We start from the raw sequence: 56,813 nt of genomic DNA on the forward strand, positions 1-56,813 counted from the left end.
CTCCCCCGCCTTCACCTGACCGGTCGTCAGCGCGGGGAAGAGCGGTCCCACCCTCGTTCGTTGGGAGGCCACACGCCATGAACCCGCTCAGCGAGTGTCCCGAACCCGTCCCGCCCCCCTTATCCGAACTCCGCTCACCCACGCCCTCGCCCGGGGCGCCCAGCCGGCGCGGCGTCCTGGGCGGGCTCGGAATGGCCGCGGCCGCCCCGCTCCTGGTGGGCGCCGGGAGGAGCCGGCCGCACGCAGGAACGCCCTCGGGTCAAGCCTTCGTCCTCCGGAACGCCGCACTCGTGCTCACGATGGACCCCGCCCTGGGCGACGGCCCCCTGGGGACGGTCGAGCACGCGGACGTCCACCTGCGGGGCGGCGCCGTCGCGGCCGTGGGCAGACGGTTGCCCACCCCGCCCGGCACCCGGGTGATCGATGCCGCCGGCCACCTGGTGATGCCGGGATTCGTCGACGTGCACACCCACCTGTGGCAGTCCTCGATGCGGGGCGGCTGCGCGGACCGCGACCTCTTCGGATGGCTGGCCGACTGCAACCGGGCGACGTTCTCCCGGATCACGCCCGCGGACATGTACCGCTTCGTCCGGCTCGGCGCCCTCGACTCCGTACAGTCCGGCGTGACCACGCTCGTGGACTGGGTGGACGCCCTCCCGTACGACACGACGGTCCAGTACGTGCGGGCCCTCGCCGACACGGGCGTGCGCTTCACCTACGCCATGTTCCAGGCCGAGCGCGAAGCCGCGCTGATCACCCGGACGAAGAAGGAGCTCCTCGACCCGCTCCCCCTCGCCTCCACCCAGGTCGCCACCCATGCCGCACGGGCCATCCGGGGGCTCAACCAGCTGCACTGGGAGATCGCCCGAGACCTCGGAGTCATGCTCAACAGCCATGTCCTCGAACGCTCCGAGCAGCGCGCGGACGACCCGGTCGGCACCCTCACGGACATCGGCGCGCTGGGGCCGCAGCTCCTGATGAACCACGCGGTCCACCTCACCGACGACGAGATCGCCGCGGTCGCCGCGCACGACGTGCGGGTCGCGCACTGTCCGCTCAGCAACATGCGCCTCGCCTCGGGGATCATGCGGCTGCCCGACCTCGGCCGACGCGGCGTCAAGACCGGGCTCGGCCAGGACGGCGGGACCAACGACACCTCGGACTTCTTCGGCCTCATGAAGGCGGCCATCGGTCTCCAGCGAGCACGCGCACTGGAGCCCTCCGTGTTCCCCCAGGTGCACGAGGTCCTGCGCCTCGCCACGCTGGGCGGCGCCGAGGCGATCGGCATGGCCGACACGGTGGGCTCCTTGACCCCCGGCAAGCGCGCCGACGTCATCGTGATCGACCCGGCCGCCCTCAACTTCGCGCCGCGGTTCGACTGGATCAACCAGATCGTCTTCAACGGCCGCCCGGAGAACGTCCGCGCGGTCTTCGTGGACGGCCGTCCCCTCAAGCTGGGCGGCCGGCTCGTCGACGTGGACACCGACCGCGTGGTCCGCGAGGCGGAGGCCGCGGCCACCCGCCTGCGCGCCGTTTCCTGAGCCGCACCGGAGCAGGGCCCCGGGGGCGCTCGACGCGCCTCCGGGGCCCTGCCCGTTCACTCCTGCATCACCCTGAGGATCAGCGGGGTGCGGTCAACGTCCCTGGAGGGACTTGACGTTGTCGCCGAAAGTCCAGCCCTTCGAGCCGTCCCAGTTGATCGACCAGGTCATGAGCCCCTTCAGCGAGCCGCCGAAGGCGTTCCACGACTGGCCGACCAGGCTCGGCGCCATGTAGCCGCCGCCCGCACCGGTCTGGGCCGGCAGGCCGGGGACCTGCTTGTCGTACGGCACCTTGATGGTGGTGCCCTGGATGGTCAGGCCGTTGTTCAGGCAGGTGGTCTGGGCGGTGAAGCCCTGGACGGTGCCGGCCTGGTAGGAGTCGCCGGAGCACCCGTACATGCTGCCGTTGTAGTACTGCATGTTCAGCCACCACAGCCGGCCGTTGTCGGCGTACTTCTTGATGATCGGCAGGTAGGAGCCCCAGATCGACCCGTAGGTGACGCTGCCGCCGGTGACGTAGGCGGTTTCGGGGGCCATCGTCAGGCCGAAGCCCGCGGGCATCTGGGCCAGCACGCCGTCGATGATGCGGATCAGGTTGGCCTGGGACGCGGACAGCGTGTTGATGTTGCCGCTTCCGGACAGGCCGGTCTCGATGTCGATGTCGATGCCGTCGAAGTTGTACTTCTTGAGGATCGGCACGACGGTCGCCACGAACTTGTCGGCGACCGTGCTGGAGCTCAGGTCGATGCCCGCGGTGGCGCCGCCGATCGACATCAGGATCGTCGCTCCGGCCGCCTTGGCCTGGCACATCTCGGCCGGGGTCGCGACCTTGACGCCGGTGTCCATGCCGTCCTGCCACTGGACCGTGCCGTCCGAGAGGATCACCGGGAACGCGGCGTTGATGACGTTGTAGCCGTGCGCGGCTATCCGGCTGTCCGTGATGGGGACCCAGCCCATGCCCGGGTGGACCCCGTTGGAAGCTCCGTCCCAGTTCTCCCAGTAGCCCTGCAGGACCTTGCCGGCCGGCTTGGGCTTCGTGGCGCAGGTCTCGCCGGGCGGGGTGGTGGTGGGGGGCGTCGTGGTCGGGGGCGTCGTGGTCGGCGGGGTGGTCGTCGGGGGCGTGGTGGTGGGAGGCGGGGTGGTGGGAGGCGTCGTGGTCGGCGGCACGGTCGGGCTGGGGCTGCTGCCGCCCGGACCGACGAGCGACACGTCGTCCGCGAGGTACGCGGGCTGCCCGTACCAGCCGTGCAGGTAGACGGTCACCGAGGTGGTGCTCGGCCCCGTGCTGAAGGCGACGCTGAGCTGGCCGTAGGACGGGCTGCTCGGCGTCCAGGTCGACGTGGTTCCGGTGAGGCCGGTGCCGGTGGCGCCCAGGTAGACGTAACTGCCCTGGACGTAGGCACTCAGCGTGTACTGGGAGTTGGGCTGGACGCTGATGGTCTGGGCGCACTGGGCGTTGTCCTGCCCGGACGGGGTCGCCTTGAGCGCGGAGGCCCCCGACCGGACCGGAGTGCCGACCGCCACCCCGGAGCCGCCGGAACAGGTCCAGGAGGAGAGGCCGTTCTCGAATCCGGGGTTGACCACCAGGTTGGTGGCGGCGGCCTCGTTCGTAGCGGCGCCGGCCGTGACGGCGCCCGCGGCGGCGATGCCGGCGCCGATGACGGCAGCGGCGCTCAATCCGGCGAGGGAGCGGTTCAGAACGGTCGCTCCGCGCTGGGTGCGGCCGGTCCGGTCCACGCGAGGGCCGAGGTCGGCCGACGGGCGCGGAGTACGTGATCTCCGACGGAACATGGTGTGCTCCATTCAGGCCGAGCGTCATGGACATGACCGACGCGTGGGGGTGCGACGCCCGGCTCCGGGTGAGGTGGGGACAGGTGGGGCTGTGCCGACCGGATCGTAGGAGCAACGACACGGCCGGTCAATAGGTCTGGACCAATAGCCGGATCGGGCGGGGCTTCTCAAGAGGGCCGACCGGGGCCCATGATGACGGGATGGCAGCCGGCGAGGACGTGCTCTGGGACGCGGCGGACAAGGAAGTGCGGGCTGTTTCCCTGCTGCGCCGCACGGCGGTGGCGGCATGCTGCCTCGGCTTCTTCGGCCTGGTGATGTGGGCCGAATCCGACGTCCGGTGGGCGGCGTGGGCAGCCGTGGCCTACGTACTCGCGGAGATCGCGTACGGGACCTGGGACCGGCGGCGCCTGGTCGAGGTGCGGATCGTCCCCGGCGGGGCGGCCGATGGCGCGCGGCTGCGCCTCCGCCGGGCCGGAGGACGGACGACGGAGCACGACCCCCGCCAGGTGACCCGGGTCCTCGTCATCCGCGACAACGTCGACGGCTCGGCGCGACTGCGACTGCGCGTGCGGGGAAGGCGGCTCTTCTTCGGCCGCCCCGGCCTCGCCCCAACGCTCACGCCCTGGCGGAGGACGTGCCCGCAAGCCGACGTCAGCGACAGGAACGCCCACTGGGGCATGCCCGGGATCCCCGACTAGGGTCTACGCCGTGGCGTCGTCCGGCTCCAGGGTCATGCGGGCCACGTGGAGCGCCAGGTAGGAGACCTCGTCCTCGCTCAGGTGCTCCCCCAGCCGGAGCTCGACGATCGTCGCCAGCTGCTGGGCGGTGCGGGTCGCCTCCGGGTAGTGCCGGCGGATGCCCTCGCCGATCGTCGACTCGTGCCCCTTCAGCTGCCGGTGCTGCTGGATTCGCACGAAGAGGTAGCGCACGTGGGTGATGAAACGCGCCGCGTTCAGGGACTCCTGGGAGACGGACAGCCCGTACCGCTCCCGCACGACGGCGAGCATCTGCTGGATGACCCCGGTCATGGTGTACGTGAAGGACAGGTCGCCCGTGGCGAATCCCGCGTTGACCAGGTGCAGGGCGAGCGCGATCGCCTCGGAGGGATCCAGCCGCGGGTCCACGCGCTCGTTGATCGCCTCCAGCAGGCGCTGCGCCTGGGCGAACTCCGCGGCGTACAGCGCCTGGACCTCCGCGCGCAGCGGGTACTCGACGACGATGCCCCGCGCCGCCCGGTCCAGCGCGCCCGCGACGTGGTCGGCGACGGCGATGGCCAGGGTCGGCCGGGTGGACTCGCGTCCCTCGATCCCGGATTCGTCGAGGGCGATCACGACGGCCCGCAGGACCTCCTCGTCGATGAGGGCGAGGACCTCGCTCAGGTGGTCGGGGTCGCGGCCGTCGGCCGGGACGAAGACGCGCACGATCAGTGCCGGGTCGACCGGCTTCCCCTGGCGGGAGCTGAAGCCGATCCCGCGCCCGGTGAGGATGACCTCCTGCCCCTTGTCGTCGCGCGCGAGGACCACGTTGTTATTGAGGACACGCAGCGCCTTCAACGCCTGCTCTCCTTCTCTTTCGCGGTCCGATTCTGACCAATGATCCCGCATTGTCTGCCACCCGTGCGCCACTCCCTCCCCGGATCCGCTCCGACGCGGGCCCGCACCACCGAAGTGGCGCGGGCCCGCGTCGGAGCGGTGGCTGCGCGTTACCGGCGTACGGTCACCACGGGGGCACCGGCGGCGACGGTCCGACCGGTGTGCGGCTCGACCGAGGTGAGGTCGGCGGTGTTGGTGACCGTCATGAGGGTGACGGTCGGGTGCTGCGCCGCGCGGACGGCGTCGAGGTCGACCTCGACGAGGAGGTCGCCTGCGGAGACCTGCCGGCCGGCCTCGGCACGGACGTCGAAGCCCTCCCCCTTCATCTTCACCGTGTCGATGCCGACGTGGACGAGCACCTCGACGCCGTCGGCGGTGCGGATTCCGAAGGCGTGGCCGGTTGCCGCGACGATGATCAGTTCTCCGTCGACCGGGGCGACGATGCGGCCGTCGGCCGGCTCGATGCCCACGCCTTCACCGAGTGCGCGGGAGGCGAAGACGGGGTCTCCGACCTCGTCGAGGTCGACGACACGGCCCGCGACCGGCGCGGCGAGCTCGACGGCCCGTGCGGCGGAGGAGGTGGAGGCGGAGGCGGGAGCACCGGCCTCCGGGGCGGAAACGGGGTCGGAAGAGGAACCGGAAGCGGAAGCGCCCGCGGCGGTCGCCGGTGCGCCGACGGTGACGAGCTCGCGGTCGTCGGCCACCACGGCCTCACCGCGGGCGGCGGCCTCTGCGGCGTCGCGCTCGGCGTTGGCCTCGGCGCGCTCCTGCGGGGTGCGGAAGTCGGAGAAGTACACGAGCGCCATCGACACGAAGAAGGAGGCCGTGATCGCGATGGTGTAGGTGCCCATCGGCGAGAAGACCGGGATGGTCAGCAGGGAGGTGAAGGCGAAGGCCTTGGTGTCCACACCGCCCAGGACGCCCACGATCACGCCGCCCACGAGGCAGCCGACGAGCATGCGCGGGTAGATCCGCTTGAAGCGCAGGTGGATGCCGTACAGCGAGGGCTCGGAGATGCCGCCGAGCAGACCCGCGGCCAGGGCGCCGACGGAGGTCTGGCGCATCTCCTTCTCGCGGTGGCGGATCGAGAGCAGCAGCACACCGGCGGTCGCGCCGAAGCAGGCGAAGTTCCATGCGCCCATGGGGCCCTGGATGAAGTCGTAGCCGAGGGTGTTGATGTTCACCAGCATCAGCGCGTTCAGCGGCCAGTGCAGGCCCAGCGGCACCAGGAAGGGGTACAGCAGCGGAATCATGATCGCGAAGACGATCGGGGCGTTGCCGTTCAGCCAGGACAGACCGGAACCGAGGCCGTTGCCCGCCCAGACGCCCATCGGGCCGATGAGGAAGGCGGTGATCGGGATCATGATCAGCATGCTGAAGAACGGTACGAAGACCAGGTGCACGGTCTCCGGGAAGATGCGCTGCAGTCCCTTGTAGACCAGGGCGAGCACGGCGACCATCAGCAGCGGCACGAAGACCTGGCCGCCGTAGTCGTTCAGCTGCATCGGCAGGCCGAACACGTGCGCCACGCACTCCTGGGTGCCGAGGGTGCCGTTGGTGGTGCAGGTGATGCCGGGGATCCCGGACTTGGGGTCGAGCATGCCCGTGAAGTTCGGGGTCATGACCGCGGCCATCACCGCGGCGCCCACCCACGGGTCGATCTTCAGCTTCTTGGCCGCGTTGTAGGCGACCATGATCGGCAGGAAGTAGAGCACCGAGCGCCACATCGCGTCGACGAAGACCCAGGTGGCGGACTTGTCCGCGGCGCGGAAGTCGACCACGCCCAGGGCGTCGAGGACGGAGGCGATCGCGATGATCAGCGAGGAGCCCAGCAGGACGCCCATGAGCGGGCGGAACGAGTCGGAGAGGTACTCGAAGAAGTTGTCGACCCAGGCGTAGCGGCCGCGGCTCTTGGCGCGCATCGCGGCCTTGACGTCGGCGTCGGACTTCGGGCCGGCCGTGCCGCCCCCTGCCATCGACGGCAGGTTCATGATCTCGGAGTAGACGCGTGCGACGGCTCCGCCGATCACGATCTGGAGGCGGTCACCGGACTGCGGCACGGTGGCCATGACGCCGCCGAGGGCATCGAGAGCGGCCGTGTCGGCCTTCGCACCGTCGTGGAGCTGGAAACGCAGCCTCGTCGCGCAGTGCGTGAGGCTCTCGATGTTCTCGGCTCCGCCGACGCCGCGGAGGATCTGCTCCGCGAGCGTGCCGGGTCCGGCTACGGGTGTGTTCATGATGCGTCCTTGCATCCTGGGGCGCTTGCCATCCTGCTTCGGTTCGCGATCTCTCACGCCCGGATCCGGGCAACAAAAAAGGCCCGGGTCGCGCACGCGGCGCTACCCAGGCCTTGCCTCCCCTCAAGCGGCGCACCGCCTTGGCGTCGCGAGGCGACGAAGGTGATGCCCTCGGGGAGTAACAATCCTGCGATCGAGATCGATCAAACAAAATCTTAACACCGGGAAGTACCCGGGGACTACGGCGCCGACGTGTTGCGTGGTTTCGGGGCCTTTGGTCACACCGTCGAGGGACGGCGGGCCAGCACGTGGGCGTCGAGGAAGCCCCGCTCGGAGGCCGGGTCGTGGACGAGCCGGGCGAAGGGGACGAGGCCGGCCCCGGACAGCAGCTCGGCGAACCGGTCCACGGGCCAGCTGTAGGCGGGCGTCACCTTGTGGTCGAAGCGGACCGGCTCCTGCGATCCGTCGGTCGCGAAGAACGAGGCCAGGAGCAGACCTCCCGGCGCCAGGACGCGGACCTGCTCGGCGAGGAGTGCGGGGAGTTCCCCGGGCGGTGTGTGGATCATCGAATAGTGGGCCAGGACGCCGCCCAGCGCCGCGTCCTCGACGGGCAGGGCCTCCATGCGCGCCTCGTCGAAGCGCAGGGCCGGGTGCGCCCGGCGGGCGTGGTCGACCATGGCCGGGGAGAGGTCGAGCCCGAAGGCGTCCAGTCCCAGATCGTGCAGCATGGCCGTCAGGTGTCCGGGGCCGCATCCCACGTCGGCCGCTCGCGCGTTTCCCGTTCCGCGCACCAGCTCTGCGAAGGTGCCGATCATGTTCCGCGAGAACGGCTGTGTCTCCAACCGATTGGCGAAGAGGGACGCGTACAGGTCGACGACCCCGTCGTAGGCCGTCCTGGTCTCGGTCTGATGATCCGCCATGGGCGTGAAGTTAACACCCCTGCGGGTGACCCTCGCGCGCTCTCCCCGGACTCGGGAAGGCGCACCTTCAGGCATTCGGGGAGGAGGCCCGGTGTTCGGACGGGGTGATTCCGTAGGCCTCGCGGAAGGCCCGGCTGAAGGCGGTGGCGCTGGAGAACCCCCAGCGCGCCGCGACGGCCTGGACGGGCTGCCCGTTCAGGTCCCCGCGTACGAGGTCGGCGTGGGCGCGCTCCAGCCGGTTCGCCCGGATGCGTGCCGCGATGCCCAGGTCCTGGTCGGCGAAGAGGGCGTGCAGGGCCCGTAGGGACAGGTTGTGCCGATCGGCGATCACCTGCGGGGTCAGGTCCGGGTCGCCGAGGTTGTTCTCGACGAAGCGGCGGATCCGCTGCAGGGTCTCCTGTGCGCGCACCTCCGCGGGTGCCTCGCCCAGGTCGCCGAGCTGCTGTGCGAGACAGGCGGTGGCCAGGTCGAGGGCGATGGAGCCCATCCCGCGCAGTTCCTCGGGGCTACAGCGCGGGCCGTGCGTGAGCAGGGCTTTGAGGAAGTCGGCGAAGACGGCCCCCGAGCCTCTGCCCGCGCCCAGGTTCTGTGCGAGCAGGCGGTCCATGCGGTTCGGGCGCAGCGCCAGGGCGGGCCGGGGAATCTGCAGCACGATCGCCTCGCCCTGCCCGTCGGCGCTGACGCCTTCGCTCGGCCGCGAGGTGTCCGTGAGTACGAGTCCGCCCGCGACCACGGACTCGCTGCCGCGCTGGGAGATCTTGAAGGCACCTTGGGTGACGAGCGCCAGCTGGACGTGCTCGGGGTCACCGCGCCGCACGTGGGCCGCGGTGCGGCGCGAGAGCACGGGCGAGCACTTCACGGCGGACACCCGCACCACTCCGAGATCAAGGTCCGTGATCTTCGCCCGGAAGTCGGCTGTGTGCCGGGTGCTGAGCATGACGGGCATCACCTCGCTGGACACCGTCTCGCAGAACCAGTCGAACCCGTCTTCGCGCTCCACGACGGTCTCCGACGCCACCGACGCGCCCATGCGATCACCCCCAGCCGTGCTTCCCCGCCGTCACGCGATCACGTATCGGCGACCCGATCCCGGCGGACCGCTCCGGTACGAGCCGACCCGCTTACTGCAGTGGCCAGGGTGCCCACGAGGAGCCCGAGGGGCCCCGTCCCCCGATCCACGGGAGCTCAGCCGCGCGCGATGTGCACGCTGGTCGACTTCACCCGGGCGGTGACCGTCACCCCCGGCTCCAGGCCGAGCTCCTCGACGGCCTCCCGGGTCAGCAGCGACACCACCCGGTGCGGGCCTGCCTGGACCTCCACCTGTGCCGAGACCTCGCCCAGCCTGATGGCCGTCACGATCCCCGGGAACGCGTTGCGCGCCGAGGTGTACGGGGTGTCCCCGTCATCGGCGCCCTCTTGGGCGACCTCCACGCAGAACCCGGCGAGGGCGGGACCCTCCACGATGCGCCGACTGCCCTCACGGTGCGTCGGGAAGCGGCCCGCGTCCGCCCACCGTCGCACCGTGTCGACGCTCACACCCAGCAGGTCGGCAGCCTGTCCCATCGTGTACGACTCCATGAGCACCACCCTACGGGCAAGAGATCGTCGGCCCGTTGACCTGCCTCGGCCCCGCTCGGCGGCGGGCCCGGCCGACCGGAGGCGATGTGCCCATGCCAGGGCAAAACGATCATCGGTTTGCCCTCCTCGTGCAAGTGGGTAGATCATGCCTCGTGATCGGCAGTCGTGTGTCCGAAGTACCGCTTCACCAAGCGTCGGAGGACCAGGGCAAGCACCCCACACCCAAGGGTCCTCAGCAGCGAGGACCCTCGTCCCCGACAGGGAGCACAAGATGGCCACCGGAACGGTGAAGTGGTTCAACTCGGAAAAGGGCTTCGGCTTCATCGAGCAGGACGGCGGCGGCCCCGACGTCTTCGCCCACTACTCCAACATCAACGCCCAGGGCTTCCGTGAGCTCCTGGAGGGCCAGAAGGTCGAGTTCACGGTCACCCAGGGCCAGAAGGGCCCGCAGGCCGAGGACATCCGTCCCCTCTGAGCCGCAGCAGCCTGACGCCCCGCACCGTTTCGGTGCGGGGCGTCGCTGCGTCCGCCTCCGGCGGCGGCGCCCCACCTCGCCGTCGAACCGGTCCGGGCCCCGCCGTACTCTGTCCGGGTGATCCTGCACAGCCTTCACGACCGATCAGACCTGGCCGCCCGCTTCGTACGCGATCCCGCCATGAACCTGATGGAACTCGGCGACCTCGACGACCTGCCGTGGCCCCACACCAGCTGGTACGCCCTCTCTCCGGACGGGCCGGTGGCACTGCTCTACGCGGTCGGCGACGTACCGACGCTGCTGGGCTTCACCCGCCCCGGGCAAGCGGCCGCCCTGGAGGAGCTCGCCGAGGCACTGCTCCCCGTACTGCCGCGGCGCTTCCTCGGGCACCTGACCGGAAACGCCGCGAAGGTTCTGGAATCCGGGTACGTCGCCCAGTCGCACTCCACCCTGCTCCGCATGGCGCTGACCGATCCCGACGTGGCCGACCGGTATCCCGCCGGACCCTGGCAGCCCGCCCCGCTGAGCCGGGCCGACCTCCCGGAACTCCTCGAACTCTTCGAACAGGCCTACCCGGGCAACTGGTTCGACGACCGCATGCTCGACACCGGCCAGTACCTCGGCGCCCGGCAGGCCGGTCAGCTGGTCGCCGTGGCGGGCGTACACGTGCACTCCGCGGCCTACCGGGTCGCCGCGATCGGGAACGTCACCACGCATCCCCGGGTGCGCGGCCAGGGCGCCGGCGGCGCCTGTGTCGCCGCGCTGTGCCGACAGCTGCGCGAGACGGTGGACCACATCGGACTCAACGTCCGTGCGGACAACACCACCGCCGTCCGCCTCTACCGCCGGCTCGGCTTCAGCGAGGTCACGGAGTTCACCGAGGCGCTCTTCACGGCGCGCCCGTAGGGAACCCCTGGGCCCCCCGGCCCCGTGAAGGGGCCGGGGCAGTCCGCATACAGTGTGGGGGACGTGCTGCCGGGCGGGGGCGCGTTAGGGTGCCGGGCTGGCAGCGCGGGACGCCAGCAGTTCCTCCAGTCCCTCGGAGTAGTCGACCGAGCAGGAGGGGACCTTGGAGGTCTCGATCACGCCGAAGCGGGCCCCTCCCTGACCCAGCGGGTAGTAGTCCGACCAGCCGAGCGTGAGCGTGTAGCCCGGCGGGACCGTCTTCGCGTTCACCTTCAGGCCCATGCTGTCACCGCCCCTCGACATGATGTCGGCCTCGGGATCTGCCTGGGGACCCCGGTACCCGCCTCCCATCTCGGAGCACTGCGACGGCGGCTTCGACGGGACCACGGCGACCGCCACTCCCAGCGCCTTCAACCGCTCCGCGAGCGCGGGGACCTGGTGGTTCTCGGGCAGGTCGAACCGGAGCGAGCCATCGGGGTCCCGCTTGATCTCGGGCCCGTCCGTGGCCGAAGGGCTCGGCGAGCCGGTCGGACCGTGCGCGGGCCGGGAGCCGTCGTGGGTACTGCCGGGCAGGGCCATCACGGCGACGACCGCCACCGTCGCGACGCCCACCGCGAGCGGGATGCCATACTGCCGGGCGAGTGACCGGGTGGGGGGTGCGGGCGGCACCTCCGGGAGACGTGCCATGAGCGCCGCCTTGAGGCGCTCCTCGAAACCACTGGGCCTATCGCTCATCGGGATACCTCCAACTGGCCTTCGGTGACGGAGCCCTGGACGGCGCCGAGAGCGCGCCGGGCACGGCGCAGGCGGATACGGATCGTCGCCCCGCTGACGCCGAGGACCTGCGCGGCCTCGGCCGGGGTGAGTTCGTCGACCACCACGAGATCCAGGGCCGCGCGCAGCGGCTCGGGCAGGACGGCATGGCGCTCGGCCAGCTGTCTCAGGGCCCGCTGGGAGTCGATGCGTTCCTCAAGGGCGGCGAGGTCCTCGTCGTCGAGGAGGGTCCGGCCGCTGAGCCGCGCCCGTGCTCCACCCTCGCGGGCCGGCTCATGCCCGCCCGACGGGATGGTGCGGGCTATCGCGAACAGCCAGACGATCGGAGCCCTCCTGCCGGGCCGGTAGCCGGCGGCGGCCGCTCCCATGGCGGCGAGGAAGACGTCCGCGGTCATGTCGGCCGCCAGGTGCGGGTCGGCGACCCGGCGCGTGACGAATCCGAGGACGGCGTCGACGTGTTCCTCGTAGAACGCGCCGAATCCCTCAGGTGTGGTGAGACCCGGCGGTCCGGCCTCGTGTCGTGGGCTGCGCACCCGGTTCCTCCTTCGTACAGGGACCCCGGACGGCTCCCTCATCCAGTACTTGGCCGAAGGCGCCGAAAGCGTTTCATCGGGGGCGGGCGAGCCTGCCCGGAGTACCGGATCCGCACAGACGGACGCCGCCGCCCCGACGCGGGTCGGGGCGGCGGCGTCCTTCCTGCGCGCCGCTCAGGAAGCGGGCGTGAACTTCGTCGCCGCGGGTGCCGCGGTGGCCTCCTTGACCACCTTCATACCGCCCGGGACCTGCGCATCCGGCTTCATGATCACGCTCTGTCGGGTGGAGGGGGCCTTCGGGTCCGAGAAGTCGTGGGTGATGCCGAAGCCGTTGTCGTAGGACTTCAGGCTCAGCAGGGCCGCCCGGATCCCCTCGCGGGTCAGGTCCTTGTCGGCGCAGGCCTTCTTCAGCACCTCCCCGAACAGGGTGCCGGCGGTGAACCCGGCGACCACGCCGTTGTCCAGGCCCGAGTCCGGGTACTCCGCCTTGTACGCGGCGGCCAGGGCGGCCGGGCCCGCCTCGGTCGAGCCGATCGGCAGGGCCGAGGAGGCGACGTAGTAGTCCTTCTGCAGGGCCGCGCCCGCCGGAGTGGCGAGGAGCTGCGGGGAGAAGGCGGAGTTGTTGCCGACGATCGGGACGTTCCAGCCGCCGGCCGCGGCGACTCCGACGAGCGAGGCCGCCTGGCGGGGGCCGGCGCTGATGACCACGGCCTTGACCCCGGCCTGCTTGAGGGCGGCGACCTGGGCCGTCATGTCGTTGTCGGTCGGCTTGATCTTCTGTTCGACGACGGTCAGTCCGGTCTCCGCGGCGATGGCCTTGGCGCCGGTCAGGGCGTTCTCGCCGTAGTCGCCCTCGAAGTAGACGTGACCGATCTTGTCGCCCGAGGCGATCCGCTTCTGGTCGAGGAGGTAGCCGACCGCGTTGATGGTCTCGATGTCGTACGTCGCGCCCACCGTGCGGATGTACGGGCTGCCGAGCAGGGAGGCGGACCAGGCCTGCGGGATGACCAGCCCCTTGTCCTGCCCGTCGATCCGCTGCTTGACGGCGGAGACGAACGGGGAGCCGATGAACTGGGCGAAGCCCAGCACCGAGGGCTCCAGTTCGGTGTAGGCGGCGAGGGCCTTCTGCGGGTCGTAGCCGTGGTCGCGGACCGTCAGCTCGATGGTGCGGCCGCAGATGCCGCCCGCCGCGTTGGTCTGCTTCACCCACAGCTGCTGGGCCTGGGTGACGCTCTTGCCGAGCGAGGCGTAGACGCCGGTCATGTCGGTGAGCGCGCCGAGCTTGATCGTCTTGTCGCTCACCCCGGCTCCGGCCTTGACCCCGCCCGCGGCGGGCTTGTCGCCCTCGGCAGTCTTGGCCTTGCCACTGCACCCTGCGGCGCCGGTCAGGACGAGTGCGGCCGCCAGGACCGCGGCGGCGTGCCTTCTTCTGTTCACGTTCGCTCCTTCGGGGGTGTGGTGCGGGTGCGGACGATCCGGGTGATGCCGGTGAGACCGCCGGGCAGGAACAGGACGGCCACGACGACGGCCGCCCCGTACAGGTAGCGGGAGGCCTCGCCCGGCGAGACCCCGCCCGTTCCGGGGGCGGAGACCAGCGGCAGGGCGTCGCTGTAGCGGGTGAGGAGTTGGGGCAGGAGGGAGACGAAGACGGCGCCCACGACGGCTCCGCCGACGGTGCCGAGGCCGCCGATCACGATCATGGCGAGGTACTCCAGGGACAGCACCATGCCGAAGTAGTCGGGCACGGTGCGCTGGAAGACCAGGGCCAGCAGGACACCGGCGAGCCCCGCGTACATGGACGACAGGACGAAGACGGCGGCCCGGTACCGGGCGACCGGCACGCCCATCACCCCGGCGGCGATGCTGTGGTCGCGCAGGGCGTTCATGGCCCGGCCGGGCCGGCCCCGCAGGACGCCGCGCGCGAACAGGGCGCCGCCGAGGAGGAGGGCGAGGGCGACGTACCAGAGCTTCTCGGCGGACTGGAAGGGGACGGCGGCGATGACGGTCTCGGTGTCGTCGAAGGTGAAGCCGAAGAGCGACAGCGGCTCCACCTCCCGCCCGTTGAACCCGCCGGTGACGCTGGTGGCGTTGAACAGCACGTGCTGGCCGATGAAGATCAGCGCGAGCGTGGCGATGCCGAGGTACGCGCCGCGCAGGCGGCCCGCGATGGGGCTGAAGACGCCCCCCGCCGCCCCTGCGAGGGCGACGGCCAGGAGCGCTGCGAGCCAGCTGGGCAGCCCGAGTCCGACCAGCTCGTGACTGCCGGCCGTACTTCCGTCCCCGGCCAGCGCGCAGTACCCGTAGGCGCCCACGGCGAGGAAGAAGGCGTGGCCCATCGACAGCTGACCGGTGGCTCCGGTGAGCAGGTTGAGCCCGATGGCCCCGATGGCGGCGGCGATGGCGAACAGCCCGGCCTGCAGCCAGAACCGGTCGAGGTAGAACGGCAGCGCGAGGAGCACCAGGACGGCGGCGGCTGCCGCCGCGTTGCGGGTGGTGAGCAGCCGGGTCCGGGAGGCTGCCGCCGGGGCGACGGCCTCGGGGTGCAGCACGGGGCTGCGGGTGTCAGACACGGGCGAGCTCCTTCGTGCCGAAGAGTCCGGCGGGACGGATCAGCAGGACCGCGACCATCACCAGGTACGGCGCCAGGTCGCCGATGCCGCGGCCGAGGAAGGTCAACTGGCTCTGGTAGCCGGTGGCCAGGGCCTCGGTGACGCCCACGATCAGGCCGCCGGCCAGGGCGCCGGAGGTGGAGTCGAGGCCGCCGAGGATCGCGGCCGGGAAGGCCTTGAGAGCGGCGAGGGAGGTGGCGCGCTCCAGGCCGGGTGTGGGGAAGACGGTCAGGAAGAGCGCGGCGACGGCCGCCAGCGCCCCTGCCACGGCCCATGCCGCGAGCGAGACCCGGCCCAGCCGTACGCCCATCAGCGCGGCGGTCTCCGGCTGTTCGGCGGCGGCGCGCATGGCCACGCCCCAGGAGGTGTGCCGGAACACGAGCAGGAACACGGTGATCAGCAGGCCGGCGGCGAGGATGGCGGCGATCCGGGTCTGCGGCACGGTGACCGCACCGAGGTGGACGACGCGGTCGCCCCACGGGTCGCCGAGCGAGAGCACGTCGGTGCCGAGGCGCCGGGTGAGGTCGGTGATGAGGAGGATGTCGACGCCGATGGTGACGATGGCCAGTACGCTCTGGTCCTGGCCCCGGTAGCGCCGCATCACCAGGAACTCGATCGCCGCGCCCACGGCGGCCGCCGACAGGGCGCCGGCCAGGAGCGCGCCCCAGAATCCGAGCTCCTCGTGCAGGGTGGCGGTGACGTACCCGCCGGCCAGGAGCAGCGAGGCGTGGGCGAAGTTGACCACTTCGGTGGCTTTGAAGATGACCACGAAGCCGAGGGCGATCAGGGCGTAGACGGAGCCCATGGAGAGCCCGCCGAGGAGCAGTTCGAGGAACGTGGTCATGCGGCCGGCTCCTCCTCTCCGAGGTACGCGCGGACCACCGCGGGATCGTTCTGCACCTGCGCGGGAGTGCCGCCGCCGATGCGTTTGCCGAAGTCGAGTACGGTCACCGCGTCCGCGAGCCGCATCACCACCCCCATGTCGTGTTCGACCAGCACGATCGAGATGCCGAGGCCGTCCCGGACGCCCGCGATGACGGCGGCCGTGCGCTGCCTCTCGTCGGCGGTCATGCCGGCGACGGGTTCGTCGAGGAGCAGCAGCCGCGGCTCCATGCACAGGGCCCGGGCCAGCTCGACGAGTTTCTGCTTTCCGTACGGGAGGGAGCCGGCGGGCGCCGCGAGGTCGCCCTCCAGCCCAACGAACTCGGCGATCTCCCGCACGCGTTCGCGGTGCCGGCGGTCTTCGCGCGCGGCGGCGGGCAGCCGCAGTCCCGCGGCCAGGAAGCCGGTCCGCATCAGCCGGTGGCGCCCCAGCAGGAGGCTGTCGGCGACGGTGGTGTGCGGGGGCAGTGCCAGGTTCTGGAAGGTGCGGGCGATGCCGAGGGCGGCGACGGCGTGCGGGGCGAGGCCGGTGAGTTCGGCGGCGCCGAAGCGGACGCTGCCGGCGGTGGCCCGGTACACCCCGGACAGCACGTTGAAGCAGGTGGACTTGCCCGCCCCGTTGGGTCCGATGACGGCGTGCACGCTCCCGGGGTCCACCGTGAAGGAGACGGCGTCGAGCGCGGTCAGGCCGGCGAAGCGGACAGTGACGTCGGTGACGGTGAGCGGCGGTGGGGAGGCGTTGGTGTCCACGGCGTTCGTATCCATGGCGTTCGTGTTCACGTCGTCCGCGTTCATGCCGACCACCTGCGCAGTTCCCGCCGTGCTCCGGCGGCGGCCGTGTCGGGCGCCGCCTCGTCGGTGATGCCGAGGTAGCGGCGGCGCACCTCGTCCGAGGCGGCCAGCTCGGGGGCCGGGCCGTCGAGGGTGACCTCGCCGACCTCCAGGACGTAGGCGTGGGAGGAGAGCCGCAGCGCCAGGGCGGCGTTCTGTTCCACGAGGAGGACCGAGGCGCCCGAGGCGTTGATCTCGGTGATGGTCTCGGCGATGGTGGCGGCCATCTTCGGCGCGAGCCCGAGGGTGGGTTCGTCGAGCAGCAGCAGCCGAGGGCGGGCCATCAGGGCCCGGCCGAGGGCGAGCATCTGCTGTTCTCCGCCGGACAGCAGTCCGGCCCGCTGGCGGGCCCGCCGGGCCAGTACGGGGAACAGCTCGTGGACCCGGGCCAGGGAGCGGGCCGTGTCGGCGCGGGATCCCGCACGGCCGCCGAGGGCCCCGGCGCGCAGGTTGTCCGCGACGGTCATCCGGGTGAACACCTTGCGCCCCTCGGGCACTTGGACGACTCCCGCGGCGACGACCCGGTCCGGGGTGAGCCCGTCCAGCGGCCTGCCGTCGAAGCTGATGCTCCCGCCCGTGACGGCTCCCCGGTGGAATCCGAGCGTCCGGGACACCGCGCGCAGCAGCGTCGACTTCCCCGCGCCGTTCCCTCCGAGTACGACGACCACCGCGCCGGCGGGCACGTCGAGCGATACCGAGCGCAGTGCCCGGACCGGCCCGTAGCCGATGGACAGCTCACGCACCTGTAGCGAACCCACGTCCTCTCCTTCCTCTGGGCGGCCTTGTGCTGGCGCACACACCAGCACCGGGCCGGGGCGGGCGTCCACGGGCCGATGCGGAATCGCTGCCGATGACCAGCCCGGACGGGAGCGTGTTGTGCACGCGCACAGACCTCCGGCGCGGGCCCCTTTCGGCGGCGGATGCTGGGTGACATCCTCTGCGGCCATGGGTGGACGCAGATCGCGCACGGAGCAGGAGTGGTCGGTCCTGGTGTCGGCGGCGGACGTACTGATCGCCGACATTCCCGGACTCACCGACCAGCTCATCAGGGACCTGGCGAAGCACTCGCCGCTGTTCGACCTGGCCGTTCCGCGGGACGAGCACTGGCAACAGGTCAGCGAGGCCATGCACTACGGGATCGAGGCCTTCGCCGCGCCCCGGTCCGGCCCGCGCAAGGACCTCGTGTACGCGGAGGAACTGGGCCGCCGCCGGGCCGAACAGGGGCTGCCGCTGGACCTGCTGCTCTACGCGTACCGCAGAGCGGGCCGGCTCACCTGGGACGCGCTGCTGGACATCGTCACCGAGAAGGATCCGGAGGCCCTGCCCGTACTGGCCCGCGCGGCCGGGGCCATGTGGGCGGGGATCGAGCAGCAGGCGGCCGCGACCGCGGAGGCGTACCGCACCGCCGAGCTGGAGATGCGCCGGCGCAGCGACGAGCGGGCCCAGGCCCTGCTGGACGCCCTGCTGGAGGGGGACACGGCGCCGGCCCTGGCCGCCCAGGTGGCGCTGGCCCTGGACCTGCCGGAGCAGGGGCGGTACGCGGTGGTGGTGCTGCCGGCCGACCGGGGGGATGCGGTGCACCGGGTGGCGGCGGCGGGCGGGATGCGGCTGTTCTGGCGGATGCGCACGGAACGGGAGCTGGCCGTGGTGGCCCTGGGCGACTCCTCGCCGGCCGAGCTGGCGGCGGAGCTGGCGGACCGCTGCCCGGGGCCGGGCGGGATCAGCCCGGTGGTGGACGGGTTGGCCGAGCTGGGCCGGGCCCGGCGGCTGGCGGAGACCGCGCTGCGCACCTGCGGGCCGGACGAGCGGGTGCTGGTGCGGCTGGCCGAGCGGCTGCCCACGGCCTTGGTGGTGCGCCAGCCCGAACTGTCGGCCGAGCTGGTCCAGGCGGTGCTCGGCCCCCTGCTGGAGCTGGACCCGGCGGACCGGGCAATGCTGCTGGAGACCCTCGACGCGTGGCTGGCGGCGGAGGGTTCCGCGGGCCGCGCGGCGAGCCGCCTGTACTGCCACCGCAACACGGTCTTCAACCGCCTGCGCCGCCTGGAGGCCCTGACGTCGAAGTCCCTGTCCCGGCCCCGCGACCTCATCGCGCTCACCCTGGCACGGGACGCGTACCGGCTGTCGGGCGGCTGAGGGCGCTCCGGTGCGTCCCCTGACGTGACGGGCGTGTGCCGTGACGCGACGGGCGTGTGCCCTGACGTGATGGGCGCCTCCCCCGGCGAGACCGGTGATTCCACCGATGTGCGGTCGCGGGGTGCGCCCTGACAGTGGTCCGGCCAGCGACAGCGGCGGGAACCACCGTCAGGCGGCAGGACCTCGGCGACCAGCCCGGGACCGGCCGCCGCCGGAACGGCTCCGCCACGACCGAGAGGACGACTCCGTCGTGCACCAGGAACACACAGGCAACACCCACCAGGGCGCCACCGACCACGGCGCCGCCGCCGGGAAGGGGCGCCCCGTCGGCCCCGCCCCCCGCGGCGGGAAGCGGCTCCGTCCGCTCGTGGCCGCCCTGGCGGCGCTCGTGAGCATCGGCGCACTCGCCACCTTCACGGCCTCCGGGGCTCAAGCCGCGGCGAACCCGTACGAACGCGGCCCCGCACCGACCACGTCGAGCATCGAGGCCCTCCGCGGCCCCTACGCGGTGTCGCAGACCACCGTCTCCTCCCTGGGGGTCACCGGCTTCGGCGGCGGCACCATCTACTACCCGACCTCCAGTGCGGACGGGACCTTCGGCGCCGTGGTGATCTCACCCGGCTTCACCGCCTACCAGTCGTCCATCGCCTGGCTGGGCCCGCGCCTGGCTTCGCAGGGCTTCGTCGTCCTGACCATCGACACGCTCACCACCCTCGACCAGCCCGACAGCAGGGGGCGCCAACTGCTCTCCGCCCTGGACTACCTGACGGAGCGCAGCACCGTCCGCACCAGGATCGACGGCAGCCGGCTCGGGGTGATGGGCCACTCCATGGGCGGCGGCGGCACCTTGGAGGCCGCCAAGAGTCGGCCCTCACTGCAGGCGGCGATCGCCCTCACGGGCTGGAACACCGACAAGTCCTGGCCCGAGATCAAGACGCCGACCCTGATCGTCGGGGCCGACGGCGACACGGTCGCACCGGTCCTCACGCACTCGGAGCCCTTCTACACGAGCCTCCCCGGCTCGCTCGACAAGGCCTACCTGGAACTCAACAACGCCACGCACTTCACCCCGAACAGCCCGGACACCACCATCGCGAAGTACAGCGTTGCGTGGCTCAAGCGGTTCGTCGACAACGACACCCGCTACGAGCAGTTCCTCTGCCCGGTGCCGAGCCCCAGCCTGGCCATCGAGGAGTACCGGGGCACCTGCCCCCATACCTCCTGAGCCGACCCCGGAAGGCGGGAGGCCCGCAAGGTCCGGCCTCCCACCTGCCGCATCCGGTCTTCCGCCCCTGTTTACACGGCAGTAACCTCACCGGCGTGACCGGACACCCTCGTGTGGACCGTCCTTGCCGGACGTACGGCCGGACGGCCGAACTGGCCGCGGTGGCGGCCCTGTCGGACCAGCTCCGGGCCCAGCGCACCGGGGCGCTCCTGCTCGCGGCGGAGCCCGGAATGGGCCGGAGCAGTCTCCTGGCGGAGGCCGCCCGGGAGTTCACGCTCGGGCCCGTCCTGCACCCCCGCCCCCTCCCCCGGCACCGTCGGCCCTACGACGGCCTGCGCGCGCTCCTCGGCGGGGTGGCCGGGGTGCGGGGCGCGGCACCGCCGCCGGTCTCGTTCGGATCGGGTCGGCCGGTCGAACTGCCCCCGATGCTCAGGCAGTTCCTCCCCGCGGGAGAGCCGTTGCTCGTCTGCGTGGACGACGTACACCTGTGGGACGCGCACTCTCGGGCCGTTCTCGGCGCCACCGCGCGAAACCCCGACCCGGGCCGCCCGATCGGACTCCTGCTCTCGCTGCCGGAACACCGCTCGGAGGAGCCCGAGTTCAGCGGATGGCCCGTGGTCCGTCTCGGCCCGCTGGACGACGACGCAGCTACCGCCCTCCTCCGCGACCTGACCTTGGGGTGCCTGGATCCCTCCGTACGTGCGGAGTTGCTCTCCGAGGCCGAAGGGAATCCCGCCGTTCTGACGGCCCTCGCGCAGCGCCTGACGCCGGATCAGCTCGGCGGCCGACGGCCGTTGCCCCGCCCGCTCCTGGACGGGGGCGTCCTGCGGGCCACTTTCGGGAGCCGCCTCGCCCCGCTTCCGCCGCCCGCCCGGCAGCTCCTGCTCCTCGCGGCGGCCGCGCAGGAGCCCGATCCCGACACGGCGGGCGCGGATGCCTCCCTGGTCCTGCGCGCCGCCCGCAAGGCCGGCCTGGACCCGGCCGCACTGGACCCAGCCGAGGCGGCGAGACTGGTGCACCACGACGGGGACCGCATCACCTTCACGGGCTCCCTGCTCCGCCGGACCGTCTACTCCGGCGCGCCGTCCACACAGCGTCGGGCCGCCCACGCCCTGCTCGCCTCGGTCATCGACGCCGACCGCTTCCGTCTGCGCCACCTCCTCCACCTCGCCCTCGCCGTGCAAGGGCCCGACGCCGTCCTCGCAGCCGGCCTCGTCGAGGCGGCCGCTCCCGGCACCCCGACGTCCGGCATGGAACGCTCGGCCGCCCTGTCCAGGGCCGCCCAGCTCACCGCGCACGAGGAAGCCCGTACCGCACACCTCACCGCCGCGGCCGACTACGCCCGCCTGTCGGGGCATCCCCGCAGGGCGCGCCGGCTTCTGGCGGCCACACGGGAGGGTGCGTCCTCCGATGCCGTGCAGGGCCGCACGGAACTCGTCCGGGGCAGCATGGCCCTGCGGGACGGCCCGGTCGGCGACGCCTACCAGGCGCTGCTCATGGCCGCGGAGCGCCTCGACCCGACCGACGCGGAGGCGGCTCTGGAAGCCAGGACGGAGGCGATGGACGCGGCATGGGCCGCGGGCGACGCCGCCGCCTGCGTCGCGGCCCTCGCCGAGGCGCCGCTCACCACTCCCCCGCATCCGATGCTCGACTACCGGGCGGGGCTGCGCACGGCGATCGACGGGCACCTGGCCGAGGCCGCACCGCCGCTGCGCCGGGTCCTCGACCGTGCGCGGCACGACGACGACCCCTCCCGCCTGCTGCGGGCCGGGGTCGCGGCGCTCGTACTCGGCGACATAGCGGCGGCATGCCGGACCAATGCGCGGGCCCTGGCCGTGTCCCGGTCGCGGGGGCTGGCCTCCCTCACCCCGCGGATCCTCGAACACCTCGCGTACGCCGAGCTGCGGGCCGGCCAGCACGCGCGGGCCCGGGCCCACGCGCAGGAAGGCCTCCACGCCGCCCACCGGGCCGGCCAGCGGAACGTGGCCGCGGGTCAGCACGCGATCCTGGCCCTGGTCGCCTCGGTCGAGGACGACGCGGCGGCCGTCGCCGCGCACGCCGGAGCCGCCGTGGAGATCGCCCGCCCGCACGGGCTCCTCCAAGCGGTCACCCTGGCCGAATGGGCCTCGGCGCGCGCCGACCTGTGCCGCGGCCGGCCCTTCGAGGCCGCCGCCCGACTCGGCCCGTTGACCCGGCCGGGGCCCGGGCGCGGCCACTTCGCCGTGCGCATGCTCTCCCTGCCGTGCTTCGTGGAAGCGGCCGTACAGTCGGGAGCCCCGACGGAAGCGGAGGCGGCCGTCGAGGAGTTCGCCCTCTGGGCCGCGCAGGGCACCGACCCGCAGGCACCGGCACAGTTGGCCCGGTGCCGCGCCCTGATCGCCCCGCCGGACGATACGGCCGACGCGTTCTACGCCCTGGCACTGGACCGGCACGAGGAGGTGCCCGGCGACTTCGAGCGGGCCCGCACCCAGCTCCTGTACGGGAAGTGGCTGCGGCGCCGGCGCCGTCCGGCCGAGGCGAAGAACCGGCTTCGGGACGCGCTGGTCACCTTCGAGCGCTGCGGGGCCCCGGCCTGGGCCGACCAGACCCGTGCCGAACTGCGGGCGACCGGTGAGGCGCCGCCCACCCCCGCAGCGGAGGGCGGGCTGGGCCTGCTGACACCGCAGCAACTGCGGATCGCACGCCGTGTGGCCGAGGGCGCCACCAACCGGGAGGTGGCACTGAGCCTCTCCGTCAGCCCGCGCACCGTCGACCACCACCTGCGCAACGTCTTCGCGCTGCTCGGAGTGCGTTCCCGGACGGAGCTCTCCCGATTGGTGGACCGGACCGAGCGGGGCGGCCCGCAGCCGTGAGGGGCCCGGGTATGCGGAAGCGCCCGGCCGGTGGGATTACCGGTCGGGCGTCGCGTGGTCGTGTTCCACCGGCGGTTTAGTACCAGTGGTGGGTCTGCCAGAAGTTCCAGGCACCCTCGGGGCTGCCGTAGCGGGAGTTCATGTAGTCCAGGCCCCACTTGATCTGGGTCGCCGGGTTGGTCTTCCAGTCCGAGCCCGCCGAGGCCATCTTCGAGGCCGGCAGCGCCTGGACCAGACCGTAAGCACCCGAGGAAGCGTTCGTCGCGGTGTGGTTCCAGCCGCTCTCACGGGACACGATGTTGTTGAACGCCGCGAACTGCGCCGGGTCCTTGATCATCTGCTGCGCGATCGCCTTCGCACCCATCGGAGCAGCCTGCGCCGGAACAGCGGCCAGCATGGAACCGGCAACACCCAGAGCCAGGACGGTACCCGCGAAGGTCTTCTTCGAAGCGGCGATACGGCGGATGACGGCGTTGGACACGGAGCAACCTTTCGACGGGAACAAGGACGGTCGCAGACACGCCAAAGACGTGCGTGAGCCACTCACGCGAAGGAGAGGGAACCGGTGGCGGAAGCGGGAGAACCAGGGGCGGGCCCCGGGGGAACTCCGTCCGCCCTGCGACTCATCCAGTTCTACGGGGGTAGCACCCGCCTGGCAACAACCCCTCTTACTAGTGGCCCTCGCAGCCCAGGCGCAACGACCCCCCACCCACCGGCCACACATCACCCCAGGTCAAAGCCCATACGAGAGGTCAGGTAAGGGACGTTTAAGGACTACGATCCCGCCTCGTACATGACCAAGGTCCTGTGGGGCGGGTCACCACCCAGAGCCCCGAATCTCACCCTCCGTGGCCGTCGGTACCCCTTTCGGGGGGGTTGAGGTCTCGGCCCGGGGAGGAAGACGACGACTGTGAACACCACACGGAAGACCTCGTCCCGGCGCGCCGCGCTCGCCCTGGGAGCCGGAGCGGCACTGGCCGCCTGGCTGCCGGCGGGCGGCCGCGCCTTCGCCGCGTCCGCGTCCCCCGGCGGCAGCGGCGCCGTCTCGCACAGGCTGGCGGCCCTGGAACGGGAGCATTCCGCCCGTCTGGGCGTGTACGCCCATGACACCGCCACCGGTCGCACGGTGCGGTACCGGGCTCAGGAGCGCTTCCCCCTCTGCTCGGTCTTCAAGACCCTCGCCGTGGCCGCCGTCCTGCGTGACCTCGACCGGGACGGGGAGTTCCTGGCCGAGCGCCTCCGCTACACCGCGCAGGAGGCCGCCGCCTCCGGGCACGCCCCGATCACCGGCCGGGCGGAGAACCTCGCCGACGGGATGACCATCGCGGAGCTGAGCGAGGCCGCGATCCGCTTCAGCGACAACGCCGCCGCCAACCTCCTCCTGCGCGAGCTGGGCGGCCCGGCCGCCGTCACGCGCTTCGCCCGCTCGACCGGGGACGGGGTGACCCGTCTGGACCGGTGGGAACCGGACCTGAACACCGCCGAACCCGGGCGGGTGACCGACACCACCACCCCGTACGCGATCGGGAGGACCTACGAGCGCCTCGTCCTCGGCACCGCGCTCGACGCGGCGGACCGGAGGAGGCTCACCGGCTGGCTGCTGGGGAACACGACGGGCGGCGAGCGGCTGAGGGCCGGTCTGCCGGGGAACTGGACCGTGGCGGACAAGACCGGCACGGGTGCGTACGGCACCGACAACGACGTGGCCGTCGCCTGGCCCCCCGGCCGGCCACCCCTCGTCATCGCCGTCCTGACGACCAAGCCCCGCCCCGACGCCGCGCCCGACCACCCCCTCATCGCCCGGACCGCGGCGCTCCTGGCCACGGTGCTGACCGGGGAGTGAGCCCCCCGCCCGAGCCGGGCGCGGTCGGGTCGGCCCTCAGAGCTCCGTCATCCGGAGTTCGACCGCCAGCCGGCCCGGCCGCCCCTCCTGCGCCACCAGCGGCCGCCCCACCCGGGCGGTCTCCGCGCACAGGAAGTGCCGGTGTTCCTGCGGCGCGAGGTCGGCCATGCCCCGCGCGAGTTCGGCGCCCGGGTTCCAGACCACCACGTCGCTGTGGTCGTGGTGGGCGAGGGAGACGATCCTTCCGAGCACCTCGTCGCGCACCGTGGTGACGGGTGCGGGCGCCGTCTGGAACCGCTCGACGTGGTCGACGGGGGTGAGCGTGCCGTCCTCGTCCTCGTAGTGGCGCCGGGTGAGGCCGTCGGTGTGTTCGGGGCCGAGGCCCGCGAGGTGTGCCCGCCCCAGGTCGCCGATCCGTACGTAGGTGTGGAGCGCGGCGGTGGCGGTGTGGTCGCCCCGGTCCTCGATCTCGATGAGGCAGCTGTCGGTCAGGGTGTACCGCGCCACGAGGACGAACTCCTCGGGCCACAGTGCGCGGGTCGCCTCCGAGGGCCTCAGCGTGCATTCCACGACGACCCGGTCGGCGTCCTCCTCCCAGGCCGTCAACTCCCAGTCGGTGGTCCGCGCGAACCCGTGCGAGGGCGAACCGGCGGGGCCCGACGGGCCGAACCAAGGCCAGCACAGCGGGACTCCACCGCGTACGGCCGTCCCGCGCCGCCACAGGTCGGGGTCGGCCGACCACAGCGCGCCGGGAGCATCCGGGCGGGCGCCGGCCGGGCGCCAGCTGACGAGCTGTCCGCCCTGGATGCTCAGACACGCCTGTCCGGCGCGCGGATGGTCCACGACGAGGACGGGGAAGTCCGCGTACCTGCGGCGGGTGAGGGACGGGGAGAGCTGTTCCTCGACAGGCAGGGTCCGGAACTTCTCGAAGATCTGATCCATGCCCCGACCTTGCTGCACGGCATCGGGCGGGTCAAATCAGCAGGGTTGGGGAGGTTTGTTCACTTGATGGTGCTTGCGGCCGGTGGCCTTCAATTGCCTCGCTCCTCATCCGCCCCTTGTTGCACGATGGCCGCATGAGCACCTCCCCACAGCCCTCGCACCCTTCCGCCCGGCCCGGTCGGGAGGCCGCGGACCGGCTCCTCGCCTCGCTCGCTCCGCTCGCTCACCGCGAGCGGATCCGCGCTGCCGTCGCCCAGGTGCGTGCGATGGCCCCGGCCGAGGTGCCCGGCCTGCTCACGGAGCTCGCCGACCCGGATCGCCATGTGCCGGACACCAGGGCCACGGCCCTGATCTGCGCACGCGCCGTCCCCTCCGACCCGGCACACGGCGAGCGGCTCGCGGACCTGCTCGTCGCCGGGCTCACCGACCCGAACGGGGCCGTACGCGCCCAGGCGCTGGCCGCGCTGCGCACCGGCCGCATCCGTCCGACCGCCGAGGTCCTGGTGACCGACCGGGTCACGGCCGCGGCCCGGGAACAGCTCGTCGCCACCCTCCACCGCATTCCGGGCTCGCTCCCCGATGCCCTCATCGACTCCGTCCGCGCGACCTGGGGCGACCGCGAGGCGGCCCGGCTGCTGCCCTCCTGCTCCCCCGCGACGGTGCGGCGGCTGCTGCCGGAGCTCCGGCACGCCCTGCACTCCTGGCTGCCGTTGGCGCGCCGGGTGCCCGCGGTCGTGCACGAGACCGTCGTACGGGAGGCCGAGGCGCAGGCACCGGCCGCCCGCGAGCTCTGGTGGCTGCTGACGGCCCGTGACGCGCTGGACGCGTTGGCGCAGGTCGACCCGGGCGCGGTGCTGGACCTGTTCGAGCGGGTCGGCCCCGAGCGGCTCCCGGCCGGGCTGGTCCCGCACCTGCCCGCGTTCGTCGCCCGGCGGCCGCGGCTCGCGGCGCGGTTGTGGGGGCGGGGCCGTGTCGTCCTCGCGGCGAGGACCCTGTCCGGCAGCGGCGCGCGCCGGTTCGCCGCTGCCGTCCCCGAGGCCGAACTCGTCGCAGCACTGCGTGCGGCGGCGGTTCCCGCGCCCGTGCTCGCGGCGTTCCTGCCCGCGCTCCCGCCCGGTCGGCGCCGGGCGGTGCTGGACGCGGTCCGGGCCGGGGAGGGCTCCGCACCCGCCGCGGCCGCGGGCTCCGAGACGGCGGTGCTCCCGGCCGCGCTGATGCGCGTACTGCCCGGCCGGGAGGCCGCGCCCTTCGCCCTGCACGCCCTCGAACAGGCGCGGGCGCGGGGCGCAGAGCCGGTGGAGCTGCTGGTGCTGAGGGCCTTCCTTCCGTACGAGGACGAGGCCGAGGCGCTCCGGGCGGACACCCGGCAGGCGGACTCCGACGGGCGCGCGGCCGCCTGGCGGGCCTTGGTGCACGCGGCCGCGCGGGCCCGGTGTCCCGAGGTGACCACCGAGGTACTGACGGAGCTGGCCTGGCTGCGTTCCGAGCAGGACCCGGTGCGCCAGACCGCCGTGGGCGCTCTGGGCGCCCTGCCCATGCGGACCTTCACCGCGGCCGCGGTGCCGGCGCTGGAGCGGATCGCCTCGGACACGCTCGCCGCGCGGGACCTCTCGTACCCGACGCTCGTCGCCCTCACCCACCTCGCGGGCCGCCTGCTGCACACGACCGCGGACGGGACGCACCGCGCTGCCGGACCCTCCGCAGAGGAGGCCGGCGAGCTGCCGGCGCCCGCCGCGTGGGCCGTACGTACGCTGGTCCGCGCCGACGGTCCCGACACGCCCGGTGGCGGGTTCGGCCGGTTCGTGACGCAGGCCCTGCGTACGCAGCCGCCGGCCGCCGCGGCCCGGGCGCTGCTCGACGCCTTGCGTCCCGTGGTGACGGAGTCCCTCGACGCGGGCGATCCCGTCCCCGCGCTCTCCCTCGCCGAGTCCCTTGCGCCGGACCCGCGTTGGGAGCGGGCCGAGCCCTGGCTGGCGGAGGTCGTGGAGCGGATCGCGCTGACCGGCGCGCGCGGGCCGGCGGAACGCGCCTGCGTACTGTGGCTGGCCTCGGCGGGTCCGCGGGCCGAACGCATCCGCACCCTGCTCGCCGCCGATCCGTCCGCCGTCGTACTGCCCCGTGTGGTGCAGCTCGTGGCACGGCAGGCCGACGACTTGTTGCCGGCCTTCGCCTCCACGCCGCTGGACTCTCCTCCGCGCGGCCGGTTCCACGACCCGGAGCGGACCGTGGGCGGATCCCGCCGGCACGTCCTGCCCCCGGTAGGGGAGTACGCGCACCGGTGGACGGATGCGACGTGCGCGGCCGTGGCCGACTGGCTCGCGGCCGGGCTCCGCGCCCGGGCGCATCCGGAGCGGTCCCCCGGTGACGCGCTCCTGCGGGAGCTCGCGGCGGTGCCGGGCGGCGGTGGGCTGGCGGCGGTGCGGGAGGCCGCGGAATCGGAACACGTACCGACGGCCGAGGCGGCCCTCGCCGCACTGCCGGGCGCCGACCGGCCCGGCCTGGTCCTGCCCGACCTGCTCGCGCGGGCCGACGGCGACCGGGCGCGGGTCGCCGTGTACGGGATCGGACGGATCTGCGCGCACGTGCCGCCGGCGGAACTCGCGGAGCGGTTCCGCCCCGTGCTGGAGCGGGCCACGGGCACGAAGGTGACGAGCCGCAAGGAGATCGTCCGGCTGGCGGCGGACCGGCTGCCGGCGGCGCCGGCGGGCGAGTTGCTGGTGGCGGCCTTCTCGGCGCCGGGGCAGCACCGGGACGTCCGGGCGGCGGCGGTGACGCGGGCGGCGCAGCTCGTGACGCTGGGGCCGGTGGAGGCGTGCCTCCGTACGGCGGTGCGGGAGGGTTCGAGGGCGGAGCGGGAGGCGCTGCTGCGGGTGGACCCGCTCGCCCTGCCGACGGCGGCGCGGGAGCCGTACGGGAGGCTCGTGGCCGAGGTGTGCCGCATGTTCCTCGCGGAGGAGCCCGCGCAGGGCGCGCCCGCGGAGGCGCCGGACGCGCGTACGGTCGCCGAGGCCTGCCGGGTGCTGCGCCGTTGGGCCCTCGTGGTGCCGTCCGCCGTGGACGCGGGCCTGCTGCCGCGTCTGGCGGTCGGGCCGGGGAGCCACGAAGCCGTGTGGCGGGCTGCGGTGGAGGCGGTCGTGGACGCGGCACGGGTCGATCCGGACACGTACGGGCCGCCGTTGGAAACGGTCACGGCCGCGCTGCTGGCCCGGTCGGTACGGGAGGCCGGGTCGGCCGCCCGGACGCGCGGGCGCGGCGCGCCGGCCGAACCGGCGGACCGGGACCCTCGCGACGCCCTGCACCGGGTCGCGGTGCTGGCGGGGTGCCTCGAACGAACGGCCGGGCAGGGCCTGCCCGAGGCCTGCCGGCCCGTCTGGCAGCGCGCGATCGCGCTGATCGCGGAGCAGGACGCGAGCCTGCGGTGGGCGGTGACGGCCCGGACGGCGCTGTGGGGCCCCGCCGCGCCGGCGGCCGAGCGGGCCCGGGAGCTACGGGCGCAGGCCCGGGCCGTACGCGACCGGCCACTGCTCGCGGCCCGTACGGCGGTGGCGCTGGCCCGCCGCTCACCCCGGGTCTCCCCGGCCGAGCTGGCGGACGCGCGCGACGCGGCGCTGGCGAGCGGGGCGACGGGGCCGCGGTGGTTCGCGCGGCGCCGGAACGGCACGCTCCCGCCCCGGGACGGGCTGTTCGCGGGCCTGTACGCGGTGGCCCTGGCACAGGACCACGCGAGCCGGGCGGCGTCGACGGGCGGCGAACTCGGCCCGGCCCTCAGCGTGCTGCGCGACCTGCGGTCCCACCCCGACCCGGAGGTCCGCGACACGGCGGACGAGGCGCTGACGACGTGGCAACGCCGCTGAGGGGCTGCGCTCCCTCTGCCTGGCCCGCACGCTGCGGCCGTTCCCGCCCGTCTCCTTTTCGACGGGACGGGAACGGCTGCGGGGCACCGCGCGGGGAGCTGCCCAGGCCTGACGGGGCGCAAGGGGCGTCCGGTAGAGGGAACGGGAGCCGGGGCCAAGGGCCCTGCCCGGGGGGACCATCGGCGGCCCAGGGGTGGGGGTCCCGCTGGCTAGGGTCGTAGGCATGACCACTCAGCGAATCCTCGACCTCGACCGCGACGCGCTCTCCGCCCTGCGCGGCCGCGCTCTGACCCGGGCGGTCGCCGCCGCCGAGGGCCGGACCATGGTGGCCGAGGTCTTCGCCGAGCGCGCCGCGCTCTCCCCGCACCCCGACGGGCGCGGCGTGCACAACGCCGAGCTGGTGGCCGCCTTCGGCGCCGACATCGTCATCCTCAACCTCATCGAGCGCGCCTGGGACGGGGAGCGGCTCGTCATGCCCGGACTCGGGACCTTCACCTCCTTCACCGATCTCGCCCGCCTGATCGGCCGCCCCGTGGGGGTGAACCTGGAACCCGGCGACGTTCCGGAGATCCGCCGCGCCACCTCCGAACACGCCCGGCGCCTCGTCGACATGGGCGCCGCCCTGCTGTGCATCACCGCCAACCCCGGAACGGGCGGCACCTACGACGGCATGGCGCGGGTCACCGAGGAACTGCGCAAGGGGCTCGGCGACGATGCCGCCCTGTGGTCGGGCAAGATGCACCACGCGGGCTGCCCCGAACGCGTCACCCCCGCACGGCTGACCGCCCTCGTCGACGCCGGAGCGGACGGCGTGGTCGCCCCGCTGCCGGGCACACTGCCCGGCATGACCCGCGAGCTGGCCGCGACGGCCGTCGCCGCGGTCCAGGACGCGGGCGCGATCGTCATGGGCGCCATCGGCACCAGCCAGGAGGGCTCGCACGCGAACGTGGTGCCGCAGCTCGCCCTCAACGCCAAGGAAGCCGGCTTCGACGCCCACCACTTCGGCGACTCCTACCTCCCCGGCATGTGCGACCCCGAGGTCATGTACGCCTACTCGGTGGCCATCCGTGGCCGCCGCCACACCTGGAACCGGATGTCCTTCGCCCCCGGCCGCTCCGCCCACGCCGAGGCAGCACCGGGCGGAACCTGGTAGTCCGGCCCCCTTCGACCGCTCCTTCGACGGCTCCGAGGAGTGGGGCCGCACGCGTGGGGCATCCGCAGGGCATGGACAACTCATCGCACGACGCGGAGCGCGAACCCGCACCGCGAAGAGATCCGCGGCGGCTGCCGTGGTGGGGACGGGCCGTCGGTGGGCTGGCAGTGCTCGCGGTGGTCCTGGTCCTGGCCGGCCGTTTCAGTCTTCTGCCGGGCTTCGGCGACCTGTTCGGCGAGGACGCCGTGGACCGCTCGGGCCCGGTCCTGCTCAAGTCCATCCAGGACATGCACCGTTACGAGGGGGCTGCCGGCAACTTCCAGGTCGTGGTGGACCTGGAGAAGGACGCGGCCTTCCTGCCGGACGCCGTCCGGGGAACCCGGACCCTCTACGTAGGGGCGGGCTCCGTGAGCGGTTACGTGGACCTGGGCGGACTCGGCGAGCAGGCCGTCACCGTGAACGAGGAGCGCACCAAGGTCACGCTCCGCCTGCCCCACGCCGTCCTCGGCACGGCGGCGCTGGATCTGGACCGTTCCTACGCCGTGTCCAAGCAGCGGGGCCTGCTGGACCGGCTGGGCGACCTGTTCACCGACAATCCGGCCGGTGAACAGGCCGTACAGCGCCTGGCCGTTCAGCACATCACGGAAGCGGCCCGTGACAGCGGGCTCGTGGAGCGCACCGAGAAGAACACCACGACGATGCTGGAGGGCCTGCTCCACTCCCTGGGCTTCCAAGAGGTCACGGTCGGCTACGTCTGACGCAGCACCAGGGAGACGAAGCCCCAGGTGTCCCGGTAGGTGCGCAGCCATTCGGTGCGGCGGGCGGTGGCCGTGGCCAGCACGTGCCCGCTGTCCGGATCGGCGGGGTGGTCGAGGGCCCATGCGGCCAGCGACCCCCAGCAGGCCCATTCGTAGGCGTCCAGTTCACCGCGCGTACTGACGTGGCCGTGGACGGGAGTCCACCCGTCGGCGACGACGAGGTCCACGGTGGTGGCCAGATCGGCCAGGTCCCCGAACATCTCGACGGCCTCCGCGGACGGCGAGCGGTCCCAGAACCCCTCGCCGATCAGGACCCGTCCGCCGGGAGCGAGGTGGCCCCGGGCGGCGGCGAGGGTAGGCAGGAGGCCTCCGAAGGCGTGCGTGGCTCCGACGCTGACCACGAGGTCGAACGGGTGCGGGGAGGCGAAGTCCGCGGCCTCCCGGTGGTGCAGGACCAGCCGCTCCCGGACACCGAGGCGGTCCGCTTCCCGGCGGGCCTGCGCCAGCGCGTCCCCGGAGACGTCGACGCCCTCGGCGTGCAGGTCCGGGCGGGCGGCCAGGGCCCGCAGCAGCCATTCGCCGCTGCCGCAGCCGAGATCGAGCACGCGCTCGTCGCCGCGCGGGAGGCCCCGTTCCAGGAGCAGGCGTACCGAATCGTCGTCGAGCGGGGACTTGATCGGATGATCGGCATGGGCGATGCCGGAGATCTGTTCACGGTTCACCGGCGCAGCCTGCCAGCACCCGGAAGCCTGCCGCATCTCGATTTCGATCACCGACTCGAACATCCGTGGACGGCGAAACCGGGGATGCCCGCCCCCGTACGATCCCTCCCAGTGGATCTCCACAGCGCTCGCGGGCGTTCAAGTGCCGCGCCGGAAATGGAGTTTGGCCGTTGTTGGACGTGGACGTGGTGCGGGAGTCGGTACGGGCCGGACGGGTCGTGCTCTTCGAGGAGTCGGCACGGGACGGCGCACAGGCGAAGACCCTGATGAGCGCCGGCTTCCGCGTACGCCTCGCCCGTGAGCAGGGGGCGGTGTTCGGGGCCGACGGCCCCCGGCACGTGGTCTTCGCCGCGGGATTCCCGTCGGTGTGCGGTCAGGAGTACGAGGCGACCCGGCAAGTGGCCCTGGAGGCCCAGGAGTCGGTGAGTCCGTCCGCGATCTGCCGGGGCACGGTGGAGGACGTACGGCTGGCGCTGGGCGCGGTGCGCGGTGCGGCGCACGGGCGGATCATGGTGATCGTGGCCGCTTCCGAGGCCACGGCCCGCGCCCTGGTGCACAGTGACGCCCGCACGGCCCTGGACCGGGGCCTGGACGTGGTCAAGGAGGCCGTGGACCGCGCCGACGGTACGGCGGTGGACGTGTGCCTGGTGGACGCGCCGCGCGCCGACCACGCCCTGGTGGCCGAGTACGCGGGCCGGATGACGGCGCAGGGGGCGGCCACGATCGTGCTCGCCGACACGGTCGGCGACCTGCTGCCCGGCCAGACCCAGGACCTCTTCCGGCGGGTCGCGGACGGCGCCGGTCGGGACACGGTCCTGGTCTCGCACCTCCACAACGACCTCGGCCTGGGCCTTGCCAACACCCTGGCAGCCCTCGAGAGCGGTGCGCGGGTCGCGGCCTGTTCCTGGCTGGGCATGGCCGAGCGCAGCGGAATGGTCGCCACCGAGCAGCTGCTCTTCCTCCTCGCGCACGACCGGGCCAAGGCCGCGTACGTCCTGGGGCCCGACTGCGAGCCGTGGTGGACGCAGCCGGACCTGAGGCGGCTGCCGGGCATCGCCCGGATGGTGTCCGCGGAGACCGGGGTACCGCTCACGGTCACCACTCCGATCGTGGGCAGCGGGGTCGCCACGATCTCCACCGGAACCCCTTTCACCCACCCGCGCACCTTCCAGCCCTACGACCCCGAGCAGCATCTGGGCCTCGCCCCGACCGTCGTGCTGACCCATCTCGCCAGCCGGCGCGTGCTGCGCGCGGTCGCCGAGCGCCTGGGCCACCACCTGGATCCGGACCAGACCGGCGCGGCCCTGGCCTGGGTCAAGGACCGCGCCTACCGCCTGAACCAGGCCCAGGTCCCCGACGCGGACTTCGCCGCGTACCTCGACGCCCTCACCACCGCCCCGCCCACGCCAACGCCCGCACCCGCACCCGCACCCGCACCCTGATCGGACTCACCATGTCGGACACCCGCCTCCCGGACACCGGCGCCGCAGCCGACGCCTTGCGGGCCGGAGGGGCCGTCATCCTGCCCAACCCCAGCCCGCTCACCTACGTCGTCGCCGCCACCACCCCCGGAGCCGTCAACGCCGCGAAGGGCCGCCCGACCGGCCAGGAGGTCGCCCTCTGGGTCCACGACGACTCCGTCTGGCGCGACCTCGGCACGGAACTGGCCCTCGCACCGGCCGCGCTGCGCACCGCGTTCGCCCTGCTGCGCGAGGAACGGGTCACGCTCCTGGTGCCCGTACGCGCGGACGCGCGGCCGTCGCCCTGGACCGGACCCGCCCTCCGCGACGGCCACCTCCTGCTGTTCGGCGCACACTGGCGGCCGATGTCCGCCCTGCTGTCGGGCTTCCCCCACCTCTACGTCAGCAGTGCGAACCGGACCGGGCAGCCCCCGGCGGACACCGCACCCCGGGCCACGGCGATGTTCGGGCCCGGCATCCCGGTCGTCGACGCCGACGCACTGCGCCGCCCCGACATCCCCCACGCGGCCACCACCATGCTGCGCATCGGCCCCGGCGGAGACCTGGAGCACGTCCGGCGGGGAGCCCAGGACCAGGCACACGGACACGGACCCGAGGCCTATCTGGCGCGGCTGCGGGCGGCGCACGGCGGCAGCTGAGGCCGATCAGCCCCGGCGCGCCCCTTCCAGGCGCCCGACCCGTCCCTTCTCCCCCGACGCCCAGCAGGCGCCGTCCGCCGTGCAGGCGACCGTGTCGAAGGAACCCGGGTCGAGCGCCCGCCAGGTGCGACCGCCGTCCCGGGTGACGTCCGTGCCCGTCGGGCCCACCGCCAGGGCCGCGCCGGCCCCGTACGGGAACCAGGCCGCGCCCGAACGGTAGGCCGGCGGCGGGGCGGACGCCGGGCGCCAGCTCCGGCCCGCGTCCGAGGAGACCGCCGCGGCCTGCGGGGAGGCCTGACCGGTGCGGTAGTCGCCGCCGACCGCCAGGCCCCTCGTACGGTCCCTGAAGGCGAGGGCGAAGACGCCGCGCGCCGGGTCGCCCGCGGGGAGGGTGGATTCGGCGGCCCGCCAGGTGAGGCCGCGGTCCGCGGAGTGCAGCACCCGTGCGACCGGGCCGCCGCCGGTGGCCAGCCAGACGTCGCGCGGTCCGGCGGACACCAGGCACTGGCCGCTCGCCGCGAAGCCCGCCTCGCCCGGCAGCGCGTCCGGCATCCCCGCGTTCGGCAGCACCCGCCAGCTGCGGCCGCCGTCGTCCGTGGACAGGATGCGGAACTTGCCGTCGACCGGGTCGCTCATCGCGAGCCCGTGGCGGGAGTCGAAGAAGGTGAGGCAGTCGTAGAAGGCCCGCGGGTCGGGGTTGCGGAAGGTCTCCGTCCAGGTGGCGCCGCCGTCCTCGGTGCGCAGTACCCGGGAGGCCTCGCCCTCGCCGATGGACAGGGCCACGGCGCGCCGCCCGTCGAAGGCCTCGATGTCCCGCAGCTCCAGCCCCTCCGCGACGGCCGCGGGCGGTGAGACGTCGCGCCAGCTGCGACCGCCGTCCGAGGTGCGCAGGACGGTCCCCTTCGAGCCGGCCACCCAGGCCGTGGACCGGCTCACCGCTGCCAGTCCCCGGAAGCGGGCGTCCTTGCCGGTCTCCTTCAGCGCCCAGCGCGCACTCCGGAGCTCCCGTGGCCCGTCGGCGGCCTGCGCCGGGGCGGCCACCACCCCCAGCAGCAGAGCCGCCGCGCACATGCCAACTCCCAGAAGTCTCATGGCGCCGGAAGCTAACGCACCCCGGATTCGGCGTCCAGGGCGTGTCCCGGCCACCGCCTTCCCCGGGAATCCGGCCGCCGTCGCCGCGTCGCCACGGCCTCGCCGCCGTCTCGCCGTTCTAGAGCAGCCCCCGGAGCGTCCGGTACACCCGCAACTGCGCGACCTCGTAGGACAGCTCCGTGACCCCGGACTCCGGCGCCGGGTGGTAACGGCCCGCGCAGACCGAGAGGTTGACGATGAGGTACGCGGACCAGCGGCGGCCCACTCCCCTGCCGTCGCTGAAGACCCGGTCGCCGTTGACCCACCAGACGACCGAGCCCTTCCCGAACTCGACCTTCATGTCGATCCACGCCCCGGGGCGGACCGCCGGATCGCGGTGGTAGCGGTGGGCCTCCCGGACGTGGTTGGAGAGTTCGAGGAGGTCCGGGTTGTCCGGGTGGTACTCGAAGACGTCGATCTCCTGGCCGCCGTCGCGCCAGGTCCAGATGGCGGGCCAGGCGCCGACCTGTTCCGGCAGCTTCACCCGGGCCTCCAGCACGTCTCCGGTGCGCACTTGGAAGCCCTCGTCACTGCCCTCGGTGGTGAGCAGCCCGCAGTCCCAGTCGCCGTCGGGTCGCGGTGTCGCCCGGAAGACCCCGGCGCGGCTGTAGGCGGGGTCGTCGGTGAGGTGGTCCAGTTTGTTGTCGCCCGGGTTGACGGGGCCGCCGTCGGGATAGGCCCAGGAACGGCCGGCGATCCACTGGGTGGGCGAGGCGAAGTCGGCGGTGAAGGCGGGGGTCCGGCGCGGGCGGGGCAGGAGCCGCAACCGGTCGATCATGTCCGAGAGCATGCGGGTTATCTGCCCGCCAGGAGTCCCCGCACACCTGGATCATCACGCAATGCAATCACTCGAACACTTTGTGTTCCCTCATGGCGGGGCCGGGCGGTGCCAGTACCCGGGCCCACGCGTGCGCCGACTCCACGAGCGAATCCCCTCTCCCGTGCCGGGCGGCGAGCACCACACGGTCCGGTCGGAGCAGGACCGCGCCTCCGCGGAGCCAGCTGCCGAGCGCGCCCGTGGTGTCGATCGCGTACGCGGTGTTCCCGGCGTCCGGACGTGCGGCGCCGGGCGGGAGCACGGTGAGGATCCGGGCCGGTACGGCGCGTGCGAGACGGTCCTCGCCGGGGGTGAGGGGGCGACAGGTGAGGAGTGCGAAACCGTCGCCGAGCAGGTCGTCCAGGCGTACGGGGCGTCCGTCGGCTGTACGGATCGGGGGCTGGGGCGCCAGTTCGCCCGGGCGCGGGCTCCGCATGGGGACGGGGGTTCGCCGTGCGAGCGTTCCGCCGCGCAGGGCGGGGCTGAGGGTGGCCGGTACGGCGCGGGCCGGCAGCCGGGCACGGCGGCCGAGCGCGAGACCCGCCCGGCGTGCGATCCGGGCGGCGGGGTGACCGCTGGTCATGGCCCCGCCGATGAGGACGGCGGTGCGGACCAGGTGGACCGCGTGCGGGCGGCGTTCGCTCTCGTAGGTGTCGAGGAGGTCTTCGGAGCTGTGTCCGCCCAGCACCCGTGCGAGTTTCCAGGCCAGGTTGTGGGCGTCGCGCAGGCCCGCGCCGAGGCCTTGGCCGATGAAGGGCGGAGTGAGGTGGGCGGCGTCGCCGAGGAGGAAGACGCGGTCGTGGCGCCAGCGGTCGGCGACCTGCGCGCGGAAGGTGTACCGGGCCGTGCGGACCACGTCGAGATGGCGCTCGGGGACCGACCCGGTCCAGGGTGCGAGGAGCCGCAGGGTGCGGGCCCGGTCCGCGGCGGCCTCCTCGGCTTCCCGGTCGGCGAGGCGGAACTCCCAGCGGTAGCGGTCCTCGCCGATGCGCATATAGGAGGCGGGGCGTGCGGGGTCGCACACCTGGTGGACGCCGTCCCAGGCGGGGAGGGGGACGGGACACCGGACGTCGGCCACGAACCAGTGCTGGGGCTCGCCGAGCACCTGCGGCCGGGAGCCGATGGCCCGGCGGGTCAGGCTCGTGGCCCCGTCGCATCCGAGCACGGCGGCCGGGCGCACGGTGCGTTCGGCCCCGGTGGCGAGGTCCTTGACGTGCAAGGCGTCGGGCCCGCGCGTACCGGGGGGCGGCAGGGTCAGGCCGAGGACCTCGGTGCTGCCGTGCAGCCGTACCAGGGGGTGCTGTTCGATCAGATCGCGGAGGATGGCTTCGAGTTCGGGCTGGTCGAACATGTTGGCCTGGGGATACCCGTGTGCTCCCGTGGGGGCATCGCGCAGGAAGCGGGCCAGGACGCGGTGCCGGGAGTCCACGAGCTGCATGCCGAGGGCCGGTCTGCTGCGGGCGGTGAAGGGTCCGGCCGCTCCGACGGCCTGGAGGATCCGCACGACCTCGTCGTCCATGTGGACGGCGCGGGGCAGGGGGTAGGGGGCCCCGTGTCGCTCGAACACCTCGCAGGGCACGCCGTACCGCGCCAGCAGGAGGGCTGCGACCATCCCCACGGGGCCCGCTCCGATGACGGCGACCGGGTCTGCCGCACCGGGGGCAGCGGGGTGGCGGGTCATGAGTGCATGGCCTTCATCAGGGCGGTCAGCCGTGCCGGGTCGAGCTCGTTGTCCTGGCGCAGGGCGGTGAGCACGGTGCGCAGCAGGGCGGGTGAGGGGGTGGCTCCGAGGAAGTCCCGGGTGGCGGGCGGTCCCCATTGGGCGAGTCCGGAGGCGGACATGGCGGCCCAGCCGGGTTCGAGGGTGTGGTCGAAGAGGTCGCCGTCGGTGAAGTGCTCGACGAGGAACCGGTCGGGGTCGCGCCAGTAGTCGAAGATCTGGCTGCCCTGGAAGTGGCGGCCGATGCCCCAGGAGCGGCGGTAGCCGCGCTGGGCGAGGTAGGTGCCGCCGGCCGCGAGGGCGTCCAGGTCGGCGACCTGGTAGGCGGAGTGGACGTAGCCCGTGTCGGGGCCCAGGTGGAGGGCGAGGGTGTGGTGGTCGGCCGGCAGGCTGCCCCGGTCGCACCGGAGGAAGGCCATGGTGGGGCCGCGCTCGCGCTGTCCGTCGAGGTGGAGGAAGTCGCTGACGATGAGGCCGAGGTGGTGCACGTACCAGTCCAGGGTGCGTCGGAAGACGGGCGTGGAGAGCACGAGGTGGCCGAGTCGTTCGACGCGGGCCGGCTCCAGGGGCGGTCGCTGGGTCACGTTGATCCGTACGCGGCTTCCGCCCGAGTTGAGCGGCAGCGGTTGCTGGACGGGCAGGGCCGGGTGGTCGGTGACGCCGTGGACGACCCGGACGGGGATGCCGGAGGGGTCCAGGAGGTCCACCGCGCTACCGCCTCCGTACTCGTGCAGTGCGTGGACGCGTCGGCCCGTGGCTCCGGCGAGGCGGTCGAGGTCGGTGCGGTCCGCGGCGAGGAAGGCCGGGCCCAGGAAGCGGGAGGCCGGGCCCTTGCGGATGACCAGGCAGTGCGGTCCGGGCAGGGTGCCGCGCAGGTAGAGGGTCCGGGGGGTCCGGGCGGCGACGGCGAAACCGAAGTCCCGGGCGAAGGTTTCCGCCCGCTCCAGGTCGGGCTTGACGAACTCCAGCCAGGCCAGGTCGACGACCTTGACGACGGGCTGCGGGTCCCGTCCGGGGTGTTCGCCCCGGCGGGCTCCGTCCTGGCTGTGCAGCCCCTGGTGGGGATCCGGCGGGGTGGGAGCGGGGGTGGGAGTGGTGGTCATGGGTGGCTCCAGACGGGTGGCGCTCAGCGCTCGGTGAAGGTCCAGTCGAAGGTGTACCGGCCGAGGGCGGCGGTGATCCGGTCGGCGTCGGCGATGTCGGCGGGCCTGGGGACGGTGACCGTCAGCCGTGGTCCGTCGAGGTGGCAGCGGACGCGGTCGGGCCGGCAGGGCAGGCCGATGGCGGCGAGTTCGTCGAGGACGGTCTGCGTCAGGGTGCGCATCCGCAGCGGGACTTTGGTGGGCTTGCCCACGGCGGTGACCGGCAGGGCGTCCAGGACGATGACGTCCTTCGGCACGGCTGCCTTCTCGTGCAGGAAGGTCCTGGCGTGCGCGATCAGGGCCTCGGGTCCGGTCATGGCCTCGGGTGCGCCCGGGGCGAGGGTGACGTAGGCGATGGGGACCTCCCCGGAGTGGGGGTCGGGGCGGCCCACGGCGCTCGCACCGGTGACGTAGGGGTGGTGCAGGAGGGCGTCCTCGACGGCGGCGGGGTCGATGTTGTGTCCGCCCCTGATGATCAGGTCCTTGGCGCGGCCGAGGAGGTGGATGAACCCGTCCTTGTCCACGCGGGCGAGGTCGCCGGTGTTGAGCCAGCCGTCGCGCACGGTCGCCCGGGTGTCCAGGCGCGGACCCGTCGGACCGTGCCCGGTGACGTAACCCGCGAACACGGTGGGGCCCTTGACCAGGAGGACGCCCGGTGCGCCCTCGGGCAGGCTCAGCCAGTTCCCCTGGCTGTCCACCAGCACGGTCCGGACCTGCTGGTAGGGCAGGCGTTGTCCGACGGATCCGGGGCGGTGGTCGGCGCCGGTGAAGCTCCGGGCCGTGGCACAGGTCGCCTCCGTCAGTCCGTATCCCTCGCAGAGTTCGATTCCGGTGGTGGCCGTGAAGGCCGTGCGGACCGTGTCGGGAAGGGCCGAGGCGCCGACGGCGGCGAACCGCATGGAGCTGATGTCCGCGTCCACGGGGACGTGGGCCAGGACGGAGTAGACCGTGGGGACCGCGGACATCGCGGCGATCCGGTAGCGCTCGACGATCTTCCAGATCCGGCTGTAGAGGGCCGGTTCGCGGTAGCCGAGCGGGCCCGCCCACACCACGTGCTGGCCGCGGAGCATGGGGGCGATGAGGGTGACGACCAAGGCGTTGACGTGGAACAGGGGAAGGCCGGCGAACACGGTGGAGTCCTCGTCGAGGAGGGAGTTCGCCGCAATGCTCCACGCGTCGACGACCTGGTTGGTGTGGGTGTGCGCGGCGAGTTTCGGAGCGCCGGTGGTGCCTCCGGTGTGGAAGAGGCCCGCGAGGTCCCCGGCCGCGGGCGGCTGCGGATGCGGCGTGTCCGGGAGTCCGGCCGCCGCGGCGTCCAGGTGGCCTACGACGGTTCCCGACAGGGGTTCCAGGCCGGGGCCGGGGCCTTCGGCGCCGGTGGGCCTCAGTGCGTACAGGGCGGTCGCGTTCAGTTCCGCGGCCACGGTGCGGGCGGTGGCCCAGACCTCGGGGTCGAGTTCGGGTCCGGCGGCGACCAGGATCCGGGCCCGGGCCCGTTCCAGCAGCCGGCTGATGTGCTCGGCGGGGAGGTGCGGGTTGACCGGGGCCGCGATGCCGGTGGCCTGGGCGGCCAGGAACGCGGCGGGCAGGAGAGCGGTGTTCGGGGACAGCAGGCCCACGGTGAGCCCGCGGCCGACGGCGTGGGAGCGGAGGAGAGCGGCGATGCGGTCGACGTCCGCGCGCAGCTCGGCGTAGGTACGGGTGGTTCCCGGTTCCGGGGCTTCGGCTCCCGGCAGGAAGGTCATGGCCGGCCGGTCGGGCCAGAGTTCGGCGGCCCGGGTCAGGACGGCGTAGGTGGAGGCGGGCAGGTGCCGGTCCGCGAGCGCCACCCGCTCGATCGCGGGGAGGGAGTCCGGGGTGGAGTACTCCGGCCACAGGAGGTCCGGGGGCGTGGTCATGTGCGTTCCTTCGCGGTCGCGGCGCGGACCGGGGTCCGCTGGGTGCCGAGGTCCAGGGATGCGTCGGGCGTGGCGATGGAGGTCGTCACCAGGTCGCCGGGCCTGAGGTAGGCGGGGTTCTTCTCCTGCCGGGCGAAGAAGGCCCGCCACTTCTTCGCGGGCGGCAGCAAGGAGCCGATCAGTTCGAGGGCCTTGCCCGGGGAGCGCAGGGCGGTCCCCCCGGGTGTTCCCGTCAGCAGGACGTCTCCGGGGGCCATCGTCTGGAACCGGGCGAGTGCGGTCAGTGCCCGGTCCGGCTTGGTGATCATGTCGGCGGGGGTGCTGTCCTGGCGGACCTGCCCGTTGACCGTGCAGAGCAGTCGCAGCCGGTCCAGGCTCGCGAGGTCCTGGGCGTCGACGAGGACGAGGCGCGGGCCGAGCGGGGTGAAGGTCGGGTAGGACTTGCTCTCGTAGAACTGGGTCTTGGGCAGCTGGAGGTCGCGGGCGCTGATGTCGTTGGCCACGACCAGGGCCGCGATGTACTGCGGCAGCGAGCCGGGCGTGACGTCGCTGCCGAGGGGGAGCTGCGCTCCGAAGACCAGGCCGAGTTCGACCTCGTGGTCCAGGAGCCGGACGTGCTCGGGGCGGACGATCTCGGAGGCCGGTCCGGTCACCGATCCGGAGGCCTTGCGGAAGAACGCGGTGGGGACCAGGTCGGGGTCGAATCCGGAATCGACCGCGTGCGAGCGGTAGTTCACCATCTGGGCGACCACGCGGCACGGCGTGGTGACCGGGGAGAGCAGTTCCCGCGCGCCGGGCTCCTCCCAGCCGCCCTCCGCGCGGGAGGCCCGCTCGACGGCGGGACGGTCGGCCAGGAGCTCGGCGGTGGTGACGGCGTCGGTCTCGACCGGGCGGATCCGGCCGTCGGCGCGCTGGACCCACCAGCCCTCGGACGTCCGGACAACGGCTGTGCTCATGGGGTTCTCCTGCTGGGAAGGGCCAGGGGTCCGCGGACGGACGGCGGTGGATGACACCCCCGACGTAATTGATGAAAGCATCAGTCTTGACCGATCAGTCTGTCAACAGTGCGTTTCCTGTGGGCGATCCGCGGTCTGCGGTTCCCCGTCCGGGCCGCCCACGGCGCTCCGGTGACGGGCCGGGGCGAAGACCAGGCAGACGACGGCGGCCACGGCCAGGATCACGGCGATGACGCTCATGGCGTCGGTGAAGCCGTTCATGAAGGCATCGCGCACCCCGCCGGCGAGTTGCTGTCCGCGCTCTCCGAGGCGGGAGGCGACCTGGAGCCCTCCGGCGGCGGAGTGGCGCACCGTTTCGGCGGCGTCCGCGGGGAGCCCGCGGATGCTGTCGGGGAGGGCGGAGCGGTACTGGGAGGAGAAGACCGAGCCCATGACGGCGATGCCGACGGCGGACCCGACCTCACGGGTGGTGTCGTTCATGGCGGAGGCCACACCCTGACGGTCGGGGCCGAGGGAGTCGACGATCGAGCTGGTGCCGGCGGAGCCGATCAGACCGATGCCGAGCCCCGCGACGACGAGGGCGACGAGGAAGGCGGGGTAGCCGCTCCCGGCATCCAGGAGGGTCAGCCAGAACATCCCGCCGGCCAGCAACAGCAGACCCGCGGGCAGCACGGTCCGGTAGCCGAGCCGGCGGACGAGCCGTGGCGTGACCTGCGAGGCGGGCAGGACCACGGCGGCGACCGGGATGAGGGCGACAGCGCTCTTGAGGGGGCTGTAGCCGAGGATGAGCTGGAGGAACTGCAGGCCGACGAAGAAGAACCCGAAGACGGCCATGAACTGGGTCATGATCGCGATGGTGCCGGCACGGAAGCCGCGCAGGAGGAACAGGCGCGGATCGAGGATCGGGTGACGGCTGCGCAGCCCGAGGGCGACGTATCCGGCCAGGGCGAGGCCGGAGACGCCGAAGGCGACGAGGACTTCGGGCCGCGTCCAACCGCGGTCGCTGCCCTCGATGATGCCGTAGACCAGGGTTCCCACCATGAGCGCGGTGGTCACGGAACCGCCTCGGTCGAAGGGCTCCGGTGCGGAACTCCTGGTCTCCGGTGCCAGGAACGGGGCCGCCAGTGCGCAGACCAGCGAGGTGGCCGCACTGACGACGAAGATCGACTTCCAGGTCCACCGCTCCAGCAGACCGCCGGCGACGAGCATGCCGATGATGGCACCTGCGGCGGCGAATCCCGACCAGGTGGCCACCCCGCGGTCCTTCCTGTCGGCCGGGAAGACGGAGGTGATCGTGGACAGGGTGCCCGGCATGATCATGGCAGCGCCGATACCCATCAGGACGCGCCAGACGATCAGGTGGGTGGTGGAGTCGGCGAAGGCGGCGCACAGGGCTGCCGCCCCGAACACCAGATGGCCGAGGACCAGCATCCGGCGGCGGCCGAACAGGTCTCCGAGCGCACCGAAGGGCAGGACGAGCGCGGCCAGGGCGACGGTGTAGCCGTCGGCTATCCAGGTCAGCGAGGAGTTCGAGGCGTCCAGGTCCACCGCGAGGTCCGGCAGGGCCAGATTGAGCGCGGAGACCGACGCGACGACCAGGACCAGCGACAGGCACATGGCGAAGAGAACGCCACGGGTGCCGGCGCGGCCCACTCGGAGGGGGGTGTCCCCGATTGCAGGCTTCATGGGATCCATCGTAACTGAGGTATTCATCAGTTACGATTTCTCCATCATCCACGACGAAGGGCATTAGGGGGCATCAGGCACCCATAGCGCGACGGGCGGGTGGAGTCCGCTCCACCCGCCCGCCACTCCGCATCGCGCTCGACCCCACCCGCGGGGCGGCGCCTCCGCCCTACTGCCCCAAGGCCGGCAGGGGTCGGGTCGCCAGTTCGCGGGCCTCGTCGGCGGGAACGCCGAGCATGCACAGGATCATCTCGGCCGTCTGCTCGCCCGCCGCCTCACCGAGGTCGGCGGCGGCCCCCAGCTGGACCATCCCCAGGACGGCCCCGCCGACGGCGCTCAGCGCGACCTGCGCGTCCGCGACGCGGAACCGGCCGGACGCCCTGCCGACCTCCAGGTCGCGCAGGGCCCGCGGACCGAGGCCGGTCCCGCTGTGCACGTGCTGCAGACCTCGGACGCGGAGGATTCCCGCGATCTCCGGATGGCTCGCCGCCAGGCGCAGCGCGAGCCGGACGCTGGTCGCGAAGGTCTCGGCCGGGTCGTCGATCGACCCCGTCGCCGCGTCCAGCAGCTGCCCGTACTCCTCCAGCGCGTCGGCGACGGCCGCATCGAAGAGGGCTTCCTTGGTCTCGAAGTGGTTGTAGAAGGTGCCGAACCCCACGTCCGCACGTTCTGCGATGACCTGGATGCTCACCTCGGCATTGCCCCGCTCGGCGAGGATGGCGCGGGCCGCCCCGATGAGGGCCTGACGGGTCTGGGCCCGGCGGCGCTCGAAGCGATTGACGGGCTGGGGAGGCGGCTGCTGCATGGCTCGACTCTAGTCGATACCACAATTGATGGAAGTATCAGGAAGCGCCGACCCTCTCCCCCGATCCGTGACCGCGCCCCATTGACTGATGAGTCTCGCGTAACTGATGTTTTTATCAATCAGCCACCCCGAGAGAGGACCGGCCGTGCCGTCCGAGGGCAACGTGATCCAGCACGCGCACTCCCCGCTTCCGCAACGGGTCCGCGCGGGACTGGAGGAAGGCTTCTCCAGGCTCGCCCGAGTCGACGAGCTCCTCGTCGACCTGCCACCGACACCGCCCCGCGCCCTCGACGCCGACGGCGACCAGGAGCAGCTCGGGAACGTCACCGTCACCCACCGCATCGCGGAGGCTCCCGGCGACGGCGCGAGCGTGCGCTGGCACTACGTCGAGGCGGGACCCGCGGACGGTCCCGTCGTGGTGTTCCTCCACGGCGTGCCCGACTCCTGGTTTCCTGCTCCTGCAGGGAGCGGGCGACCCGCTGCAGCCCCGCGAGTTCTCCACCGATCCCGACGTCCTCGCCCACCTTCCCCAGGGGAGCGGCGTCCACCTCTTCGACTCGGGCCGCTTCTGGCCCTTCGAGGCGCCCGAGGAGACGGTCACGGTGCTCCGCGCGTTCCTCACGCAGTAGCCGGCCGGGAGCCGCCACGCCGTCGCCACCCCCTTCTATGGTCAAGACCCGCTCCCAGTATGTAAGGTCCGGTTCGGGTTATCACTTATTACCAACCGAGGGGGATGGCGGCGATGGCGGTGCCGGACAGCGGGATCGGTGAGCTCGTGCGGATGTGGATCAGCGGCTGGGTGGTTTCCCGCGGTAGTGCGGACCCGGTCGACGAGCCGTGGGGGTGGACGATCGACGTCGGGCAGGCCAAGCACGTCGCCCGGCACGTGCTGCCGGAACCCTCCGAGGCCGACGTGCGCAAGATCGTCGCCGCGACGAGCGCACCCGGGACCTGGCTGAAGCTGTTCGCCGAGGAGCAGGCGGTGCTGCCCTGGGTCGGGCCGGGCTGGCGGAGCGACGTCGCGGGCTTCCTGATGACCTGTCGCCTCGTACCGGAGCGCCCCGAGGTGCCGGCCGGTTACACGCTCACCAGCTGGACCCGGGGCGGCGTCAGCCGGGTGCTGGTCCGTACGCGCGAGGGGCACTTCGCCGCCCGGGGACAGATCGCCCACACCGGTTCCCACACCGGTTCCCGCACCGGCTCCCCCGTCGGTGCCCATGTCGTGGTCGACCAGGTCGAGACCGCCGCCGAGCACCGGCGCAAGGGCCTCGGCGGGCTGGTGATGCGCACGCTCCAGAACACCGCGTACGAGGCCGGTGCGCGGACGGGACTCCTGGTCGGCACGCCCGACGGCCGGGCGCTCTACTCCGCGCTGGGCTGGACCGTGCACTCCCCGATGACGAGCCTCTGGTACGAGCCGTCGGCGGATGTCAGCTGATGCCGACGGTGAACGCCGCCCGGTAGCCGGCCGCGTCCGGTGATGCGGCCAGGGTCATCGCGGCCCCCGAGTCCCGGTAGCGGCCGTCCCGGGTGTTGGGGTGGGCCGGGGCCTTGCGGCGGGCGTACGGCTGGAGTGCGTACACACGGAGCAGGAGTTCCTCGGGGAAGAAGAACTGCGAGGTCGTCTCCGTGTCCCGGTCGGGGCGCACCTTGAAGTGGATGTGGGGCGCCAGGCCCCGGTACCAGCCCGGCACGATGGTGCGGAAGGTGCACCGCCCGGCGGCGTCCGTGAGCTGGGTGCCGCGCAGGAAGGCGTCCTTGCCGGTGGAGTAGGTGCCCGAGCTGTCCGCGTGCCAGACGTCGACCGCGGCGCCGGGGACCGGGCGGCAGCCGGCCGGTGCCCTGAGCACGGTCAGGTCCAGGCGGAACGGCACGCCGGCCCGGCCTTCCGTGATGTCGGACCGCACCCGGTCCAGGTCGAGGTAGTACGGGCCCTCTCCGGCTTCCGTGGTCAGCACGCACGCCGGGCCGGACGATGCCGTTGCGGCCGGGGACGCGGGGCCTTCGGGCCGGCCTGCCGCCCCCCGGGTGGCGGCCGGACCCGAGCAGGCCGCAGCCAGTGCGGCGGCGCCGGCCGATCCGGCGGCCAGCAGGAGGGTGCGGCGGCTGGTCCGGGAGCTGCCGCTGCCGTTCTCCGTCATGCGCACCCCTTCGCACGGTTCCGGGCCGTCGTGGCGGAGGTCCACCGGCCGCGCCCACCGTGCCGGACGGCAGCGGCCCGGACCAGGACCGACACGCCTGGGCCGTCTCCTTCGGATCCTGCCGGGCCCGGGATCGCCCCACCGGGCCCGGATCAGATCGCCTGCTCGTCCACGAGTTCCGTCAGGGCCGCCGCCAGCGCGGCGAGGCCGGGGCCTGCGGGGCCGCCGGGCTCCGTCATGTACGTGTCCCGGCGGATCTCGACCATCAGCGCGGCGACCCGGTCGTCCCTGCCGTAGTACTTCAGCGGCACGTACGTGCCGCTGAAGGGACTGTCGAGTCCGGTGCCGCCGAAGCCCTCGAACGCCTTCGCAGCGGCGGCCGACAGGGCGGGCGGGGTGTGGAAGGGGTCGGTGCCCAGGCAGACCGGCGGCCGCTCGCCCTCCCCGTGGAGTTCGTACGGGAGGGGCTGCGTCGGGTACGAGTGCACGTCGATGATCACCGCTCGTCCGGCGGTCCGCAGCCGGTCCTCCACGGCCCGCGTCATCGCCTCCGCGTACGGGTGGAAGTAGCGGTCGAGCAAGGGGCGGACGTCGAACCCCTCGGGGCGCAGGCGCTCCCGGTGCGTGGAGTGGGTGTACACCGCGCCCATGCCCACGGCGAGCATCTCCTCGCGTTCGTCGGGGAACCGCTCCGGGTCGACGACCAGCCGGGACAGCCCGTTGACGAACCGCCACGGCGTGACGGCGGAGGCGGCCGCGGCCGCCGCGGCGATCTCGGCGGTGTGCGAGTCGGTGATGTGGTCGAGCTCCCGGTCGAGCGCACCGTCGGACAGGCCGATTCCCCGGCGGACGGACTCCGGTATGACCCGCGAGGAGTGCGGGACGTGCAGGATCACCGGCGACGCGGGGTCGCCGGGGAGGATCTCGAAGGGCTCGGGCCGATGGTTCACGTGCAGCTCCTTTGTCGATGGCCGGCCCGTGGAGGGCCGGCCGGGCCGTCAGCCGACGCGGATGCCGATCACGCACGTGTCGTCGTCCGTGTCGGAACGGCTCTCGGCGAGGAGGCGGTCCAGCTGGCCGTCCAGGTCCCCGGCGGCGGAGGCCGCCACGCGCACGAGGTGGCCGAGGGACTCCTGCACCGAGGAGTCCCGGCGCTCCACCAGCCCGTCCGTGTACATCAGCAGGGTGTCGTCCGGTTCGAGCTGTACCTCCCGCTCGATGTAGGAGACATCGGGCAGGGCTCCGAGGAGCAGCCCCTCGATGAGCGGGAAGGCCTCCGCTTCCCCGCCGCGGACGAGTACGGGTGGCAGGTGGCCCGCGCGGGCCCAGCGCATCACCCGCGTGCGCGGGTCGAAGAGGCCGCAGACGGCCGTGGCCGTCACGTGCTTGGCCAGGTGGTGCGTGACCGTGTTGAGCCAGGACAGCAGCTGGGCGGGGCCCGCCCCGGTGACGGCGAGGCCGCGCAGGGCGTTGCGCAGGACGACCATGCCGGTCGCCGCCTCGATGCCGTGGCCGGCCACGTCGCCCACCGACAGCATGATCAGCCCGGAGGGCAGCACCACGGTGTCGTACCAGTCTCCGCCGACGAGCGCCTCCATCTCCGCGGGCCGGTAGCGGACGGCCACCCGCAGCCCCGGCGCCTCGATGGCCTGCGGGGTGGCGGGCATGATGGCGTGCTGGAGCTGGAGGGCCAGCCGGTTGCGTTCGGCGGACTCGGCCTCGGTGTGGGCGAGTTGGTCCCGGGTCGCGGCCAGGGCCACCTCGGTCCAGTGCTGGGCGGAGATGTCCTGGTAGGCCCCGCGCACGGCGTGCAGCCGCTGGTCCGCGTCGAGGACGGGTTCGGCGACGACCCGGATGTGGCGGGTGATGCCGTCGGATCTGCGCAGGCGCAGGTTGACCGAGGCGGGGCGGCGGTGGCGCAGCACCGCGCGCAGGAAGCGGCCGAGCGCCGCGGAGTCGTCGGGGTGCGCGTAGCCGGGGAGTTCGCTCAGCCGGACCGGGGGCGCGGTGGGTGGGAGTCCGTGGAGCGCGTAGAGCTGGGCGTTCCAGGTGGTCTCGCCGGTGAGGAGGTCCTCTTCGAAGCCTCCGATGCGGCCCAGGCGCTGGGCGTGCTGGAGGAGGTTGGCCAGGCGGGCCGTCTCGTCCTGGATCCGCCAGATCAGCAGGACGGCGGAGCCGTGGCGGCTGACGCTGATGTTCGCGACCGAGGTGAGCGGGATCTGGTCGACGAGCGCGGTCAGGCTCATGCGTTCGGCGCGGAAGGGCTCGCCCGTCGCGTGCACGCGCTCGATGACGTCGAACAGCCCGCTCTCCCCGGCGGCCAGGGGGTAGGCCTCCAGGAGCAGGGCGCCGTTGACGTCGCCGCGTGGCCGTCCCACCGGGTCGACGAAGCGGCTGCCGGTGTGCCTGATCCGGAAGTCGGCGAGCCGGCCGTCGGGGTCGAGGACCGGGGTGAGGACCACGGCGGGATCCTGGAGCCCCTCGGCGAGGTCGATGAGCTCGGCGACGTCCGGGAGGACCGCGTCGGCGGCCGCGGGGTCGCACGGGACCGAGGCGTCCATGGTGCGGGCGCACAGCTCGGCGAGGGCCTCGACCTGACGCTCGATCTGGGGTGCCTGCGGCTCCAGGGGCCGGGGCCAGCAGATCTCCAGGACACCCTGGATGCGTCCGCCCGTCCCCGTGGGCACCGCCATCCGTCCGCCGTCGGGCCACTCGGCGCGGCCGATGGAGGGGAGGCCTTCCCGGTCGAGGTCGGTGAGGGTGACCAGTCGGCGTTCCGCCAGCGCGCGGCGGGCGACGGTGGAGACGCCCGGGGGGACGTGGCGCCAGCGGGCGGCCTCCCTGGGCGGGAATCCGGCATGGCCGGCGAGGGCGAGCGAGCCGTCGGGTTCCGCGGCCCACACGGCCACCGCCACGGCTCCCAGGGGGCCCAGCGCGTTCGCCAGGAGGGACTCGGCGACGGTCTGGGTGTCGGCGGCGACGGCGAGCACTCCGCTCTCGGCGGTGCGCAGCCGCACCGCCACCGCGGAGTGACGGCCGGCCGGGCCGGCCCCGCCGGCGCCCGGGACCGTACCCGTGCCCGTGCCCCCCGGACCCGTACCCGTACCCGCACCCGGCCCGTTGCGTTCGACGAACTCGGCGGCGATCTCGCTGACGTGGTCGCGGGAGGCCTGGTTGACGATGTCCGCGGCGAGTTCGAGGGGGGACATGCCGCTCTCGCGGCACAGGACGTCGAGCTGGCGGGCCGCTGCGGCCGGGGTGCAGTTCAGCTGCCCGATCAGGATGCCCTTCGCCAGTTCGACCAGGGCCCGCCCGTCGGCGGCCGCCTGTGCCTCCAGCACTTCGCGGCGCAGCCGTTCCACGGTGGCGACGAGACGGCCGAGGGGCGTCGGGGCCTGCTGCGGGACGACGCCCGCCGCCCGGTCGGCGCCCGGTGTTCCCGGCCGGCGGGCCTCGTCGTGCCGGCGCGTGTCCCCGGTCACCGGGTGAGCCGGCGGCGGATGCGGGCGATCAGGTCGTCGGCGTCCACCGGCTTGGTCACGTAGTCGCTGGCGCCCGCGGCGAGGCTCTTCTCCCGGTCCCCGGGCATCGCCTTGGCCGTGACCGCGATGATGGGCAGCCCCGCGTACTGCGGCATCCGCCGGATCTCGGCGGTGGCGGCGTAGCCGTCGAGTTCGGGCATCATCACGTCCATCAGGACGATGTCGACGCCGGGGTTGCGGACGAGGGCGTCGATCCCCTTGCGGCCGTCCTCGGCATGGAGCACCCGCATGCCGTGCAGCTCCAGGACCCCGCTGAGGGCGAAGAGGTTGCGGGCGTCGTCGTCGACGACGAGTACGGTGCGTCCGGCCAGGTCGTCTTCGCGCACGTGATCGGCGGTCCGGCGGCGCGCCTCCCCCTGCACCAGGGGCAGGACGTCCCCCGGCTGTTCGGCGGAGAGGTGGAGCGCGATGCGTTCGCGCAGCTCGTCGAGGCTGGAGAGCAGTTCCACGCGGTGCGATGCGGACCGCCCGCGCAGGGCCTCCTCCTGGCCGGCCCGTACCCGGGGGTTGTTGTGGGCGAGGACGGGGAGCGAGGCGAGGGCCGGGTCTCCGTCGAGGGCGTCGAGGAAGCGGAGCGCCTCGCCGTCGGGCAGGTCCAGTTCCAGGACGACGCAGTGGAAGGAGTGCGCCGCGAGGGCGGCGGCCGCCTCGCGGGATCCGGTGGCGTGGACCACGTGGATGCCGCCCCGCTCCCCCGCCCCCTGGTGGCCGGGGACGAAGTCCCGGTCGGCGCTCTCGGCGACGAGCGAGAGCAGGCCGTGCGTCCGCTCCTCGATGACCAGCAGGCGGCGGGAACGCCGCTGTTCCGGGAGGGCGGGCTCGCCCGGACGGGCGCCCTGCGCCGTCACCTCCCGGTACGAGGCCCCCGGCGGGAGCGCCGCGGGAGCGTCTGAGGCGGGGGCGTCCTCGTAGTCCGCGCGGCTGACCGGCAGGTAGAGGGTGAAGGTGCTGCCCTGGCCGGGGGTGCTCTCCGCGGTGACGGCGCCGCCGAGGAGCTGGGCGATCTCGCGGCTGATGGAGAGCCCGAGACCGGTACCGCCGTACTTGCGGCTGGTGGTGCCGTCGGCCTGCTGGAAGGCCCCGAAGACCGACTCCAGCTGCTGTTCGGGGATGCCGATGCCCGTGTCGCGCACCCGGAAGGCCAGTATCGGACCGCGCCGGGAGAGTCCGGAGGGGATCTCGGGGGCCGCGGCCGGTTCGATGCGGAGCTCGACGCCGCCGCGCTCGGTGAACTTCACGGCGTTCGACAGGAGGTTGCGCAGGATCTGGCGCAGCCGCGAGTCGTCGGTGAGCAGGTCGTCGGGGGCTCCGGGGGCCGTGGTGACGGTGAAGTCGAGGCTCTTCTGCGTGGTCATCGGCCGGAAGGTGGCGTCGACGTACTCCAGGAGCTGGGGCAGGTGCACCCGCTCGGGGTTGATGTCCATCTTGCCGGCCTCGACCTTCGACAGGTCGAGGATGTCGTTGATCAGCTGGAGGAGGTCCGAGCCGGCGGAGTGGATGATGCCGGCGTACTCGACCTGCTTGGGGGTGAGGTTGCGCGCGGGGTTCTGGGCGAGCAACTGGGCCAGGATCAGCAGGCTGTTGAGGGGGGTGCGCAGCTCGTGGCTCATGTTGGCCAGGAACTCGGACTTGTAGGTGGAGGCCAGCGACAGCTGCTGCGCGCGGGTCTCCAGCTCCTGCCGGGCCTGCTCGATCTCCAGGTTCTTGGCCTCGATGTCGCTGTTCTGACTGGCGAGGAGGGCGGCCTTCTCCTCCAGCTCCGCGTTGGAGCGCTGGAGTTCCTCCTGCTGGACCTGGAGTTCCGCCGAGCGGGCCTGGAGCTCGCCGGTCAGCCGCTGGGACTCGCCGAGGAGCTCGTCGGTGCGGGCGTTGGCCACGATCGTGTTGACGTTGGCGCCGATCGCCTCCATCAGCTGGGCCAGGAAGTCGCGGTGGACAGGGTTGAAGGCGGAGAAGGAGGCCAGTTCGATCACGCCGAGGATCTGGTCCTCGACCACGATGGGCAGGATGATCAGGCTGCCCGGGGTGGTGTGGCCGAGCCCGGAGGAGATCACGTAGCCGGCGGGGACCTGGTCGGTGGCGATGATCCGGCGGCTGCGGGCCGCCTGTCCGACGAGGGACTCTCCGAGGGCGAAGGCGGCCCCCTCCTGTGCGGCGGCGGAGCGCCCGTAGGAGCCGACGAGAGTGAGCACGGTGCCGCCGGGGCGGTCCTCGGCGAGGTAGAAGGCTCCGTACTGGGCGGCGACCAGCGGCGTCAGTTCGTCCATGACGAGTTCGGCGACGGCGGCCAGGTCCCGGTGGCCCTGCATCAGGCCGGAGATGCGGGCCAGGTTCGACTTGAGCCAGTCCTGCTCCTGGTTGGCGCGGGTGCTCTCGCGGAGCGAGCCGACCATGGAGTTGATGTTGTCCTTGAGTTCGGCGACCTCGCCCGAGGCGTCGACCGTGATGGAGCGGGTCAGGTCGCCCTCGGCGACCGCGCTGGCGACCTCGGCGATGGCCCGGACCTGGCGGGTCAGGTTCCCGGCCAGCTCGTTGACGTTCTCGGTCAGCCGCTTCCAGGTGCCGGAGACCCCCTCGACCTCGGCCTGGCCGCCGAGCCGGCCCTCGCTGCCGACCTCGCGGGCGACGCGGGTGACCTCGGCGGCGAAGGCGGAGAGCTGGTCGACCATCGTGTTGATGGTGGTCTTCAGCTCCAGGATCTCCCCGCGGGCGTCCACGTCGATCTTCTTGGACAGGTCGCCGTTGGCGACGGCCGTCGTGACGAGGGCGATGTTGCGGACCTGGCCGGTGAGGTTGTTGGCCATGGAGTTGACGTTGTCGGTGAGGTCCTTCCAGGTGCCCGCCACGTTGGGCACCTGCGCCTGACCGCCGAGCCGGCCCTCCGTGCCCACCTCTCGGGCCACCCGGGTGACTTCGTCGGCGAAGGCGGACAGCGTGTCGACCATCGTGTTGATGACCCCGGCCAGCGCGGCGACCTCGCCCTTCGCCTCCACCATGATCTTCTGCGAGAGGTCGCCCCGGGCGACGGCGGTGGCCACTTGGGCGATGGAGCGCACCTGGCCGGTGAGGTTGGAGGCCATGACGTTGACGTTGTCGGTGAGGTCCTTCCAGGTGCCGGAGACGCCCCGGACCGTGGCCTGACCGCCCAGGTTGCCTTCGGTGCCGACCTCGCGGGCCACGCGGGTGACCTCGTCTGCGAAGGCGGAGAGCTGGTCGACCATCGTGTTGATGGTCTCCTTCAGCTCCAGGATCTCCCCGCGCGCGTCCACGCGGATCTTCTGGGTCAGATCGCCCTGGGCCACGGCGGTGGTGACCTCGGCGATCGAGCGCACCTGGGCGGTCAGGTTGTCGGCCATGACGTTGACCGACTCCGTCAGGTCCTTCCACGTACCGGATACGCCCTGTACGTCGGCCTGGCCGCCGAGCCGGCCCTCGGTGCCGACCTCGCGGGCCACCCTGGTCACCTCGCCGGCGAATCCGGAGAGCTGGTCGACCATCGTGTTGATGGTCTCCTTCAGCTCCAGGATCTCCCCCCGTGCGGTGACGGTGATCTTCTGCGACAGGTCGCCCTTGGCCACGGCGGTCGCGACCTGGGCGATGGAGCGCACCTGGGCGGTGAGGTTTCCCGCCATGAAGTTGACCGAATCCGTGAGGTCCAGCCAGGCGCCGCCGACTCCCGGCACGTCGGCCTGGCCGCCCAGCGTCCCCTCGGTGCCCACCTCGCGGGCCACCCTCGTCACCTCGGAGGTGAACTGGGAGAGCTGGTTGACCATCCCGTTGAAGACGGTGGCGATCTCCCCGAGCAGCCCGTCCGCCGCATCGGGCAGCCGGGTACGGAAGTCCCCGTCGCGTACGGCGGTCAGTCCGGCGAGCAGCCGGCGCAGCTCCGCCTCGCCGATGCCGCCCTCGCCTCGACCCCGGCCCTCGCCCTGGCCCTCGCCCGGAAGCGGAGGCGCCCCGCCTGCCGAACCCGTGCCTGCCCGCTCGGCCATCCGCCCCAACCTCACACTCGAAACCGACACTCCGACGAACGGGACAGGAAGGCCCCCGGCTTCGGGGCGCATCGGTGCGCCCGGCTCTCCGTGGGGATCCGCCTTCGCCGCACCACCGGTCCGGAGAAGGCTAGCGCCGCCGAAGGGACGATAAGGCACGGTCGATCACACCGGGCACAGCGCATCCCGCCTGCGGGAAAGGGAAGCGGGCGGGAGGCCCTCGGCTCCCGTCCCGAACTCACCTACGGGCCCGCCGTTTTGGCAGGATCGGGTGATCCGGCGGGTTCCGGGTAGACGAACCGGCAGTACTCGCACACCACGGAGAAACGGGGTGAAGGGGATGGCGGTCAAGGCCGTGGGCTGGGCCCGGTCGTTTCCCGTCGCGGAGGGTGTCCGGGCCGCGCGGGAGTGGACGGCGGGCCACCTGGCGTCGATACCGTGGAGCGGTTCGGTGGCCGACCCCGTGTACTCCGTCTTGATCTGCGTCTCCGAACTCGTCACCAACGCGCACCTGCACGCGGCCGGCACCGCGCACCTCGTGCTGACCTGGGACGGCTGCTGCCTGCACGTGAGCGTGGCGGACGCCGATCCGCGGCTGCCCCGCCACCGGGAGCCGACTGCCGACGCGGACGCCACGTCGGGGCGCGGGCTGGGGATCGTCAGCGCCCTGGCCGACTCCCTGGACGTCCACGCCTGCCACGGCGGGAAGGCGATCACCGCGTGCTTCCGGCCCGGCGGCGGACCGGACCCGCACCACCCGCGTTCCGAGGGCCCCGGCACCCGCTGATCCGCGGTTCGGCCGGGAGCGGTGTCACGCCCCGGCGGCGGCCTCGACGCTCTCGTACAGGGACAGGACCGTATCGGCCCCGGTCACCGCGAACAGGCGGCGCAACTGCTCGCCGGGGGCGGCGATGCGCAGGGTCGTGAGGTGGTGGTGCCGCAGCAGCAGGTTCAGGAACGAGGAGTCCCCGAAGGTGATGGAAGCGGCGTCGAGGATCACCAGCGGATGCCGGCCCGCCGCCTCGGTGAGGGCCTCCTCCAGGGGGATCAGGGTGTCCTGGTCCAGTTCTCCCCGGGCCACCACCACCCAGCCGGCTCCGGCCGGGTAGCCGTCCCCGACCACGTTCTGCCCGTATCCGTCCTCTGCTCCGGTCATGTCCGCCTCCCCGGATCGCCAGTCGTACGTTCTTCCCAGGGGAGTATGCCTGCTCCTCGCTCCGGCGCCGCAGCCTCCCGGCCAGGCTCTCCTGCCTGGCTTCCCTGCCGGCTCCGCCTGCCCTGCGCCTCGGGCTCTCACTCGAAGGCGTCCAGGAGGTACAGCCAGGAGCCCGATTCGTCCGAGGAGCGGCGGGGCCGCACGGGGCGCGGATCCGGGTACGTTTCCGCCGCGGCCCTGGCGCGGACGATGTCGGGCCCGCCGCACGCCGCGACCGCGAAGGCCCCGAAGACCTTGGCGAATGCGGCCGGGTCGCGGAACTCCAGCATGAAGGCCCGGCCGTCGCGCAGCGGGACCCAGACCCAGCGCTCGGACGCCGTCCATGCCGACACCGGCTCGGCGTCCGCGGTGGACCGCCCGTCCAGCCACAGGTGCGCCACGTGCAGCAGGTTCACCTTCTCCATGGACAGCCGCTTGCGCCGCACTCGCAGTTCACGGGCCGTCAGCTCGATCCGCTGGTCCTTCTTCGGGTACCAGAAGACGCCGATTCCGAACGGTGCCCACAGCAGGATCCCGATGATCGGCCAGATCAGGGCGTGGTCCCACGACCGGAGCAGTCCGCCGTCCAGCAGGGACACGGCTCCGAAGAACAGGGCCCACTTCGCCGTCATCCGCCAGAACCCGCTGCCCTGCCGGTACAGGACCCGCTGCTTACCCGTCATCGCCATGCCCCCACGCTATCCAGCGGCCCCCTGCCCACCGCAGGCGCCCGTCGGCGGGGACGTCCCGGAATTGACCGGCAGAGACGTCCCGGAAAAGAATTTGGCGTCGAGGTGTGTAGACCCTTTGAGGCGGGGCAGAAGCGCCCCCGGCAGCCGTCAGTCAATCGGGAGGGAGCGGCCACCATGTATCGCTCGGCCACCGTTGTAGGCCCCACGCGTGCAGCAGACGCAGAAGTACCCGTGGGGGAACTGGAGCCCGCGGAAGCGCCCGCGCAGGACGCGGACCTGTTCCAGGTGGAGAACGCCCGGGAGATGGCCCCTGGTGACGCCCGGGAGCTCTCGCGGCTCTTCTTCGCGCGGCTGCGCACCTTGGAAGAGGGGACGCGCGAGTACCAGTACACGCGCAACACGCTCATCGAGATGAACCTGTCCCTGGTCCAGTTCGCCGCGCGACGCTTCCGTGCCCGGGTGCTCGGCGGCGGTCTCGACATGGAGGACATCATCCAGGTGGGGACGATCGGCCTGATCAAGGCCATCGACCGCTACGACACGGAGCGCGAGGTCGAGTTCTCCACCCTCGCTCTCCCGTACATCACGGGTGAGATCAAGCGCTATTTCCGCGACACCACGTGGGCCGTGCACGTACCGCGCCGGCTGCAGGAGCTGCGGACGGAACTCGCCAAGGCCCAGGACGCCCTGAGCGACGTCCTGGGCAGGGCGCCGACGGTCAAGGAGATCGCCGCCCACCTGGAGCTGTCCGAGGAGGAGGTCATAGAGGGGCTGGTGGCCGCGAACGGCTACACGAGCAGTTCCCTCGACGCCACCCCCGTGGACG

General features: G+C 72.9%; 47 protein-coding genes and 1 pseudogene (1 of these 48 cut by a window edge). 16 read left to right on the top strand and 32 right to left on the bottom strand.

What is annotated here, in order from left to right:
- Window positions 1–299 precede the first annotated feature (299 nt).
- Complete coding sequence (locus ACZ60J_RS01540; protein ID WP_469679080.1) at window positions 300–1,541, top strand: amidohydrolase family protein; 1,242 nt, start codon at window positions 300–302, stop codon at window positions 1,539–1,541.
- A 93-nt stretch (window positions 1,542–1,634) separates the two neighbouring features.
- Here ACZ60J_RS01540 and ACZ60J_RS01545 read toward each other — a convergent pair whose 3' ends face one another.
- Together ACZ60J_RS01545 and ACZ60J_RS01550 are read right to left on the bottom strand one after the other, a co-directional pair.
- The gene (locus ACZ60J_RS01545; RefSeq protein WP_469679081.1) at window positions 1,635–2,708 is read right to left on the bottom strand and encodes a chitinase; all 1,074 of its coding nucleotides are present in this window, start codon (window positions 2,706–2,708) and stop codon (window positions 1,635–1,637) included.
- Between the two features lie 84 nt (window positions 2,709–2,792).
- Window positions 2,793–3,344: pseudogene (locus tag ACZ60J_RS01550) on the bottom strand (carbohydrate binding domain-containing protein); the annotation flags it as partial.
- A 188-nt stretch (window positions 3,345–3,532) separates the two neighbouring features.
- Here ACZ60J_RS01550 and ACZ60J_RS01555 point away from each other — a divergent pair.
- Window positions 3,533–4,030: a hypothetical protein gene (locus ACZ60J_RS01555; protein ID WP_469678002.1), complete on the top strand. Its 498-nt coding sequence runs from the start codon at window positions 3,533–3,535 to the stop codon at window positions 4,028–4,030.
- A gap of 3 nt (window positions 4,031–4,033) precedes the next feature.
- On the opposite strand, the gene ACZ60J_RS01560 is transcribed toward ACZ60J_RS01555, so the two are convergent.
- The 5 genes from ACZ60J_RS01560 to ACZ60J_RS01580 form a co-directional block, all read right to left on the bottom strand.
- The gene (locus ACZ60J_RS01560) at window positions 4,034–4,885 is read right to left on the bottom strand and encodes a PRD domain-containing protein (protein ID WP_469678003.1); all 852 of its coding nucleotides are present in this window, start codon (window positions 4,883–4,885) and stop codon (window positions 4,034–4,036) included.
- Window positions 4,886–5,034: 149 nt separating this feature from the next.
- The gene (locus tag ACZ60J_RS01565; protein WP_469678004.1) at window positions 5,035–7,161 is read right to left on the bottom strand and encodes a glucose PTS transporter subunit IIA; all 2,127 of its coding nucleotides are present in this window, start codon (window positions 7,159–7,161) and stop codon (window positions 5,035–5,037) included.
- A 278-nt stretch (window positions 7,162–7,439) separates the two neighbouring features.
- Window positions 7,440–8,081 (bottom strand): class I SAM-dependent methyltransferase, encoded by a 642-nt coding sequence (locus ACZ60J_RS01570; RefSeq protein ID WP_469678006.1) that lies wholly within the window; start codon window positions 8,079–8,081, stop codon window positions 7,440–7,442.
- 67 nt (window positions 8,082–8,148) lie between these two features.
- Window positions 8,149–9,111, bottom strand: a complete 963-nt coding sequence (locus ACZ60J_RS01575; RefSeq protein ID WP_469678008.1) for an AraC-like ligand-binding domain-containing protein — start codon at window positions 9,109–9,111, stop codon at window positions 8,149–8,151.
- Between the two features lie 155 nt (window positions 9,112–9,266).
- Window positions 9,267–9,659: a TOBE domain-containing protein gene (locus ACZ60J_RS01580; RefSeq protein WP_469678009.1), complete on the bottom strand. Its 393-nt coding sequence runs from the start codon at window positions 9,657–9,659 to the stop codon at window positions 9,267–9,269.
- A 271-nt stretch (window positions 9,660–9,930) separates the two neighbouring features.
- Between ACZ60J_RS01580 and ACZ60J_RS01585 the strand changes: the two genes are divergently transcribed.
- Both ACZ60J_RS01585 and ACZ60J_RS01590 read left to right on the top strand, forming a co-directional pair.
- Window positions 9,931–10,134, top strand: a complete 204-nt coding sequence (locus tag ACZ60J_RS01585) for a cold-shock protein (protein WP_469678011.1) — start codon at window positions 9,931–9,933, stop codon at window positions 10,132–10,134.
- Window positions 10,135–10,251: 117 nt separating this feature from the next.
- On the top strand, window positions 10,252–11,040 hold the full coding sequence (locus tag ACZ60J_RS01590; RefSeq protein WP_469678013.1) for a GNAT family N-acetyltransferase: 789 nt from the start codon (window positions 10,252–10,254) through the stop codon (window positions 11,038–11,040).
- An 84-nt stretch (window positions 11,041–11,124) separates the two neighbouring features.
- Here the strand turns inward: ACZ60J_RS01590 and ACZ60J_RS01595 are convergent, their stop codons facing one another.
- The 7 genes from ACZ60J_RS01595 to ACZ60J_RS01625 form a co-directional block, all read right to left on the bottom strand.
- Window positions 11,125–11,775, bottom strand: a complete 651-nt coding sequence (locus tag ACZ60J_RS01595) for a hypothetical protein (protein ID WP_469678015.1) — start codon at window positions 11,773–11,775, stop codon at window positions 11,125–11,127.
- On the bottom strand, window positions 11,772–12,347 hold the full coding sequence (locus ACZ60J_RS01600; protein ID WP_469678017.1) for an RNA polymerase sigma factor: 576 nt from the start codon (window positions 12,345–12,347) through the stop codon (window positions 11,772–11,774). Before ACZ60J_RS01600 ends, ACZ60J_RS01595 begins: the two co-directional genes overlap by 4 nt.
- Window positions 12,348–12,521: 174 nt before the next feature.
- Window positions 12,522–13,784 (bottom strand): ABC transporter substrate-binding protein, encoded by a 1,263-nt coding sequence (locus ACZ60J_RS01605; protein ID WP_469678019.1) that lies wholly within the window; start codon window positions 13,782–13,784, stop codon window positions 12,522–12,524.
- Window positions 13,781–14,917: a branched-chain amino acid ABC transporter permease gene (locus tag ACZ60J_RS01610; protein WP_469678021.1), complete on the bottom strand. Its 1,137-nt coding sequence runs from the start codon at window positions 14,915–14,917 to the stop codon at window positions 13,781–13,783. Before ACZ60J_RS01610 ends, ACZ60J_RS01605 begins: the two co-directional genes overlap by 4 nt.
- A complete protein-coding gene (locus ACZ60J_RS01615) occupies window positions 14,910–15,800 on the bottom strand; it encodes a branched-chain amino acid ABC transporter permease (RefSeq protein ID WP_250747797.1) in 891 nt (296 codons plus the stop codon). Before ACZ60J_RS01615 ends, ACZ60J_RS01610 begins: the two co-directional genes overlap by 8 nt.
- Window positions 15,797–16,603, bottom strand: coding sequence for an ABC transporter ATP-binding protein (locus tag ACZ60J_RS01620; RefSeq protein ID WP_469679082.1), 807 nt, complete (start codon window positions 16,601–16,603; stop codon window positions 15,797–15,799). Before ACZ60J_RS01620 ends, ACZ60J_RS01615 begins: the two co-directional genes overlap by 4 nt.
- A gap of 26 nt (window positions 16,604–16,629) precedes the next feature.
- Window positions 16,630–17,427 (bottom strand): ABC transporter ATP-binding protein, encoded by a 798-nt coding sequence (locus ACZ60J_RS01625; protein WP_469678023.1) that lies wholly within the window; start codon window positions 17,425–17,427, stop codon window positions 16,630–16,632.
- Between the two features lie 187 nt (window positions 17,428–17,614).
- Here ACZ60J_RS01625 and ACZ60J_RS01630 point away from each other — a divergent pair, with 187 nt between their 5' ends.
- The 3 genes from ACZ60J_RS01630 to ACZ60J_RS01640 all read left to right on the top strand — a co-directional run bounded on the left by ACZ60J_RS01630 (window position 17,615) and on the right by ACZ60J_RS01640 (window position 22,879).
- On the top strand, window positions 17,615–18,802 hold the full coding sequence (locus ACZ60J_RS01630; protein WP_469678025.1) for a PucR family transcriptional regulator: 1,188 nt from the start codon (window positions 17,615–17,617) through the stop codon (window positions 18,800–18,802).
- Between the two features lie 250 nt (window positions 18,803–19,052).
- Window positions 19,053–20,027: a bis(hydroxyethyl) terephthalate hydrolase gene (bdeA, locus tag ACZ60J_RS01635; protein ID WP_469678027.1), complete on the top strand. Its 975-nt coding sequence runs from the start codon at window positions 19,053–19,055 to the stop codon at window positions 20,025–20,027.
- A 95-nt stretch (window positions 20,028–20,122) separates the two neighbouring features.
- The gene (locus ACZ60J_RS01640) at window positions 20,123–22,879 is read left to right on the top strand and encodes a helix-turn-helix transcriptional regulator (RefSeq protein WP_469678029.1); all 2,757 of its coding nucleotides are present in this window, start codon (window positions 20,123–20,125) and stop codon (window positions 22,877–22,879) included.
- A 76-nt stretch (window positions 22,880–22,955) separates the two neighbouring features.
- On the opposite strand, the gene ACZ60J_RS01645 is transcribed toward ACZ60J_RS01640, so the two are convergent.
- Window positions 22,956–23,360, bottom strand: a complete 405-nt coding sequence (locus tag ACZ60J_RS01645; protein ID WP_469677952.1) for an aggregation-promoting factor C-terminal-like domain-containing protein — start codon at window positions 23,358–23,360, stop codon at window positions 22,956–22,958.
- 474 nt (window positions 23,361–23,834) lie between these two features.
- Here ACZ60J_RS01645 and bla point away from each other — a divergent pair, with 474 nt between their 5' ends.
- Window positions 23,835–24,722, top strand: coding sequence for a class A beta-lactamase (gene bla, locus ACZ60J_RS01650; protein ID WP_469679083.1), 888 nt, complete (start codon window positions 23,835–23,837; stop codon window positions 24,720–24,722).
- Window positions 24,723–24,758: 36 nt separating this feature from the next.
- Here bla and ACZ60J_RS01655 read toward each other — a convergent pair whose 3' ends face one another.
- Window positions 24,759–25,664 (bottom strand): D-hexose-6-phosphate mutarotase, encoded by a 906-nt coding sequence (locus ACZ60J_RS01655; RefSeq protein WP_469678030.1) that lies wholly within the window; start codon window positions 25,662–25,664, stop codon window positions 24,759–24,761.
- A 134-nt stretch (window positions 25,665–25,798) separates the two neighbouring features.
- Between ACZ60J_RS01655 and ACZ60J_RS01660 the strand changes: the two genes are divergently transcribed.
- The 3 genes from ACZ60J_RS01660 to ACZ60J_RS01670 all read left to right on the top strand — a co-directional run bounded on the left by ACZ60J_RS01660 (window position 25,799) and on the right by ACZ60J_RS01670 (window position 31,429).
- A complete protein-coding gene (locus ACZ60J_RS01660) occupies window positions 25,799–29,518 on the top strand; it encodes a hypothetical protein (RefSeq protein WP_469678032.1) in 3,720 nt (1,239 codons plus the stop codon).
- 223 nt (window positions 29,519–29,741) lie between these two features.
- Window positions 29,742–30,671 (top strand): DUF7916 family protein, encoded by a 930-nt coding sequence (locus ACZ60J_RS01665; protein WP_469678034.1) that lies wholly within the window; start codon window positions 29,742–29,744, stop codon window positions 30,669–30,671.
- A gap of 71 nt (window positions 30,672–30,742) precedes the next feature.
- A complete protein-coding gene (locus ACZ60J_RS01670) occupies window positions 30,743–31,429 on the top strand; it encodes a DUF4230 domain-containing protein (protein WP_469678035.1) in 687 nt (228 codons plus the stop codon).
- Here ACZ60J_RS01670 and ACZ60J_RS01675 read toward each other — a convergent pair.
- Window positions 31,420–32,151 (bottom strand): SAM-dependent methyltransferase, encoded by a 732-nt coding sequence (locus ACZ60J_RS01675; RefSeq protein WP_469678036.1) that lies wholly within the window; start codon window positions 32,149–32,151, stop codon window positions 31,420–31,422. The genes ACZ60J_RS01670 and ACZ60J_RS01675 overlap by 10 nt on opposite strands.
- Window positions 32,152–32,330: 179 nt before the next feature.
- Between ACZ60J_RS01675 and ACZ60J_RS01680 the strand changes: the two genes are divergently transcribed.
- Both ACZ60J_RS01680 and ACZ60J_RS01685 read left to right on the top strand, forming a co-directional pair.
- Window positions 32,331–33,593 carry a 2-isopropylmalate synthase gene (locus tag ACZ60J_RS01680; RefSeq protein ID WP_469679084.1) on the top strand — a complete coding sequence of 421 codons (1,263 nt, stop codon included), beginning with the start codon at window positions 32,331–32,333 and terminating at the stop codon, window positions 33,591–33,593.
- Between the two features lie 11 nt (window positions 33,594–33,604).
- The gene (locus ACZ60J_RS01685; protein ID WP_469678037.1) at window positions 33,605–34,270 is read left to right on the top strand and encodes a hypothetical protein; all 666 of its coding nucleotides are present in this window, start codon (window positions 33,605–33,607) and stop codon (window positions 34,268–34,270) included.
- Window positions 34,271–34,276: 6 nt separating this feature from the next.
- Here the strand turns inward: ACZ60J_RS01685 and ACZ60J_RS01690 are convergent, their stop codons facing one another.
- The 9 genes from ACZ60J_RS01690 to ACZ60J_RS01730 form a co-directional block, all read right to left on the bottom strand.
- A complete protein-coding gene (locus ACZ60J_RS01690; RefSeq protein ID WP_469678039.1) occupies window positions 34,277–35,362 on the bottom strand; it encodes a WD40/YVTN/BNR-like repeat-containing protein in 1,086 nt (361 codons plus the stop codon).
- A gap of 118 nt (window positions 35,363–35,480) precedes the next feature.
- Window positions 35,481–36,179: a beta-glucanase gene (locus ACZ60J_RS01695; protein WP_469678041.1), complete on the bottom strand. Its 699-nt coding sequence runs from the start codon at window positions 36,177–36,179 to the stop codon at window positions 35,481–35,483.
- Between the two features lie 67 nt (window positions 36,180–36,246).
- Window positions 36,247–37,899 carry a bifunctional 3-(3-hydroxy-phenyl)propionate/3-hydroxycinnamic acid hydroxylase gene (locus tag ACZ60J_RS01700; RefSeq protein ID WP_469678043.1) on the bottom strand — a complete coding sequence of 551 codons (1,653 nt, stop codon included), beginning with the start codon at window positions 37,897–37,899 and terminating at the stop codon, window positions 36,247–36,249.
- Window positions 37,896–39,041, bottom strand: a complete 1,146-nt coding sequence (locus ACZ60J_RS01705; RefSeq protein WP_469678045.1) for a VOC family protein — start codon at window positions 39,039–39,041, stop codon at window positions 37,896–37,898. The genes ACZ60J_RS01700 and ACZ60J_RS01705 overlap by 4 nt, the downstream gene beginning before the upstream one ends.
- Window positions 39,042–39,064: 23 nt before the next feature.
- On the bottom strand, window positions 39,065–40,978 hold the full coding sequence (locus tag ACZ60J_RS01710) for an acyl-CoA synthetase (RefSeq protein ID WP_469678047.1): 1,914 nt from the start codon (window positions 40,976–40,978) through the stop codon (window positions 39,065–39,067).
- Entirely contained in the window at window positions 40,975–41,934 is a 960-nt protein-coding gene (locus ACZ60J_RS01715) for a fumarylacetoacetate hydrolase family protein (RefSeq protein ID WP_469678049.1), read from the bottom strand. Before ACZ60J_RS01715 ends, ACZ60J_RS01710 begins: the two co-directional genes overlap by 4 nt.
- Window positions 41,935–42,036: 102 nt before the next feature.
- Window positions 42,037–43,620, bottom strand: a complete 1,584-nt coding sequence (locus ACZ60J_RS01720) for an MFS transporter (protein WP_469678051.1) — start codon at window positions 43,618–43,620, stop codon at window positions 42,037–42,039.
- A 169-nt stretch (window positions 43,621–43,789) separates the two neighbouring features.
- The gene (locus ACZ60J_RS01725; RefSeq protein WP_469678053.1) at window positions 43,790–44,425 is read right to left on the bottom strand and encodes a TetR/AcrR family transcriptional regulator; all 636 of its coding nucleotides are present in this window, start codon (window positions 44,423–44,425) and stop codon (window positions 43,790–43,792) included.
- Window positions 44,426–44,540: 115 nt separating this feature from the next.
- A complete protein-coding gene (locus tag ACZ60J_RS01730) occupies window positions 44,541–44,855 on the bottom strand; it encodes a hypothetical protein (RefSeq protein WP_469678055.1) in 315 nt (104 codons plus the stop codon).
- Window positions 44,856–45,167: 312 nt separating this feature from the next.
- On the opposite strand from ACZ60J_RS01730, the gene ACZ60J_RS01735 reads away from it, so the two are divergent.
- The gene (locus ACZ60J_RS01735; RefSeq protein WP_469678057.1) at window positions 45,168–45,863 is read left to right on the top strand and encodes a GNAT family N-acetyltransferase; all 696 of its coding nucleotides are present in this window, start codon (window positions 45,168–45,170) and stop codon (window positions 45,861–45,863) included.
- Here ACZ60J_RS01735 and ACZ60J_RS01740 read toward each other — a convergent pair.
- From ACZ60J_RS01740 to ACZ60J_RS01755, 4 genes are all read right to left on the bottom strand, one after another.
- The gene (locus ACZ60J_RS01740) at window positions 45,856–46,566 is read right to left on the bottom strand and encodes a dioxygenase family protein (RefSeq protein WP_469678058.1); all 711 of its coding nucleotides are present in this window, start codon (window positions 46,564–46,566) and stop codon (window positions 45,856–45,858) included. The two genes, ACZ60J_RS01735 and ACZ60J_RS01740, sit on opposite strands and share 8 nt — an antisense overlap.
- A 152-nt stretch (window positions 46,567–46,718) precedes the next feature.
- On the bottom strand, window positions 46,719–47,516 hold the full coding sequence (locus ACZ60J_RS01745; protein WP_469678060.1) for an N-formylglutamate amidohydrolase: 798 nt from the start codon (window positions 47,514–47,516) through the stop codon (window positions 46,719–46,721).
- A gap of 48 nt (window positions 47,517–47,564) precedes the next feature.
- The gene (locus ACZ60J_RS01750; RefSeq protein WP_469678062.1) at window positions 47,565–50,048 is read right to left on the bottom strand and encodes a PP2C family protein-serine/threonine phosphatase; all 2,484 of its coding nucleotides are present in this window, start codon (window positions 50,046–50,048) and stop codon (window positions 47,565–47,567) included.
- Window positions 50,045–54,100 (bottom strand): HAMP domain-containing protein, encoded by a 4,056-nt coding sequence (locus tag ACZ60J_RS01755; RefSeq protein WP_469678064.1) that lies wholly within the window; start codon window positions 54,098–54,100, stop codon window positions 50,045–50,047. Before ACZ60J_RS01755 ends, ACZ60J_RS01750 begins: the two co-directional genes overlap by 4 nt.
- A gap of 340 nt (window positions 54,101–54,440) precedes the next feature.
- Between ACZ60J_RS01755 and ACZ60J_RS01760 the strand changes: the two genes are divergently transcribed.
- Window positions 54,441–54,887 carry an ATP-binding protein gene (locus tag ACZ60J_RS01760; protein ID WP_469679085.1) on the top strand — a complete coding sequence of 149 codons (447 nt, stop codon included), beginning with the start codon at window positions 54,441–54,443 and terminating at the stop codon, window positions 54,885–54,887.
- Window positions 54,888–54,911: 24 nt separating this feature from the next.
- On the opposite strand, the gene ACZ60J_RS01765 is transcribed toward ACZ60J_RS01760, so the two are convergent.
- Complete coding sequence (locus ACZ60J_RS01765; protein WP_469678066.1) at window positions 54,912–55,256, bottom strand: STAS domain-containing protein; 345 nt, start codon at window positions 55,254–55,256, stop codon at window positions 54,912–54,914.
- Window positions 55,257–55,393: 137 nt separating this feature from the next.
- Window positions 55,394–55,984, bottom strand: a complete 591-nt coding sequence (locus ACZ60J_RS01770; protein ID WP_469678068.1) for a hypothetical protein — start codon at window positions 55,982–55,984, stop codon at window positions 55,394–55,396.
- 177 nt (window positions 55,985–56,161) lie between these two features.
- Here ACZ60J_RS01770 and ACZ60J_RS01775 point away from each other — a divergent pair, with 177 nt between their 5' ends.
- Window positions 56,162–56,813, top strand: the 5' portion of a protein-coding gene (locus tag ACZ60J_RS01775; protein ID WP_469678070.1) for a SigB/SigF/SigG family RNA polymerase sigma factor. The gene runs 275 nt beyond the window's last position; the window shows 652 of its 927 coding nt (coding positions 1–652); its start codon is at window positions 56,162–56,164; the stop codon falls past the right edge of the window.

This window comes from Streptomyces sp. NPDC104226 (assembly GCF_055584085.1).

What these genes read in the sequence shown, in the direction of transcription:
- ACZ60J_RS01580 (WP_469678009.1), bottom strand. Translation starts at nt 9,659, where the DNA reads ATGGAGTCGTACACGATGGGACAGGCTGCCGACCTGCTGGGTGTGAGC.
- ACZ60J_RS01705 (WP_469678045.1), bottom strand. Translation starts at nt 39,041, where the DNA reads ATGACCACCACTCCCACCCCCGCTCCCACCCCGCCGGATCCCCACCAG.
- ACZ60J_RS01540 (WP_469679080.1), top strand. Translation starts at nt 300, where the DNA reads ATGGACCCCGCCCTGGGCGACGGCCCCCTGGGGACGGTCGAGCACGCG.
- ACZ60J_RS01570 (WP_469678006.1), bottom strand. Translation starts at nt 8,081, where the DNA reads ATGGCGGATCATCAGACCGAGACCAGGACGGCCTACGACGGGGTCGTC.
- ACZ60J_RS01585 (WP_469678011.1), top strand. Translation starts at nt 9,931, where the DNA reads ATGGCCACCGGAACGGTGAAGTGGTTCAACTCGGAAAAGGGCTTCGGC.
- ACZ60J_RS01765 (WP_469678066.1), bottom strand. Translation starts at nt 55,256, where the DNA reads ATGACCGGAGCAGAGGACGGATACGGGCAGAACGTGGTCGGGGACGGC.
- ACZ60J_RS01555 (WP_469678002.1), top strand. Translation starts at nt 3,533, where the DNA reads ATGGCAGCCGGCGAGGACGTGCTCTGGGACGCGGCGGACAAGGAAGTG.
- ACZ60J_RS01770 (WP_469678068.1), bottom strand. Translation starts at nt 55,984, where the DNA reads ATGGCGATGACGGGTAAGCAGCGGGTCCTGTACCGGCAGGGCAGCGGG.
- ACZ60J_RS01655 (WP_469678030.1), bottom strand. Translation starts at nt 25,664, where the DNA reads ATGGATCAGATCTTCGAGAAGTTCCGGACCCTGCCTGTCGAGGAACAG.
- ACZ60J_RS01660 (WP_469678032.1), top strand. Translation starts at nt 25,799, where the DNA reads ATGAGCACCTCCCCACAGCCCTCGCACCCTTCCGCCCGGCCCGGTCGG.
- ACZ60J_RS01760 (WP_469679085.1), top strand. Translation starts at nt 54,441, where the DNA reads ATGGCGGTCAAGGCCGTGGGCTGGGCCCGGTCGTTTCCCGTCGCGGAG.
- ACZ60J_RS01685 (WP_469678037.1), top strand. Translation starts at nt 33,605, where the DNA reads ATGTCGGACACCCGCCTCCCGGACACCGGCGCCGCAGCCGACGCCTTG.
- ACZ60J_RS01695 (WP_469678041.1), bottom strand. Translation starts at nt 36,179, where the DNA reads ATGATCGACCGGTTGCGGCTCCTGCCCCGCCCGCGCCGGACCCCCGCC.
- ACZ60J_RS01665 (WP_469678034.1), top strand. Translation starts at nt 29,742, where the DNA reads ATGACCACTCAGCGAATCCTCGACCTCGACCGCGACGCGCTCTCCGCC.
- ACZ60J_RS01630 (WP_469678025.1), top strand. Translation starts at nt 17,615, where the DNA reads ATGGGTGGACGCAGATCGCGCACGGAGCAGGAGTGGTCGGTCCTGGTG.
- ACZ60J_RS01615 (WP_250747797.1), bottom strand. Translation starts at nt 15,800, where the DNA reads ATGACCACGTTCCTCGAACTGCTCCTCGGCGGGCTCTCCATGGGCTCC.
- ACZ60J_RS01595 (WP_469678015.1), bottom strand. Translation starts at nt 11,775, where the DNA reads ATGAGCGATAGGCCCAGTGGTTTCGAGGAGCGCCTCAAGGCGGCGCTC.
- ACZ60J_RS01720 (WP_469678051.1), bottom strand. Translation starts at nt 43,620, where the DNA reads ATGAAGCCTGCAATCGGGGACACCCCCCTCCGAGTGGGCCGCGCCGGC.
- ACZ60J_RS01710 (WP_469678047.1), bottom strand. Translation starts at nt 40,978, where the DNA reads ATGACCACGCCCCCGGACCTCCTGTGGCCGGAGTACTCCACCCCGGAC.
- ACZ60J_RS01565 (WP_469678004.1), bottom strand. Translation starts at nt 7,161, where the DNA reads ATGAACACACCCGTAGCCGGACCCGGCACGCTCGCGGAGCAGATCCTC.
- ACZ60J_RS01620 (WP_469679082.1), bottom strand. Translation starts at nt 16,603, where the DNA reads ATGGATACGAACGCCGTGGACACCAACGCCTCCCCACCGCCGCTCACC.
- ACZ60J_RS01735 (WP_469678057.1), top strand. Translation starts at nt 45,168, where the DNA reads ATGGCGGTGCCGGACAGCGGGATCGGTGAGCTCGTGCGGATGTGGATC.
- ACZ60J_RS01725 (WP_469678053.1), bottom strand. Translation starts at nt 44,425, where the DNA reads ATGCAGCAGCCGCCTCCCCAGCCCGTCAATCGCTTCGAGCGCCGCCGG.
- ACZ60J_RS01690 (WP_469678039.1), bottom strand. Translation starts at nt 35,362, where the DNA reads ATGAGACTTCTGGGAGTTGGCATGTGCGCGGCGGCTCTGCTGCTGGGG.
- ACZ60J_RS01670 (WP_469678035.1), top strand. Translation starts at nt 30,743, where the DNA reads ATGGACAACTCATCGCACGACGCGGAGCGCGAACCCGCACCGCGAAGA.
- ACZ60J_RS01755 (WP_469678064.1), bottom strand. Translation starts at nt 54,100, where the DNA reads ATGGCCGAGCGGGCAGGCACGGGTTCGGCAGGCGGGGCGCCTCCGCTT.
- ACZ60J_RS01715 (WP_469678049.1), bottom strand. Translation starts at nt 41,934, where the DNA reads ATGAGCACAGCCGTTGTCCGGACGTCCGAGGGCTGGTGGGTCCAGCGC.
- ACZ60J_RS01740 (WP_469678058.1), bottom strand. Translation starts at nt 46,566, where the DNA reads ATGACGGAGAACGGCAGCGGCAGCTCCCGGACCAGCCGCCGCACCCTC.
- ACZ60J_RS01575 (WP_469678008.1), bottom strand. Translation starts at nt 9,111, where the DNA reads ATGGGCGCGTCGGTGGCGTCGGAGACCGTCGTGGAGCGCGAAGACGGG.
- ACZ60J_RS01700 (WP_469678043.1), bottom strand. Translation starts at nt 37,899, where the DNA reads ATGACCCGCCACCCCGCTGCCCCCGGTGCGGCAGACCCGGTCGCCGTC.